The sequence below is a fragment of the Polaromonas sp. genome (assembly GCF_030680935.1).
Taxonomy (GTDB): Bacteria; Pseudomonadota; Gammaproteobacteria; order Burkholderiales; family Burkholderiaceae_C; genus Polaromonas.
Window position 1 is genome coordinate 54900 of the sequence record NZ_JAUXUP010000078.1, and the last position, 55746, is coordinate 110645.

At 62.7% G+C, this 55746-nt stretch carries 55 protein-coding genes, 1 tRNA gene and 1 pseudogene (1 of these 57 cut by a window edge); 12 read left to right on the forward strand and 45 right to left on the reverse strand.

Translation table 11 applies throughout. The features are described from left to right. The 10 genes from Q8L50_RS18320 to Q8L50_RS18365 all read right to left on the reverse strand — a co-directional run. Window positions 1-208: the 5' end (the start) of an adenylate/guanylate cyclase domain-containing protein gene (locus tag Q8L50_RS18320; RefSeq protein WP_305350062.1), read on the reverse strand. Its footprint begins 680 nt before the window's first position; the window shows 208 of its 888 coding nt (coding positions 1-208); its start codon is at window positions 206-208; the stop codon falls past the left edge of the window. A gap of 141 nt (window positions 209-349) precedes the next feature. Then, complete coding sequence (locus Q8L50_RS18325; protein ID WP_305350063.1) at window positions 350-1105, reverse strand: sulfite exporter TauE/SafE family protein; 756 nt, start codon at window positions 1103-1105, stop codon at window positions 350-352. A 183-nt stretch (window positions 1106-1288) separates the two neighbouring features. Further along, window positions 1289-2005, reverse strand: coding sequence for an ABC transporter ATP-binding protein (locus Q8L50_RS18330; RefSeq protein ID WP_305350064.1), 717 nt, complete (start codon window positions 2003-2005; stop codon window positions 1289-1291). Beyond that, window positions 1998-3722: a branched-chain amino acid ABC transporter ATP-binding protein/permease gene (locus tag Q8L50_RS18335; protein ID WP_305350065.1), complete on the reverse strand. Its 1725-nt coding sequence runs from the start codon at window positions 3720-3722 to the stop codon at window positions 1998-2000. Before Q8L50_RS18335 ends, Q8L50_RS18330 begins: the two co-directional genes overlap by 8 nt. 2 nt (window positions 3723-3724) lie before the next feature. After that, the gene (locus Q8L50_RS18340) at window positions 3725-4582 is read right to left on the reverse strand and encodes a branched-chain amino acid ABC transporter permease (RefSeq protein ID WP_305350066.1); all 858 of its coding nucleotides are present in this window, start codon (window positions 4580-4582) and stop codon (window positions 3725-3727) included. Window positions 4583-4598: 16 nt separating this feature from the next. After that, window positions 4599-5798: an amino acid ABC transporter substrate-binding protein gene (locus Q8L50_RS18345; protein ID WP_305350067.1), complete on the reverse strand. Its 1200-nt coding sequence runs from the start codon at window positions 5796-5798 to the stop codon at window positions 4599-4601. A gap of 48 nt (window positions 5799-5846) precedes the next feature. After that, a complete protein-coding gene (locus Q8L50_RS18350) occupies window positions 5847-6851 on the reverse strand; it encodes a tripartite tricarboxylate transporter substrate binding protein (protein WP_305350068.1) in 1005 nt (334 codons plus the stop codon). Next, window positions 6848-8014 (reverse strand): CaiB/BaiF CoA-transferase family protein, encoded by a 1167-nt coding sequence (locus Q8L50_RS18355; RefSeq protein ID WP_305350069.1) that lies wholly within the window; start codon window positions 8012-8014, stop codon window positions 6848-6850. The genes Q8L50_RS18350 and Q8L50_RS18355 overlap by 4 nt, the downstream gene beginning before the upstream one ends. Next, on the reverse strand, window positions 8011-8814 hold the full coding sequence (locus Q8L50_RS18360) for a citryl-CoA lyase (protein WP_305350070.1): 804 nt from the start codon (window positions 8812-8814) through the stop codon (window positions 8011-8013). Before Q8L50_RS18360 ends, Q8L50_RS18355 begins: the two co-directional genes overlap by 4 nt. A 35-nt stretch (window positions 8815-8849) precedes the next feature. After that, complete coding sequence (locus Q8L50_RS18365) at window positions 8850-9743, reverse strand: dioxygenase (protein ID WP_305350071.1); 894 nt, start codon at window positions 9741-9743, stop codon at window positions 8850-8852. Window positions 9744-9889: 146 nt separating this feature from the next. On the opposite strand from Q8L50_RS18365, the gene Q8L50_RS18370 reads away from it, so the two are divergent. Then, the gene (locus Q8L50_RS18370; protein ID WP_305350072.1) at window positions 9890-10771 is read left to right on the forward strand and encodes a LysR substrate-binding domain-containing protein; all 882 of its coding nucleotides are present in this window, start codon (window positions 9890-9892) and stop codon (window positions 10769-10771) included. Window positions 10772-10784: 13 nt separating this feature from the next. Here Q8L50_RS18370 and Q8L50_RS18375 read toward each other — a convergent pair whose 3' ends face one another. From Q8L50_RS18375 to Q8L50_RS18400, 6 genes are read right to left on the reverse strand one after another with little or no spacing between them, the layout of a single operon-like run. Beyond that, window positions 10785-11369, reverse strand: a complete 585-nt coding sequence (locus Q8L50_RS18375; RefSeq protein WP_305350073.1) for a malonic semialdehyde reductase — start codon at window positions 11367-11369, stop codon at window positions 10785-10787. A 32-nt stretch (window positions 11370-11401) separates the two neighbouring features. Then, window positions 11402-12415 (reverse strand): tripartite tricarboxylate transporter substrate binding protein, encoded by a 1014-nt coding sequence (locus Q8L50_RS18380; protein WP_305350074.1) that lies wholly within the window; start codon window positions 12413-12415, stop codon window positions 11402-11404. Between the two features lie 55 nt (window positions 12416-12470). Beyond that, a complete protein-coding gene (locus Q8L50_RS18385) occupies window positions 12471-13088 on the reverse strand; it encodes a nuclear transport factor 2 family protein (protein WP_305350075.1) in 618 nt (205 codons plus the stop codon). Next, window positions 13085-13435 (reverse strand): Dabb family protein, encoded by a 351-nt coding sequence (locus Q8L50_RS18390; protein ID WP_305350076.1) that lies wholly within the window; start codon window positions 13433-13435, stop codon window positions 13085-13087. The genes Q8L50_RS18385 and Q8L50_RS18390 overlap by 4 nt, the downstream gene beginning before the upstream one ends. Continuing rightward, window positions 13432-13731 carry a YciI family protein gene (locus tag Q8L50_RS18395; protein WP_305350077.1) on the reverse strand — a complete coding sequence of 100 codons (300 nt, stop codon included), beginning with the start codon at window positions 13729-13731 and terminating at the stop codon, window positions 13432-13434. The genes Q8L50_RS18390 and Q8L50_RS18395 overlap by 4 nt, the downstream gene beginning before the upstream one ends. Then, window positions 13728-14582 carry an intradiol ring-cleavage dioxygenase gene (locus Q8L50_RS18400; protein WP_305350078.1) on the reverse strand — a complete coding sequence of 285 codons (855 nt, stop codon included), beginning with the start codon at window positions 14580-14582 and terminating at the stop codon, window positions 13728-13730. Before Q8L50_RS18400 ends, Q8L50_RS18395 begins: the two co-directional genes overlap by 4 nt. Before the next feature lie 200 nt (window positions 14583-14782). Between Q8L50_RS18400 and Q8L50_RS18405 the strand changes: the two genes are divergently transcribed. Then, window positions 14783-15712, forward strand: coding sequence for a LysR family transcriptional regulator (locus Q8L50_RS18405; protein WP_305350079.1), 930 nt, complete (start codon window positions 14783-14785; stop codon window positions 15710-15712). A gap of 141 nt (window positions 15713-15853) precedes the next feature. On the opposite strand, the gene Q8L50_RS18410 is transcribed toward Q8L50_RS18405, so the two are convergent. The 6 genes from Q8L50_RS18410 to Q8L50_RS18435 form a co-directional block, all read right to left on the reverse strand. Further along, entirely contained in the window at window positions 15854-16462 is a 609-nt protein-coding gene (locus Q8L50_RS18410; protein WP_305350080.1) for a hypothetical protein, read from the reverse strand. A 61-nt stretch (window positions 16463-16523) separates the two neighbouring features. Beyond that, window positions 16524-17585, reverse strand: a complete 1062-nt coding sequence (locus Q8L50_RS18415) for a maleylacetate reductase (RefSeq protein ID WP_305350081.1) — start codon at window positions 17583-17585, stop codon at window positions 16524-16526. Next, window positions 17582-18472 carry an NAD(P)-dependent oxidoreductase gene (locus tag Q8L50_RS18420; RefSeq protein WP_305350082.1) on the reverse strand — a complete coding sequence of 297 codons (891 nt, stop codon included), beginning with the start codon at window positions 18470-18472 and terminating at the stop codon, window positions 17582-17584. Before Q8L50_RS18420 ends, Q8L50_RS18415 begins: the two co-directional genes overlap by 4 nt. Continuing rightward, window positions 18472-19431, reverse strand: a complete 960-nt coding sequence (locus tag Q8L50_RS18425; RefSeq protein ID WP_305350083.1) for a tripartite tricarboxylate transporter substrate binding protein — start codon at window positions 19429-19431, stop codon at window positions 18472-18474. Before Q8L50_RS18425 ends, Q8L50_RS18420 begins: the two co-directional genes overlap by 1 nt. Window positions 19432-19503: 72 nt before the next feature. After that, window positions 19504-20847 (reverse strand): amidohydrolase family protein, encoded by a 1344-nt coding sequence (locus tag Q8L50_RS18430; protein ID WP_305350084.1) that lies wholly within the window; start codon window positions 20845-20847, stop codon window positions 19504-19506. Window positions 20848-21077: 230 nt separating this feature from the next. Beyond that, the gene (locus Q8L50_RS18435; protein WP_305350085.1) at window positions 21078-22001 is read right to left on the reverse strand and encodes an NAD(P)-dependent oxidoreductase; all 924 of its coding nucleotides are present in this window, start codon (window positions 21999-22001) and stop codon (window positions 21078-21080) included. Window positions 22002-22219: 218 nt separating this feature from the next. On the opposite strand from Q8L50_RS18435, the gene yghU reads away from it, so the two are divergent. Together yghU and Q8L50_RS18445 are read left to right on the forward strand one after the other, a co-directional pair. Next, on the forward strand, window positions 22220-23095 hold the full coding sequence (gene yghU, locus Q8L50_RS18440; RefSeq protein WP_305350086.1) for a glutathione-dependent disulfide-bond oxidoreductase: 876 nt from the start codon (window positions 22220-22222) through the stop codon (window positions 23093-23095). Continuing rightward, the gene (locus tag Q8L50_RS18445) at window positions 23092-23724 is read left to right on the forward strand and encodes a glutathione S-transferase family protein (protein WP_305350087.1); all 633 of its coding nucleotides are present in this window, start codon (window positions 23092-23094) and stop codon (window positions 23722-23724) included. The genes yghU and Q8L50_RS18445 overlap by 4 nt, the downstream gene beginning before the upstream one ends. Window positions 23725-23767: 43 nt before the next feature. Here Q8L50_RS18445 and pcaF read toward each other — a convergent pair whose 3' ends face one another. From pcaF to Q8L50_RS18465, 4 genes are all read right to left on the reverse strand, one after another. Further along, entirely contained in the window at window positions 23768-24973 is a 1206-nt protein-coding gene (pcaF, locus tag Q8L50_RS18450; RefSeq protein ID WP_305350088.1) for a 3-oxoadipyl-CoA thiolase, read from the reverse strand. Window positions 24974-25091: 118 nt separating this feature from the next. After that, the gene (locus tag Q8L50_RS18455; protein WP_305350089.1) at window positions 25092-25739 is read right to left on the reverse strand and encodes a 3-oxoacid CoA-transferase subunit B; all 648 of its coding nucleotides are present in this window, start codon (window positions 25737-25739) and stop codon (window positions 25092-25094) included. Continuing rightward, window positions 25736-26452 (reverse strand): 3-oxoacid CoA-transferase subunit A, encoded by a 717-nt coding sequence (locus tag Q8L50_RS18460; RefSeq protein ID WP_305350090.1) that lies wholly within the window; start codon window positions 26450-26452, stop codon window positions 25736-25738. The genes Q8L50_RS18455 and Q8L50_RS18460 overlap by 4 nt, the downstream gene beginning before the upstream one ends. A 186-nt stretch (window positions 26453-26638) precedes the next feature. Beyond that, on the reverse strand, window positions 26639-26860 hold the full coding sequence (locus Q8L50_RS18465; protein WP_305350091.1) for a hypothetical protein: 222 nt from the start codon (window positions 26858-26860) through the stop codon (window positions 26639-26641). 176 nt (window positions 26861-27036) lie between these two features. Between Q8L50_RS18465 and Q8L50_RS18470 the strand changes: the two genes are divergently transcribed. Further along, the gene (locus Q8L50_RS18470) at window positions 27037-27471 is read left to right on the forward strand and encodes a DUF1841 family protein (protein ID WP_305350092.1); all 435 of its coding nucleotides are present in this window, start codon (window positions 27037-27039) and stop codon (window positions 27469-27471) included. Between the two features lie 209 nt (window positions 27472-27680). On the opposite strand, the gene Q8L50_RS18475 is transcribed toward Q8L50_RS18470, so the two are convergent. Then, the gene (locus Q8L50_RS18475) at window positions 27681-28346 is read right to left on the reverse strand and encodes a cytochrome c (RefSeq protein WP_305350093.1); all 666 of its coding nucleotides are present in this window, start codon (window positions 28344-28346) and stop codon (window positions 27681-27683) included. Window positions 28347-28481: 135 nt separating this feature from the next. On the opposite strand from Q8L50_RS18475, the gene Q8L50_RS18480 reads away from it, so the two are divergent. Genes Q8L50_RS18480 through Q8L50_RS18500 form a run of 5 tightly spaced genes read left to right on the forward strand, consistent with a single transcriptional unit; the run spans window position 28482 to window position 37079 of the window. After that, window positions 28482-29324: a MoxR family ATPase gene (locus tag Q8L50_RS18480; protein WP_305350094.1), complete on the forward strand. Its 843-nt coding sequence runs from the start codon at window positions 28482-28484 to the stop codon at window positions 29322-29324. Between the two features lie 33 nt (window positions 29325-29357). Next, window positions 29358-29954 (forward strand): GNAT family N-acetyltransferase, encoded by a 597-nt coding sequence (locus tag Q8L50_RS18485; RefSeq protein ID WP_305350095.1) that lies wholly within the window; start codon window positions 29358-29360, stop codon window positions 29952-29954. A gap of 10 nt (window positions 29955-29964) precedes the next feature. Continuing rightward, window positions 29965-31182, forward strand: coding sequence for a VWA domain-containing protein (locus Q8L50_RS18490; RefSeq protein ID WP_305350096.1), 1218 nt, complete (start codon window positions 29965-29967; stop codon window positions 31180-31182). Window positions 31183-31191: 9 nt separating this feature from the next. Continuing rightward, window positions 31192-33174: an autotransporter assembly complex family protein gene (locus Q8L50_RS18495; RefSeq protein ID WP_305350097.1), complete on the forward strand. Its 1983-nt coding sequence runs from the start codon at window positions 31192-31194 to the stop codon at window positions 33172-33174. Continuing rightward, complete coding sequence (locus Q8L50_RS18500) at window positions 33174-37079, forward strand: translocation/assembly module TamB domain-containing protein (protein WP_305350098.1); 3906 nt, start codon at window positions 33174-33176, stop codon at window positions 37077-37079. The genes Q8L50_RS18495 and Q8L50_RS18500 overlap by 1 nt, the downstream gene beginning before the upstream one ends. 19 nt (window positions 37080-37098) lie before the next feature. Here Q8L50_RS18500 and Q8L50_RS18505 read toward each other — a convergent pair. The 16 genes from Q8L50_RS18505 to Q8L50_RS18580 form a co-directional block, all read right to left on the reverse strand. Further along, a tRNA-Arg gene (locus Q8L50_RS18505) sits at window positions 37099-37174 on the reverse strand. A gap of 211 nt (window positions 37175-37385) precedes the next feature. Beyond that, window positions 37386-37916 carry an NUDIX hydrolase gene (locus Q8L50_RS18510; protein WP_305350099.1) on the reverse strand — a complete coding sequence of 177 codons (531 nt, stop codon included), beginning with the start codon at window positions 37914-37916 and terminating at the stop codon, window positions 37386-37388. A 145-nt stretch (window positions 37917-38061) separates the two neighbouring features. After that, the gene (gene cysM / locus Q8L50_RS18515) at window positions 38062-38964 is read right to left on the reverse strand and encodes a cysteine synthase CysM (protein ID WP_305350100.1); all 903 of its coding nucleotides are present in this window, start codon (window positions 38962-38964) and stop codon (window positions 38062-38064) included. Between the two features lie 673 nt (window positions 38965-39637). Next, on the reverse strand, window positions 39638-39952 hold the full coding sequence (locus tag Q8L50_RS18520) for a DUF2274 domain-containing protein (RefSeq protein WP_305350101.1): 315 nt from the start codon (window positions 39950-39952) through the stop codon (window positions 39638-39640). Further along, the gene (locus Q8L50_RS18525) at window positions 39949-41250 is read right to left on the reverse strand and encodes a TrbI/VirB10 family protein (protein WP_305350102.1); all 1302 of its coding nucleotides are present in this window, start codon (window positions 41248-41250) and stop codon (window positions 39949-39951) included. The genes Q8L50_RS18520 and Q8L50_RS18525 overlap by 4 nt, the downstream gene beginning before the upstream one ends. A 2-nt stretch (window positions 41251-41252) precedes the next feature. Next, window positions 41253-42266: a P-type conjugative transfer protein TrbG gene (gene trbG, locus Q8L50_RS18530; protein ID WP_305350103.1), complete on the reverse strand. Its 1014-nt coding sequence runs from the start codon at window positions 42264-42266 to the stop codon at window positions 41253-41255. Continuing rightward, window positions 42263-42967, reverse strand: coding sequence for a conjugal transfer protein TrbF (gene trbF / locus Q8L50_RS18535; protein ID WP_305350104.1), 705 nt, complete (start codon window positions 42965-42967; stop codon window positions 42263-42265). Before trbF ends, trbG begins: the two co-directional genes overlap by 4 nt. A gap of 12 nt (window positions 42968-42979) precedes the next feature. Then, a complete protein-coding gene (trbL, locus tag Q8L50_RS18540; protein WP_305350105.1) occupies window positions 42980-44329 on the reverse strand; it encodes a P-type conjugative transfer protein TrbL in 1350 nt (449 codons plus the stop codon). A gap of 5 nt (window positions 44330-44334) precedes the next feature. Further along, window positions 44335-44625, reverse strand: coding sequence for an EexN family lipoprotein (locus Q8L50_RS18545; protein WP_305350106.1), 291 nt, complete (start codon window positions 44623-44625; stop codon window positions 44335-44337). A 10-nt stretch (window positions 44626-44635) separates the two neighbouring features. Further along, the gene (trbJ, locus tag Q8L50_RS18550; protein ID WP_305350107.1) at window positions 44636-45364 is read right to left on the reverse strand and encodes a P-type conjugative transfer protein TrbJ; all 729 of its coding nucleotides are present in this window, start codon (window positions 45362-45364) and stop codon (window positions 44636-44638) included. Further along, on the reverse strand, window positions 45361-47829 hold the full coding sequence (gene trbE, locus Q8L50_RS18555; RefSeq protein ID WP_305350108.1) for a conjugal transfer protein TrbE: 2469 nt from the start codon (window positions 47827-47829) through the stop codon (window positions 45361-45363). The genes trbJ and trbE overlap by 4 nt, the downstream gene beginning before the upstream one ends. Window positions 47830-47851: 22 nt before the next feature. After that, window positions 47852-48136: a VirB3 family type IV secretion system protein gene (locus Q8L50_RS18560; RefSeq protein WP_305350109.1), complete on the reverse strand. Its 285-nt coding sequence runs from the start codon at window positions 48134-48136 to the stop codon at window positions 47852-47854. After that, window positions 48133-48465 carry a TrbC/VirB2 family protein gene (locus Q8L50_RS18565; protein ID WP_305350110.1) on the reverse strand — a complete coding sequence of 111 codons (333 nt, stop codon included), beginning with the start codon at window positions 48463-48465 and terminating at the stop codon, window positions 48133-48135. Before Q8L50_RS18565 ends, Q8L50_RS18560 begins: the two co-directional genes overlap by 4 nt. Continuing rightward, a complete protein-coding gene (trbB, locus tag Q8L50_RS18570) occupies window positions 48462-49427 on the reverse strand; it encodes a P-type conjugative transfer ATPase TrbB (RefSeq protein WP_305350123.1) in 966 nt (321 codons plus the stop codon). Before trbB ends, Q8L50_RS18565 begins: the two co-directional genes overlap by 4 nt. A 124-nt stretch (window positions 49428-49551) precedes the next feature. Further along, a complete protein-coding gene (locus tag Q8L50_RS18575; RefSeq protein ID WP_305350111.1) occupies window positions 49552-49989 on the reverse strand; it encodes a CopG family transcriptional regulator in 438 nt (145 codons plus the stop codon). Beyond that, entirely contained in the window at window positions 49986-52016 is a 2031-nt protein-coding gene (locus Q8L50_RS18580) for a conjugal transfer protein TraG (RefSeq protein WP_305350112.1), read from the reverse strand. The genes Q8L50_RS18575 and Q8L50_RS18580 overlap by 4 nt, the downstream gene beginning before the upstream one ends. Window positions 52017-52632: 616 nt before the next feature. On the opposite strand from Q8L50_RS18580, the gene Q8L50_RS18585 reads away from it, so the two are divergent. Then, complete coding sequence (locus Q8L50_RS18585; RefSeq protein WP_305350113.1) at window positions 52633-53763, forward strand: DDE-type integrase/transposase/recombinase; 1131 nt, start codon at window positions 52633-52635, stop codon at window positions 53761-53763. A gap of 146 nt (window positions 53764-53909) precedes the next feature. On the opposite strand, the pseudogene Q8L50_RS18590 reads toward Q8L50_RS18585, so the two are convergent. Together Q8L50_RS18590 and Q8L50_RS18595 are read right to left on the reverse strand one after the other, a co-directional pair. Then, a pseudogene (locus tag Q8L50_RS18590) lies at window positions 53910-54421 on the reverse strand (hypothetical protein). Window positions 54422-54489: 68 nt separating this feature from the next. Next, window positions 54490-54774 (reverse strand): hypothetical protein, encoded by a 285-nt coding sequence (locus Q8L50_RS18595; protein WP_305350114.1) that lies wholly within the window; start codon window positions 54772-54774, stop codon window positions 54490-54492. 718 nt (window positions 54775-55492) lie between these two features. Here Q8L50_RS18595 and Q8L50_RS18600 point away from each other — a divergent pair. After that, window positions 55493-55746 (forward strand): HupE/UreJ family protein (locus tag Q8L50_RS18600; protein ID WP_305350115.1); only part of this gene is annotated, 254 nt, incomplete at its 3' end.

Sequence of the window (55746 nt, forward strand, 5' to 3'; positions counted from 1 at the left end):
TGATACAGGCTGCCAGCGCGTCGCCTTCTTGCGGAAACACCACAAAAAGGCCGTCGCCCAGCAACTTGACGACACGGCCGTTGTTCTGCTCAAAAATCTGGCTCAAGGCCCCTACCAGTTGGGTGACAAAACGCGAGGCCGTCTCATCGCCCAGACGCTCGAACATGCTGGTGCTGCCGACGAGGTCTGCAAAAACAACGGTGGTCATGACGGAAAACAGTGCGCCGGGTACAACCCGTCAACTGCCACTTCGGACAGGACGGGTCGTAACGGGTGCGCATTTGCAGACATGTGGGGGATTTTCACAGATATTGGCCCTAGCCCAGCGTGAAGTTTTACCCCCCTGCTTTTACCGCAGTCCGTCCCAGAGCAGCTTGATGCCGGTGAGGAACATGCCGACATAAAGAATCCGGTAAAACAGCGCCGGATCAATCCGCCGGGCCAGGCGCACGCCGACCCACACGCCCAGCGGTGCCAGCGGCAGCAACACCAGCGAGGTCGCCATGTTGCGCAGGTCCAGAAGGCCCAGCAGGCCGTACGGAATCCACTTGGACAGGTTGATGACAAAAAAGAAAAACGCCAGGCTGGCGGTGAAAGTCAACGGCGCCAGCCGCAGCGGGATCACATAGGCGCTGATGGGCGGCCCGCCGGCATGGGAGATGAAACTGGTGAAGCCCGATGTCACCGCGAGCAGCGCTCCGAGCCAGCGCGGCGGCGGCGGGCTGTCGGGCCTGGGCGGGAACACCAGTCGCTGCGCGAGGAACAGCAGCGTGAAGGCGCCAACGAGGCCGGCCACGACGTTGGCCGGCATGATGCTGAACAGCAGCGTACCGACCAGGGTACCGAGCAGGCCGAAGGGCAGCAGGAACTTCACCAGCCGCATGTCGAAATTTTTGCGGAAGGCCGCCATGCCCAGGATGTCGATCAGCAGCAGGATGGGCATCAGAATGGCCGCTGCCTGCGGCACGGTGACCGCCAGCGCCATCAGCGGCACGGCCAGCGATCCGAAGCCGGCGCCAAAGCCGCTTTTGCTGACGCCCATCAGGATGACGGCAGGAACCGCAACGGCGTAGAAAAATGGATCGGTGATGAGAGGAAAGGTCACTGGCAGGCAGGCAAATACGAGCAGAAGGGGCGATTATCAGCCTTGCGCGGCACGCCCCGCGCGCGCTGCAACGCGCCGCCGGTTTGATGTTTATGCATCAAATCAGACTCCAGCCCCTACCGGGTGGTCGCAAACAGCTATATTTTCAGTAGCACCCCGGGCTGAGCGCACAGCAGCAGGTAGTCACTCCTGGGTTTCCAGCCCGAGGTAGGCCTTCTGGATTTCCGGTCGCGTGAGCAACTCGCTGGCCGCACCCTCCGCGACGATGCGGCCCTCCTCCATCACATAGGCGCTGCTGGCGATTTCCATGGCCATGGCCACGTTCTGCTCAACCAGCAGGACCGAGGTCCCCTGCGCATTGATCTGGCGGATGGCGCGGAACATGTCCAGCACGATGGCCGGCGCCAGCCCGAGTGAAGGTTCGTCCAGCAGCAGCAGCGTGGGCTGCGCCATCAACGCGCGGCCGATGGCCACCATCTGCTGCTGGCCGCCCGACAAGGCACCGGCCGGGCTGTCCAGCTTGACCTTGAGGGCCGGAAACAGCGACAGCACCTGCTCCAGGGAAACCCGGCGGTGCGCCTTGGCCTTGGGGATGAAACTGCCGAGTTCGAGGTTGTCCAGCACCGTCATCTGGGTGAACAGCCGCCGGCCTTCCGGCACGATGGCAATGCCCTCCGCGCAGAATCGGTGGCCTGGCAACTGGGTCACGTCCCTGCCGTTGTAGCGCAGGCTGCCTCCGCGCACGCGGTGCATGCCTGCAATCGCGTTGATCAGCGTGGTCTTGCCAGCGCCATTGGGGCCGACCACACACACCAGCTCACCGGGCTGGACGGTGAGCGTCACGCCCCACAGCGCCGGCGCTGCGCCGTAGTTGACCAGAATATTGTTGACTTCAAGCATGGGGTGTCCCCAGGTAGGCGCTGACCACGTCGGCGTTTTTCATGACTTCCTGCGCGGGACCCACGGCGATCAGCTTGCCGTGGTTGAGCACCGCCACCCGGTCGGCCAGCGCCATCACGGCGCGCATCACATGTTCGACAAACACGATGGTCGCGCCGCGGTCGCGGATCTTGCGGATCAGCGTGATCGCCTCGTTGATCTCGCCCGGCGTCAGGCCCGACAACACCTCGTCGAGCAGCACCAGACGCGGGCGCGAGGCCAGCGCGCGGGTCAGCTCAAGAAATTTGCGCTGGTGCAGGTTCAGGTCGTCCGGCAGGGCGTCGGCTTTGTCCTGCAGGCCGGTGAAGGCCAGCCACTTCCAGGCCTCGGCCGTCGCTTGCTCGTGGTTGAGCGCAGCGCCGCCGAACATCGCTACCAGCGACACGTTCTGCAGCACGCTGAGGTGCGCGAAGGGCCGCGGGATCTGGTAGGTGCGCGCAATGCCGGCCTGCGCAATGTTGTGCGCCTCCAGGCCGGCCAGCTGCCGCCCTTCAAAAAGCATCTGCCCGCCGGTGGCCGGAAAATGCCCGCTGACCACATTGATGAAGGTCGACTTGCCGGATCCGTTGGGACCCAGCAGGCCGAGGATTTCGCCTTCGTGCACCTGCAGCGTGACGCCGTCGAGGGCCTGCACGCCCTTGAAAGCCTTGGACAGCTCACGCACGTCCAGCAGCACCTTGCCGCTGGAGGCCGGTGCCGTGGCCTCCGGCCCGGCTGCCGCTGTTGCCGGTGGCACCGAGCGCTTGCCCGCCGTGCGCTTGAGGAAGTAGCCGAGGATGCCATTGGGCATGAACAGGATCACCAGCACCAGAATCACGCCCACCGCCGCCTTCCCGGCAATCGGGTTGTTGCCGGCCGTGAAGAAATACATCAGGCAAGTGATCGCCACCGCGCCCACCGCCGGGCCGGCCCAATGCCGCGTGCCGCCCAGCACACTCATGAGCACCACGGTCAGCGGTACCACGATGGTGAAGGTTTCGCCGGCTGTGACGTAGGAGACAAACAGCGCGTGAATGCCGCCGGCCAGGCCGGCCAGCGCGCAGGAAATGCCGAATGCCAGCAGCTTGTAGCGAAAGGTCGGCACACCCATGACCTCGGCCACGTCCTCGTCATCGTGGATCGCAAACAGACCCAAACCGAGCCGCGACACATGGATGCGGTAAGAAATCAGCAGGGTGGCCACCGCACCGATCAGCGCCATCAGGTAAATCGAGGAGGACGCTGTCGGACCAAGGGCCGGTATCGCCACCGCGTTGAGGTAAATGCCGGGTCCGCCGTCAATGCGTGTGTTCAGCACAATGGTGCCCACGACAAAGGTGATGGCCAGCGTCAGCAGTGCAAACAGCTCGCCGCGTACCGACTTGACGCGAAACACCACCGCGCCCAGCGCCATGCCCAGCAGCGCCGCCAGCAGCGCGGCGGCTGGCAAGGTCCAGAGAAAAGGCCAGTTCAAATTGGCCGAGAGTCCGGCCGAGGTGTACATGCCGATACCAAAAAACGCGCCGTGGCCAAAGGAAAAATAGCCCGAGTAGCCAGACAGGATGTTCCACGACAGCGCCAGGATCATCCAGTGGCAAAGCAGGTACAAAAAGGACTCGTAAAAGGACGGCAGGCCCAGCCAGGGCACGCTGGCCAGCAGCGCCCCCGCACCGAGGATGCCGATGATGGTCTTGTTCATGACTACAGCTTTCCGGGACGAAACAGCAGCATCACGATCAGCAGTGAAAAGCTCACGATGGGCGCCCATGAAGGCGCGGCCACCGCCATGGTGATGGCTTCGCTGACACCGATGATGATGCCGGCCACCAGTGGTCCGAGCGCGCTGCCGAGGCCACCGAGCATGACCGCCGCGAACACCACGCCGACCCAGGCAAAAATCTGCGACGGCGTGAGCGTGAAGGTCAGGGCCAGGCAGATCCCGGCGACGGCTGCCAGCGCCGCGCATATGCCGGCCAGCATCAGCGACATGCCTTTCTGGTTGATGCCAAAAGCCGAGGCAATCGGCCCGTCCTCGGCCATGGCGCGCAAGGCCTTGCCGAGGTCGGTGTAACGCATGGCCGCCCAGATCAGCAGCGACAGGCTCACCGCAATCACCAGGGTCACCAGTTCCGGCACAGGAATGTAGAGCGATCCCAAGATGAACTTCTGGTCGTTGTAATGCGTCTCGAGCCGGCGGAAGTCGGCCGTCCAGATCGCCTGGATGATGCTTTCCATGACCACCGTGATGCCGAAGGTGACCAGCAGCGAGTTGAAAGGCGAGATCGCAAAACGCGACAACACCCACTGCATGCCGACACCGAATGCAAAAAACAGCGGCGGCAGGATCAGCAATGTGAGCAAGGGGTCCACATGCCACACCGTGGCCATGTGGTAGCTCATATAGGCGGCCAGAAACACCAGGCCGAAGTGGGCCAGGTTGATCTGGCGCAGCATGCCCCAGGTCAGACCCAGGCCGAGACCGATCAGGCCATAGAGGCCGCCGATGAAGATCCCCGAGAGGATGGACTGGGCGAGCAGGTTGAAACTCGGGAAACTCATGGACGGCTCGCGGAGATCAGTTGACTTGCAGCTTGGCGCCGGCAGGGGCGAACTGTGCAGGATGGATCACGACCCATTTTCCGTTTTGCACCTGCTTGATCTTCATCAGGTCGTCCCCGTAATTGCCGGGGCCGTCGAAACGCAGGCGGCCGTGGATGGTGTCCACGCGGTTCTTGCGCAACCAGGCACCAATCGCCTTGTCGTCAAAGCTGTTGGCACCGCGCACGCCGGCTTCCAGGATTTGCCAGGCGGAGTAGGAGGCAGCGGCCTGCACTTCCACCGAGGTATCAGGCAGGTTGGCCTTGGTGGCGCGTTCATTGAACAGCTTGACAAATTCGGCCGCCACCGGATTGGTGGTGAAGGGCGCATGCTCCTCGAAGATGGTCAGCGACAGCGCGTTCTTGCCGTCCGGCGACTTGGTCATGGGGCCGGGCGCAGGATAGGTATGAAAGTGGAGCGGCGGCACATAGTCAATTTTTTTCATCGCGTCGAGCAGCATGTTGCCTTCCAGCCCGATGTCACCAATCCAGACCAGATCCGGCTTGGCGTCCTTGACACGCGCGGCAATCGGTCCGAAATCGCGATTGCCGAAATCCCATTCAAGGAACAGCACTTCCTGCAAGCCGCGTTTTTTGGCGATTTCCCGCGCCCCCAGAGACATGAAGTGAATCGACGGAAACTTGCTCGTCACAAAGGCCACCGTTTTCGGTGGCTTGGGCGCGGCAGCCAGCGCATCGAACACCGAGTTCGGTACCGTGGTGCCGGGGTCAGAGCCCAGCGACCAGGCCGGGAACGCCATGTCGTACTTGGCCAACGCCGGAATGCCAAAAGTGTGGTGCACCAGGACCTTGTTGTAACGCTGGGCAACACCCATGGCTGAAAGAATCGCGCCGGTCGCGTAAGGGCCCATCAACAGGTCCACCTTGTCCGAAGTGACCAGCTGCTCGTACAGCGTGCGGGCCAGTTCCGGTTTGGACTGGTCGTCCTTGACAATCCACTCGACCTTGCGGCCCAGCAGACCACCCTTGGCATTGAGCTGCTCCACATAAATCTCGCCGACCAGCTTGTGCGTCAACGCCGTGGTGGCCAGCGGTCCGGTCAGCGCCAGCGTGCTGCCGATGCGCAGGGGTCCGGGCGCCTGCGCGGAGGCCGGCAAACCGGCCAGCAGTGCTGCGCTTGCGGCAGCTGAGGTCAAAAGTGCTTTCAGGAATTTCATGGTTTGTCTCCAGTTGATTTGTGGTTAGGGTCGCGGAAAACCTGTGTCTCAGTCGATCTGCGCGCCCGAGCGCTTGACCAGCTCGGACCATTTCGAAATTTCGGTACGGCCGAATGCGGCCAGCTCATCCGGCTTCATGCTGCGCAGCTCCAGGCCTTGCGCACCGAGCTTCGCTGCGACCTCGCCATTGGCCAATACCTGGCTGGCCGCATCGCGCAGCCGCGCCAGCACCGGCGCAGGCGTGGCGGCGGGCGCATAAAGCATGAACCACGCGACCAGGTCAAACTCGCCCGCGCCCTGCTCGCTGATCGAAGGCACATCCGGTACGGCCGCGCTGCGTTTGCTGCTCGATGCGCCCAGCGCACGCAGCTTGCCGGACTTGATGTGCGGCATCACAGCGGCCGGGTGGTAGAACATGAACTGCACCTGCCCGCCCATCACGTCAGACATGGCGAGGCCGCCCTCCTTGTAGGGCACATGCACCATCTCGCCACCCAGCCTGGCCTTGAGCAGCTCACCGGCCAGGTGGCCCGAGGTGCCGTTGCCGGCCGAAGCAAAGCTCACCCCGCCCGCCTTGCCCGCCTGTGCGCCGATGTCTTTCACCGATTTCAGTGGCGAGTTCGCCGCCACCACCAGCAGGGTCGGCGTATAGCCGGCAAAAGCCACCGGGGCAAAATCTCTCAAAGGGTCGTAGGGCAGCTTTTTGTACAGTGAAGCATTGATGGCGTGGGTACCCACCGTGCCCATGACGATGGTGTAGCCGTCAGCCGCTGACTTGGCCACCAGGTCGGAGCCAATGACGCCGCCAGCGCCGGCACGGTTTTCCACCACCACCATCTGGCCCAGCGGTTTGGCCAGGGCCTCCGCGAAAACGCGCGAAACGATGTCCGTGGTGGTGCCGGGGCCAAAAGGCACGATGAGCTTGACGGGCCGCGATGGATAGTCCTGGGCCAGCGCAAATGCCGGCGCCAGGCCAAGGCCAGCGGTCGCTACGGCAGCCAGCAAGCTAAGGCGCGCCAGTGCCCGTCGCGAATCAAAGGAACAGAGGGTCATGATGTGGTTTCCTGGTGCGGTGTGGCGGCGCGGGCTGTCCAGCCGCCGCGGAGTTCTGCGTTGTGCGCGCCCAGCAGGGGCGGCGCGGTGATGGCCAGCGCACGCTGGCCATCGAAGGAGACCGGCGAACGCACGCTGCGGTAGGTGCCGGCCACCGGATGCGGCGCCTCCACGAAGAGCTGCAGGTGCCGGGCCTGCGGGTCGTCGGGCACCTCGGCCGTGGTGTACATGGGCGCGTACGGCACGTCCTGCGCTTCCAGGCGGCGGCACCACTCGGCACGGTCGCGCTGCGCAAAAATAGGCCCCAGCACGGCAATCATGTCCTCCTGGTGTTTGATGCGCGCCTCGCGCGTGGCGAAGCGCTCATCCTCGAAGATGTCCGGCTTTTCCATCGCCGCAGCCAGGCCCTGCCAGAACTTGGGCGGCGAGGACATGTGCAGGGCGATCCATTTGCCGTCGGAACACTTCATCACATAGGACTGCGACACGCTGGGCCGGCTGAACGGGCCCATGACCTCGTTCTCGGAAAACAGGTGCTGGAAGGCGTCAATGTTGAAGTGCGTCATGGCTTCGAACATCGAAACCTCCACCTTGCGGCCCACGCCCGTGGCATGGCGTTCATGCAAGGCCCCGAGAATGCCGTAGGCCGCGTAAAGGCCGGTCAGCGAATCGGCCATGGCCGGTCCCAGCACACGCGGGTCCTTGGGGTTGATCAGCAAGCCGAGGAAGCCGCTGACTGCCTGGGCGACGGTGTCGTAAGTCGGCCGCTGCGCCGACGGGCCGGTGGCACCGAAACCGCTGATGGCGCAATAAATCAGCCGCGGGTTGAGCTTGCGCAGGCGCTCTTCGCCGGCGCCTATCTGTTCGGCCACACCGGGCCGGAAGTTCTGGATGTAAACATCCGCCTCCTTGACCAGTCCATCGAACTGCGCCAGGTCGTCGGCCTGTTTGGTGTTCAGCGTGATGCTGCGCTTGTTCCGGTTGTAGGTCTGGAAGTGGGGGCTGTAAAGGCCGCCCTTGAAGGCGCGGAACGGGTCGCCCGTGCCCGGCAACTCGACCTTGACCACATCGGCGCCGAGGTCGGCCAGCAGCATGGACGCGGCCGGCCCGGTGATGAAGGTGCCGTGTTCGAGCACCCGCACACCCGCGAGAACCTTGCTCATGTCTGGCGCTCCGCCGGCATCTCGCCGGTGTATTCCAGCTCGCGCGTGGCCTGGTAGGACAGCGCGAAGCCGATGGGGTCGGTCAGCTCCTCGTTGAGGTGGGCAATCAGGCTGGCGGTGCGCGCCAGCATGGGCACACCCTTGAGCGCATTCACCGGAAAGTCCACGCCTAGCAGCACGGCGGGAATGGCACCCGACACATTGAGCCGCAGTTCCTTGCCGACCACTTCCGGAATGATGGCCTCGATGGCGCGTGCAATCTCCACATAACGCTGTCCGCCACCGGCTTGGGCCGAGACCTCAAACAACTTGCCGACACGCGGGTCCAGCGTTTTGTGTTCGGGGTGGCCGTAACCGGCAATCGGCTGCTTGCGGGCACGCAGGTCGGCCACGACCACGCGGGCGGCTGCGGTGATGTCGCCCTGGTGCCTGGCGGCTTCCTTCTCGACCGCGAGGAACAGGCGCCCTGCGGTTTCAGACGCACCGAGGATCACCGAGCCGGAGCCCAGGATGCCGGCAGCCACCGCGCCCTGCATCGCGTCGGGGGCGGCAGCCAGCGTCATGCGCGCGGCCTGCACACTGGGCACCAGGCCGTGTTCGGCGATGGCCACCAGCGTGGCATTGAGCACCGCGCTGGTCGCGGCATCGGCGCGGCGGCCGGTGACCAGCAGGAAGAAATAGTCGCCGAAGTTGATCTGTCCTATCAGTTCGTGGGCGAGGTCCGCGCCGCGAACAACAATGGTGTTTTCGTTCGAGGTGCAGATGGCGGAGCGGGGCACGGTGGCCTTGCCGATTTTCAAGAAAGTTCTCCAGTCAAAAAAAGGGGCGCCGTGGCTCAGGCGCTGGTCACCAGCCGGAAGTCGTACTTCGCGCTGTGGAAAGGTGTGTCCAGGGTGCGGCCGTCGGGGGCCAGGCCGGCCGGGTGTGTATCGAAGTCCACGATCAGGCTGTTGCGCACGCCAAACACGGCGTCCGAATCGATGTAAGGGCTGTCGGAGACAAAGATGTGGGTTGTCAACCGTTCGTGGCCAGGCGCACTCAGCATCATGTGCATGTGGCCGGGCCGGTTCGGATGCCGGCCCATGCGGTGCAACATGCCGCCCACCGGGCCGTCGTCGGGCACCGGGTAAAAGGTTGGCTTGATGGACCAGAAGCGGTAGTTGCCGTCTGCGTCGGTGTGGAACCGCGCGCGCAGCGCCATGCCGGCATCCTCGCCTTTCTGCATGTCGTAAAAACCTTCGCCGTCGCCCGACCACACATCCACCGCGCAGCGGGCGACCGGCTTGCCAGCCAGGTCGGTCACGCGGCCGTGGTAATAACAGGGCTCGCCCGGGTTGCCTGCGCCTATGTCGGCACCGAGCGGCAGCTCGGGTGCACCCTCCCAGTAAAACGGGCCCTGCACCGTGGCTTCGGTCGGCGCATCGACGCCGCTGCGCGCCTTGTGCGCGGCTGCGCCTCTAGCCTGTTCGACGGCAACCACCAGCATCGAAATGCCCAGGGTGTCCGACAGCAGGATGAACTCCTGACGCTTCTCGTCGCACATCTTGCCGGTGGCGGTGAGGAACTGGATGGCCGTCATCCATTCCCCGGGCGTGAGCTGCACATCCTGCACAAAGGCATGGGCATGTTTCACCAGGGAAGTCATCACCTGCTTGAAGCGCGGGTCGGGGCAGTCTGCCATGCGGTCCACCACGGCTTGCGCCAGGTCTTGTGCTTCTAGTTGCGCCATCTGTTGTCTCCTTTTATTCATCGTTGGTCCCGGGGGGCCTGGCATGGGAAAGCCCTGCGAGTCTAGGATGTCATCCCGTGTCCCGGAAGTGATTAATTTGCACCGTTATGATCGATGTCATCAATGATTAAAAACCGGGGATTTTCATGGAACTCCGCCACGTTCGTTACTTCGACGCCATCGCTGAAACCCTGAACTTCACACGCGCAGCCGAGCGCCTGCACGTTACGCAGTCCACGCTTTCGCACCAGATCAGGCAAATGGAAGACGAGCTCGGCGTCGAATTGTTCGACCGCAGCACCCGGAAGATCCGCATGACCGAGTCGGGTGAAATCCTGCGCACTTACCTGACGCCCGCGCTCGAACAGATCGACCGGGGCATCCAGGCGCTGCGTGGTGAGGTGGAGTTTCTGACCGGCACGATCCGCCTGGGGACCACGCCGAGCTTCAACACCCGCATGGTGCCGCACTGCGTCTCGTCTTTTCTGAACCATTACCCGGGTGTCCAGGTGACTGTGGAAGAACTGTCTGCCGCTGCCATCGTCAGTCGGCTGAAGTCCGGTGACCTCGACCTCGCCGTGTCCTACCGTCCGGAAGGAGGCAGCCTGTGGTTCGAGCCGCTTTACAACGAGGAGTTGCGCCTGGTGGTGGCGACTTCGCACCCGCTGGCGAAGCGGCGACGCGTACGGATGGTGGAACTGCATCATGTGCGCATGGTGCTGCTGGACCCGCAGTTCCAGACCCGCAAACTGCTGGACGATTGCTTTGAGGCCGCCGGCGCAGAGCCGCTGGTGGTCGCGCAGCTCAACTCCGTTGCACCCATGATCGAACTGATCCGGCAGACGGGGCTGGCCGGCATCATTGGCGAGACCGCCGTGACACCTTCCGCTGACCTGCGGGTGGTGCCGCTGGAAGATCCGACCCCCATACGCACACCCGGCATGCTGTGGCAAAAAGGTGCAACTCGCTCGCCGATGATCAAGCACTTTGCAGACATCATCCGCCGGGCCGCAGCCCAGTGCGACTGAGCGCCGCAGTGGGTCAAAGCAGCGTACATGCCTGCTCGAACGACAGCCGCGGGTTGCGGTCGAACAGCTTGCTGTCGTCGCCGTAACCAAGGTTGATCAGGAAGTTGGCCTGCAGCCGGCCGTCTGCGAAGAACTCGGCATTGACCTTGGCCAGATCCACACCACTCATCGGTCCGCAGTCCAGCCCCAGCGCGCGCGCGGCCATGATGAACCAGGCGCCGCCCAACGTACCGTTGCGCGTCGCCGTGCCTTGCGCGAGTGCCGGATTGCCCTCGAAGTTTTCCTTCGCGCCCGGTTTGTGCCAGACCTGCGGCATGTGTTCGTAGAACCTGGTGTCATTGGCAACAATCACCGTGACCGGCGCTTCACGCGTCTTGTCGAGGTTGCCGGGAGTCAGGGCGGGCAGCAGGCGCGCCCGCGATTCGGGCGTGACCAGAAACACAAAACGTGCGGGTTGGGTGTTCATCGAGGTGGGGCCCATGCTGCCCAGCTCGTACACCTGTTGCAGCAGGGCGGCAGGAACCGGCTTGTCGGTGAATCCGTTGGCGGTACGCGCTTTCAGGAACAACTGGTTCAGGCATTCGGGTGCGATGGTCATGGCTTGTTTTCTATTGGAAAGGTTGAAGAAATTCATTCGACTTTGATGTCGGCATCACGAATCAGCTTTGTCCAGCGCTCGACATCGCGCTGCACCAGCGCGCGGGTCTCGGCGGCGTTCAGGCTCATGGGCTTGCCGCCGGCCTTGCGAAAGGCTTCCATCACGTCCGGCGCGGCAATCACCTTTGAGAGATCCGTGCGCAAGCGGGCCAGCACGTCCGGCGGTGTTCTGGCGGGAACGAAGAAGCCGAACCAGGACTCCAGTTCAAGGGTTGCGACGCCGGTTTCCTGCACCGTCGGCACGTCGGGGTGCATGGGATTGCGCTGGCCGCCGGAGACAGCGAGCGCCTTGACGTTGCCGGCATCGACCTGCACGCGCGCTGTCGGCGACAGATCGAAGAACAGGTCCACCCGGCCACCCAGCAGATCCTGGTAGGCCGCCTGCGCGCCGCGGTAAGGCACATGCGTGATCTGCACACCTGCCAGGTGCCACAGCGCGGCTGGCAGTACATGCTGACCGGAACCGTTGCCGGCCGATGCGTAGGTCAGCTTGCCCGGATTGGCTTTGGCGTAGGCCACCACCTCCTTCAGCGACGCCAGCGGCAGATCCTTGCGCGCCATCAGCGTGTAGCTGTAACCGACAGCCAGGCCGACAGGTTCGAAGTCCTTCAGGCTGTCATAGGGCAGGCTGCGGTACAGGCCGGGGTTGAGCGCGATGTTGGACACCGAGCCGACCAGCAGCGTGTAGCCATCGGGCGCAGCTTTGGCCACGAAATCAGTACCCACCAGGGTGCCGGAGCCAGGCTTGTTTTCCACGATGAAGCCCTGCCCTGTCTGTTTGCCCATGCGGTCGGCCAGCAAGCGGCCCACAAAGTCGAAGCCCCCACCGGGCGGCTGCGGAACAATCACCTTGACCACGCGGTTCGGATAAGCGCCGCTTTGGGCATGGGATGGCAACAGCGCAGCAACGTTGGCAAGAGCCGCCATAGCCGCAACCAGCGCCAGCCGGCGCGGCAATCCCGTCAGGCGGGTCGGCAATGAAATCATGAGTGTCTCCTTCTTGTTTGAATCAGCAACTGCGGCGCTTCGCCGGCCGGGCACCTCAGCGCTCCAGCGTCCCGCCAGCCAGCCAGCGTGCGCCGCGCTTGTACAGCTCATCAACCACCGGCCCCTTGAGCATGGGCATGTCGAGCTTGACGGTGTAGCCAATACGCGTCTGGATGTAGGCCAGGTGCCGGTAGCCTTCAGGAAATGCCTGTAGCGCCTGCGCGTCGAGCGCAACGCTGGCGGTCGAATCCACCGGGTCGATCCGGTCCTTTTCATAGATCGGCTGGCGGTGCAGCAGCTTCCACTGGCCTTCGTGCTTCTGCACAAAGTCATAGAAGCGCCCGGTGCAGACCACGTCGCACAGCACCGGGCCATGGACGCCTTCAACCATGCCGCGCTGTGAAATCGTCATCTTGGTTTGCGCGATGGCGCGGTCGCCCGCCACCTCGACCGCCGAACCGCCCAGAAAATGCAGGATGCTCACGCCCTTGGTCCAGCCTTCCTTCGTCACGCGGATAAAGTCGGCAAACGGGCCCTGAAACCAGGTCGCCATCATCACGCCCTCAGGGTGCCAGACGGTCGCAAAACGCTCCCAGTCGCCAGCGTCGCGCCAGACTGCCCAGCGTTCGACCATCTGGCGGATATGCAGTTCGTTGTTCATGTCGTCGTTCATTCGCTGGTTTCCTTGTGTTGATGGACAGCGGGCGCGAGTGGCTCCTGCAGGTCTTCGTAATCCACCTGGTAACGTGCAACGCGCAGATCGGCCAGTTCATGCTTGACGCGCAAATGCTCGGGGTGGCTGCCGTAGGCATCGAGCGCGGCCTGGGTATCAAACTCGGTGTAGAGCACCACATCGCAGGCGTAGTCGACGCCGCTGGAGTCCACGCCGATCTCCAGGTGCAGCAAGCCCGGGATGCGCCCGCGAAGTGATTCGAAACTGTGCTTGAGCAATTGGATGCCACTGGCTTTCTCCACAGCGGTATCGCCGCGCAGGTTCCACATGACAATGTGTTTGATCATGCGGGGAACCCGGCTTTTTGAGGCCACAGGTTCACGAAGGCATGAACGCTGCTGATCGCGTAAACACCGGCGCGCGTGAAGGGCTCATCGGCCAGCCAGGCCTGCGCGGCCGCACGCGAATCGAAGTTGATGGCCAGCAGGCTGCCGATCATCGCCTGTCCGTCCTCGGCCATCAGCGGGCCGGCAAAGGCGATGTGATCGGACATCTCTGCCAGATAGGCCTTGTGCTCGGGACGGATGCGCAGACGCAGCTCGCCACTGTCCGGCTTGTCGATCAAGTGGAAGATATAAATCATTTGGGAAGCGCCACCGGGGTGGAAAGAAGGGGGTTGAGCACAAAATCGAAGTCAAGGCTGTAGACACCGTCCGGCTGCCTGATCCAGTCAGCCACCAGCGACTGGCGCACGCCAAACACCGCATCGGAGTCGAGGTAACGGTCACCGCTGCGGAACACATGCGTGACCAGTTTTTCATAGCCCGGCGCGTGAATCATGAAATGCAGATGCGCCGGCCGCCACGGATGGCGCCTGGTGGCGCGCAGCATATCGCCCACCGGCCCATCGGCCGGAATCGGGTAGGCCTCAGCCACGATGGTCCTGAAATTGAAACGCCCATCCGGGCCCGAACTGAGCACGCCGCGTGCCCGGTGCTGCTCCAGCTCCGGGTACTGCACGTCGTAATTGCCCTCGGCATCGGCCTGCCAGACCTCGACCACCGCACCGGCGACCGGCTCGCCCTTCAACCCCAGCACGCGGCCGCGCACGATGCAGGGCTCGCCCGCCGCGCCGTTGGCGACATCGGCGCCATGTTCGAAGTGCGGCGCACCTTCCACATGAAAGGGGCCGAACACCGTGGCCTCGGTGCAGCCCGACGGCTTGTCGTTGTTCATCGCCACCGTCAGCATGGACAGGCCCAGCGTGTCACTGAGCAAAATGAATTCCTGGCGCCTGTCATCGCACGTCTGCCCGGTCGCGGTCAGGAAATTGATGCCGGCAAGCCATTCAGCCTCGGTCAGTTTCACCTCGCGTGCAAAGGCATGCAAATGCTGGACCAGGCTGGTCATCAACTCCTTGAGCCGCGCATCAGGCGTGCCCGCAAACCGCGCAATCACGGCCTGGGTGATGGTGTCCTGGTTCAGGTTGCGCATGGCCGGACTTGCAAAGAGGCGGGAGCGTGGACGTACATACTTTCCTTCGTGGACTCTCTGGCGCTAAATGTAGGCCGCGATGACGACAAAAAAAAGCGGGCTGGCGCAAATGACTTTTCCGCACGGCGGAAAAACAGTCGCTGCGCCTGAGCCACAATGCAGGCGGCCCTGAAAAAAACGGCAATTGCAGGAGGCATGGCTTGGATCGCTGGACGGAGATTGAACTGTTTGTGCAGGTGGCCGAAACCGGCAGCCTGAGCCGCGCTGCGGAAGCACTGGATCTGTCCAACGCAGCGGCCAGCCGCCACCTGTCGGCGCTCGAGGAGCGACTGGGCGCCCGCCTGGTTGAGCGCAACACGCGCCGGCTTTACCTGACCGACACCGGTCAGGAGTTTTTCAGCCGGGCCAAGGGCATCCTGGCCGAGCTGAAGGATGCCGAGTCTGCCGTCAATGCGACAGCGCTGAACCCCACGGGTACGCTGCGCATCACCGCCTCGCTGTCGTTTTCGCTGCATCACGTGGCACCACTTCTGCGCGAGTACACCCAGCGCTACCCAAATGTCACGGTGCATGTGGAGGCGGCCAATCGCTACCTCGACATCATCGACAACAACATCGACGTGGCCATCCGCACGCGCGAGATCGAACCCGACTCCAACATCACGATTCGCCGGTTGGGTGAGACACGCCGCATCCTGGCTGCCTCGCCGCGCTACTTCGCGCAGCACGGTTTCCCGAAAACGCTGGAAGACCTGCAGCGCCACAAGCTGTTGATCTACACCTACGCCAACAACCCCAACGAACTGCGTTTCACGCGTGATGGCGAAACCGCCACCATCACGGTCAAGGGCCTGCTGGAGTCCAACGACGGGCAGATCCTGCGCGCTGCCGCGCTGGACGGCATGGGCATCCTGGTGCAGCCCAGCTACATCGTCTACAACGACATCGTGGCCGGCCGCCTGGTGCCGGTGCTCGATGACTGGGACCTGCCGCGCCTGACCATCAACCTGGCTTACCCCAGCCGCAAACACCTCTCGGCCAAGGTGCGCACCTTCATCGATTTTGTCGCCGATCATTTCGAGAAGCAGGACTACGAACGCAAGTGGACCGGGCGCTTCGGCGTGTATTGAAACGGCGGAGATTCTGGACACCGGCGTGCTGATCGCCGGCAGCTTCTGACAGCGCCATTTACTCCTGATTTGATAGCTGCTTGCGCGCGTCGGACATGGGCTTGAGCCCGATTTTATTGAGATGCTGACAGCGTCGCCGGTTCACCGGCCTATCACCGCGAGGTAGGCCTGGCGTGTCTCCGGATCCACGGACGCGAGCAGTTGCGTGTAGGTCGTCTGGTGCCGGGCCATCATGCGGGCCGACGCGACGGCTCGGGAGCGGCAGTACCAGTGGCAGCTGTGCTGCATCAACAACAGTTCGGCCGACAGGGTGTAAGCCTTGTCACGCGGCGAGCGACCCTGCGCATTTTTTGCCGCACGCTCCATGCCCTCTGCATGAACCACCAGGGCGCGCCGCATGTCGAAGGTGTTGTCGGGGAAAAACCGGTCGGCCTCGGGTAAAAACCCCGGCAGTTTGCTGACGCGCGCCTCGGCTTCGTCCACCGCCGAAAAATCCGCCGCAAAACGCCCCAACTGCTCGCACAGCTGTTCCTCAGACAAGGCCAGCATGTGCCAGAGCCGGGTCTGGCGCTCCGGGTCTCGCTCCTCCAGCGCCCCGAGATAAGCTTCGATCAGGTTGTCCATCCGCTTTTCCAGCTGGTAGCGGCCAAGAAAGCTGCCGAGCAGAGCCATGCGCCTGGTCTGGTTTTCCGATTTGAGCTGCCAGGCGCCGAAAGCGGCGGCCATCAGCAGCAGAACAAAAATTTCCATGACAACACCGGTCTGTCCATACAGGCCGCCAGTCTAGTACCAGCGGCTGGCCGCCGGTATTTCAGGCTTCGGGACGTTGCCCGTCGAAAGCCTGCTGCAGCAAGCGGCGGATCGCGAGGCGCTCCAGCGGCCGCGGATTCGCGTACTGATTTTGCAGCGCGATGTCGCAGGCTTTGTCGAGGTCGGCCGCTTGCATGCCGATATCCTTCAGCGCCACCGGCGCGCCATTGTCCTTCGCGAGGTCAAACACACCCTGCGCCGCCTGGTCCGCACCGAGTGCTGCCGCGATATCCCGCATGGCCTGCGGCGCAGCCGCTGCGTTGTAAGCCAGTGCATGTGGCAGCACGATGGTATGGGTCTCGGCATGTGGCAGATTGAAGGTGCCGCCCAGCGTGTGGCAGAGCTTGTGGTGCAGGGCCATGCCGACGTTGCTCATGACCGTGCCACACAGCCAGGCGCCGTAGAGCGCGGCGCTGCGGGCGGCGATATCTGATGGGTCGTTCCTGATCGCTGGCAAAGCGCGTGCGATGGCGGCTATGCCCTCCTTCGCCATCAAATTCATGATGGGATTGGTATCCACGCCGTACAGGCCTTCGGCCGAATGGGCAATCGCGTTAATTCCGCTGGTGACACTCATGCCGACCGGCAGGCTCAGCGTCAGTTCGGGGTCGTAAATCACGGTGCGCGGCAACACACGCTGGTCTTTGCCGGTTTTTTTCACGCCGGCTTCGGTGATGCCGTACACCGTGGTCATTTCCGAGCCGGCATAGGTGGTGGGGATCGCCAGGATGGGCAGGCCCGAGTCCAGCGCAATCGCCTTGCCCAGGCCGGTGGTCGAACCGCCGCCAATCGCCACCGCGCAGTCGGCGCCCAGCTGGCGCGCCAGCTCGCGTGCCTCGCGCGCGGTCTCTATCGGCACATGCATGACCGCACGGTCAAACAAACCGGCGGCACGCGGCCCCAGCAAATCGGCCACCATCTGCGCCGAGGCGCGCTGCTCGGGGGTGGACAGCACCAGCGCCTTGCGCGCGCCCAGCGCATCGATTTCGCGGACCAGGTGTTGCAGGCTGCCGGCACCAAAAATGACACGTCCGGCCTGACCGTTGTAGATGAAACTTTTCATGGTGTCTTGCCAGGTGCAGTGTCCAGACCGGCACTGCGCTCGACGGTCTTGATGATGGCTGCGTAGTCGTCCTGCCCATCGCCCTGGGCCATGGCCGCATGCATCAGCTGGTGGGTGAGCGCGGTCTGTGCCAGCGGTGCGTGGACGGCACGGCCGGCGTCGAGGATCAGGTCCAGGTCCTTGATCATCTGCTCGACCGTGAAGGTCGGGGTGAAGTCGCGCGCGCCCAGTTGCACCGACTTGGCCTTGACGATGGGCGAGGCCACTGCGCTGGCGCCCAGCACCCGCCACATGTCACCCCAGTCCAGCCCACCCTTGCGCCCCAGCGTCAGCGCTTCGGACAGCATCGCGCTGGTCTGCGCAATCATCAGGTTGACCACCAGCTTCATCAGCCGAGCCTGCTCGGCCTCGCCGAGATAGAACTGGTGCGGGCCCAGCAGCTTCAGCAGCGGCAGCGCCGTGTCATAAGACGCGCGCGGCCCCGAGGCCATCACCGTGAGTTGCGCCGCCTCTGCCATCCTGTTGTTGCCTGAGACCGTGGTTCGCAGGTAAGCCACACCCGCCACCGCCAGCTGTTGCGCCACCTCGGCCGAAACCTGCTGCGACACCGTGCTGGTGTCGACGTAAATCGCGCCGCGCCGCGCAGATTGCACCACCTGCGCCGCCACCTGACGCAGGGCCGCGTCGTTGGGCAGTGACGAAAAAATCATGTCGGCCCGCGCCATGGCAGCGCCCGCATCGTCAGCCACCTGCAGCCCCTGGCTGCGCGCCAGATGCAGGCGCGATTCCCCCGGGTCGCTGACCGTCACCGCATGGCCACCCGCGTGAAAATGCCCGGCCATCGGCAGGCCCATCTTCCCCACGCCAACAACATGCAGCACTGCCATCACTGGCCCTTGAGGTTCGCGGCTTTGGCGATCAGGGCGGCGGCGTCCACCTCGGTTCGAATGAAGGCATTGAAAGCCTCGACCGACATCGGGAAAGGATCGGCACCCAGCTTGCTCATGCGTTCCTTGACATCGGGATTGGCCAGGGCCTTGAGCGCTTCCTCGTGCAGGCGTTTGACCACCGGCGCGGGGGTGTTGCTGGCCACAATCATGCCCACCCAGAAGGTGTATTCGGAGCCGGCCACTCCGGCCTCCGCCGTGGTCGGCACCTGCGGCAGCGCAGGCGAACGCGCGGGGGTGCTGACCGCCAGCGCCTGCAGCTTGCCATCCTTCACCAGCGGCAGGGCCGAAGCCAGCGGTGCAAAAAACCAGTCGTTGCTGCCGCCTATGACGTTGGTCATGGCTTCAGGCGTGCCCTTGTAGGGCACATGCAGGGCCTCGATGCCAGCCTGAAGCCGGAATTTTTCGGCATTGAGGTGGGTGGCGCTACCGACACCCGCCGATGCGTAGTTGAGCTGGCCGGGTTTGCCCCTGGCGGCGGCAACCAGGTCGGCGACCGACTTCCAGCCCCTGGCTGGATTGACCACCAGCACATTGGGCAGGGCCGCCAGCGGCGTGATGCCGGTCAGGTCTTTGAGGGTGTCGTACCCGATGGTGCTGTAGATCGCGGGATTCAGCGCGTGGCCCGAGGAATGCACCAGCACGGTGTAACCATCTGCCTCACCCTTGGCCACCTGGCCCGCAGCAATGGTGCCGCCGGCGCCAGGCTTGTTCTCGATCACAATGGGCTGTCCCATGCTTTTGCTCATGGTGTCGGCCACCGTGCGGGCAATCAGGTCCGTGCCACTGCCGGCGGTGAAAGGCACAAGGAATTTGATGGGTTTGGCAGGATAGGCCGTCTGGGCCAGCACGCCACCTGCGGCCAGCAAGCTTGCTGCGAGAAGAAGAAATCGTTTCATGGTTTGTCTCCTGGGTTTATGAATCAAATCGGGTCTCCGCCCTTTATCCATCTGAGAATGCAGCTATTATTTTTATAGCGCGAGTGCTTTCGCAATCTTCTGTCCCGATGCCTGTAGCGCCGCCAGATGCGGCGCCAACGCCACGCCAAGCAGCTGACCCTGGCGTTTTTTCCACTGCCCGGCCACCATCACGCTGTCGATGTTGGCCAGCGAGGCCTGCATCACCACCGCGCTGACCGGATCGTGCACCGGCTGCATGTTGAGGTCGCTGGCGCGGATCATCACCAGGTCGGCCTGTTTGCCGGCGGCCAGCGAGCCGATGCGGTGCGATTGCTTGAGCATGCGCGCACCTTCGACGGTGACCCAGGACAGCGCTTCTCGGGTCGTGATGGTCGAGGTCGGCGGGATGCTGCCGTGGATCTCACGGTAGGCGACATTGTCCAGCGAGCGCTGGATGCCCAGCGCAATACGGGCCTGCGAGAGCATGTCGCCGCTCATCACGCTTTCAAGGTCCACGCCCAGCGAAGGCGCACGGCCAAAGGCGCGCAGGCGCCCGGTCAGCGGGTGACCGTGGCCCTGGCTCATTTCGCTTTCGGCGGCGGCTGAAAAACTCATGCCGAGTTCGCAGAAGCGCTTGAGCTGCACATCGTCGAGCGCATGGCCGTGCACGATGTTGATGTGCTCGCCAAGCAGGCCGGCCGCTTCGAGTTTTTCCCAACCGTCCGGCGTGCGTGCCGGGCCGCCGCCCTGGTGCAGCGAGGCGATCAGGCCCAGGTCTTTGGCCATCGCGAAGTCATGCATCGCCACGTCCAGCGTCGAATAATGCGGGCCCAGCACCGCCGCCTGGATGCTCAGCAGCGGCTGCCCCTGGTGCGCCTTGAGCAGGCGTTCGATCTCGGTGCGCGGGTGCGGCACCTCCCAAAAAGGCTTCTGGCCCGGTTGCGGATCGGGCTTGGGGGTGCCATGAAAAAACGCGGCGCGTATGCCTGACGCCAGCAGCCCGGCAATGGCTGCGTCGTTGTGCGGCGGCGTCGGGTTGTTGTGGCACCAGTCGGCCAGCGTGGTGGTGCCGCAATTGAGCTGGTTCAGCGAGCCAACAAGCGTGGCGATGTAGAGGTCGTCCGGTGTGAATACCGTCGCCAGCCCGGCGTGCATTTTCTTGAAGTATTCCAGCAGCGTCCAGTTGGCGGCCAGCCCGCGCAGGGCGGTCTGCCAGGTGTGCATGTGGGCATTGATGAGCCCTGGGATGATGATGTGGCCGGTGGCATCCACCACCTGCGCATCATCGGCATGAATCGCCTGCGCTATTTCGGTCAGGGTGTCGCCGGTCACCAGGATGTCGCCTACGGGCAGGTCGCCCTGCGCATCCATCGTGACGATGGTCGCGCCTTTGATCAGCGTCTGGTTCGTGCTCATGGCAAGCGCAGGCCGGCAAAAAACGGTCGCCGCGCGGTACACCCTTTCAAGCCGCGGCCGCGGAACTGGCTTTGCCAGGCCGCAGGCGCAGCGGCCCCCTCGGGGCTGGAGCCTGCAGCTCCAAAGCTGCCTGCGCAGCTTTGGACAGGCGACAAAAGCGAAGCCTCCGGCGAGCGGCGGCCTGCAAGGTGCAGCGCATGACACGCAGTGAAAAGCGTGGGGGCCATATCCTAGCTTTCCAGTCCGTCGCTCATCTTCATGTTTTCGGACTTCAGCTCCAGGCCGGCGTCCTTCGCGGTTTCCACCAGCAGCACGGCAAAGTCGATGTCCTCGTGGCCACGCCCCACCATGCGCGCCACCGACTCGCGCGTGGCTGCGGCCGCTGGCATGGCCACGCCATGCGCACGCGCGGCGCCCAGGCCCAGGTCCATGTCCTTGAGCAGCAGTTTGGGCGTGAAGGTAACCTGGTCAAAGCTCAGGTTGGTCAGCATCGGCGTTTTGTACTTGGTGTACATGGAGCCGAGCACCGAGTCGTTGATGCTTTCTAGAAAAATGTGGCGCGGTATACCGGCCTTTTCGGCCAGCACCGTGATCTCGCAAAGGTTCTGGATGATCACGCCGAACATGGTGTTGTGGGCAATCTTCCAGATCCGGGCCAACTCGCCCTCGCCGACCCACATCACCTTGCGCGCCATCGCCTGCAGGTAGGGCTCGACCTCGGTGTACAGCGTCCTAGGGCCGGAAGCCACCTGCAGCAGCTTGCCGGCCTTGGCCACCTTGGCGTTGCCCGACACCGGAGAACACAGGTAACCGACGCCCATGCCCTCCAGCCGCGTGCGGATTTCGGCCGAACCTTCTTGCGAGATCGAGGAACTGTCGACCACGATTCTCGGTTTGGCCGAACCCGCCACCAGACCGCCCTCGTCGAACAGCACCTGCTTGAGGTCGTCCGTTGTCGACACCATCGTGAACACGATGTCGCAGAAGGCCAGGTCCTGCTTGCTGCCGACGATGGTAGCGCCGGCCTCGGCCAGCGGCGCGGCCTTGGACGCCGTGCGGTTCCAGACACTGACCTCGTTGCCGGCCTTGACCAGGCGTTTGGCCATCGCTTCTCCCATGCGTCCCAACCCTATCCATCCAATACGCGCTGCCATGCTGTCTCCTTGTTCATAACATCTGGCGCTAATGTGCCGCAGCCGCCCGGATGGTTCAAGAAATACAGAGGAAATCAGTTTTCCCGTTGGCGGAAAAAGGCACGCGCCGCACAACGGATTGCCGCATGACTGCACCGCGAAATGATGGCTGGCAAGGCGCTTCCTTCAAAATGGCGCGCGTTGTGCAGACAAATTCAAACTCAGGCAATATGGTCCGCATGAACGATTCCACCGCCTACACCCCGCCAAAAATCTGGTCGCCACCGCCATCGAGCGGCGGCCGGTTCGCCAACATCAACCGGCCCGTCTCCGGCCCCACCCACGACAAGGAGTTGCCGGCAGGCCGTCACCCGCTGCAGTTGTATTCGCTGGGCACGCCCAATGGTGTCAAGGTCACGGTGATGCTGGAGGAGTTGCTGGCGCTGGGCCACAGCGGCGCGGAGTACGACGCCTGGCTGATCCGCATTCATGAAGGCGAGCAGTTCGGCAGCGGCTTTGTCGCGGCCAACCCCAACTCGAAGATCCCGGTACTGGTGGACCACAGCGGGCCGACGCCGCAGCGTGTGTTCGAGTCGGGCGCGATTTTGCAGTACCTGGCCGAGAAGTTCGGCGCGTTTTTGCCCTTAGGCGGCGCACCCCGCGCCGAATGCCTGTCGTGGCTCAACTGGTTGATGGGCAGTGCGCCTTTTCTGGGTGGCGGCTTCGGTCATTTCTACGCCTACGCCCCGAGCAAGATGGAATACCCCATTGATCGGTATGCGATGGAGGTCAAGCGCCAGCTCGATGTGCTGGACCGCCGCCTGGCCGAGGTGCCCTATCTGGCCGGTGACGACTACACCATTGCCGACATCGCCGTCTGGCCCTGGTACGGCACCCTGGTCAAAGGCCAGCTGTATGAAGCCGGCGAGTTTCTGCAAGTGCAGACCTACAAGAATGTGCTGCGCTGGACGGACGAAATTGCAAAGCGTCCAGCTGCCAGGCGCGGGCGCATGGTCAACCGCACCTGGGGGGAGCCTTCCAGCCAGTTGCATGAGCGCCATGACGCCGGCGACTTCGACACCCGCACCCAGGACAAGCTGGCGCCCCCACCATGATCACACTGTACGACTGCGCCACCGCACCCAGTCCGCGCCGTGCCCGCATTCTGCTGGCTGAAAAAGGTGTGGCCCATGACACCGTGCAAATCGACCTGCGCACCCGTGAGCAGATGGGAGAAGCCTATCGCCGCATCAACCCGCAGTGCACCGTGCCTGCGTTGCGAACAGACGAAGGCGTGATGCTGACCGACAACGCCGCGATTGCTGCGTGGCTGGAGGCGCACTGTCCGCAACCGCCGCTGATGGGCAGCACCGCTCTGGAAAAAGCGGAGATCGCCAGCTGGCAATGGCGCATCGAGTTTGAAGGCCTGACGGCCATTGCCGAATGCCTGCGCAACAGCTCGCCCGCGATGGCGAACCGCGCCCTGCCCGGCCCTGTGGACTATCCGCAGATTCCCGAATTGGCCCAGCGCGGACTGGTGCGCGTGCAGCAGTTTTTTGCCACGCTCAATCAGCGTCTGGAGGGACGTGATTTCATTGCGGCAGACCAGTTCAGCGTGGCCGACATCACCGCCGTGGTGGCGGTGGATTTTGCCCGCATCGTCAAGGTCAAACCCGGCGAACAGCACCCGGAGCTGGTGCGTTGGCGTGCGGCCATGGCGCTGCGGCCGTCCATGGCGCTTTAGGCGCGGCTACCCGCCGGGCCACGCCCAAAGCACCGGGGTCCGCTCAGACCCGTTCCAGAACCAGGGCAATGCCCTGCCCGACACCGATACACATGGTGCACAGCGCGTAGCGGCCACCGGTGCGGTGCAACTGGTTCACCGCCGTGGTGACCAGGCGCGCTCCGGAGGCGCCCAGCGGATGGCCCAGCGCAATCGCGCCGCCGTTCGGGTTGACGCGGGCATCGTCGTCCTGCAAACCGAGCAGGCGCAACACGGCCAGGCCCTGGGCGGCAAACGCCTCGTTGAGTTCGATCACGTCCATCTGCGCCAGGCGCAGGCCGGTCAGCGCCAGCACTTTTTCGGTGGCCGGCGCCGGGCCTATGCCCATGATGCGCGGCGGCACGCCGGCCGTGGCCATGCCGACGATGCGCGCGCGGGGCGTGAGGCCGTTCTGTTTGGCGGCCTCCTCGTTGGCGATCAGCAGCGCGCAGGCGCCATCGTTCACGCCGGAGGCATTGCCGGCCGTGACACTGCCGTCAGGCCGTACCGCACCCTTGAGTTTGGCCAGGGCCTCCATGGAGGTTTCGCGCGGATGTTCGTCCTTGCTGACCACCACCGGATCGCCTTTTTTCTGGGGGATGGTGACAGGCGTGATTTCGGCATCAAAGAAACCCGCCTTCTGCGCAGCCACCGCCTTGAGCTGCGATGCCAGCGCCATCTTGTCCTGGTCTTCGCGGCTGATCTTGTACTCGGCGGCGACGTTTTCTGCCGTTTCCGGCATGGCATCGGTGCCGTATTTTTCCTTCATCAGCTTGTTGACAAAGCGCCAGCCAATGGTGGTGTCGTACATCTGCGCGGCCCGGCTGAAAGCACTTTCGGCCTTGCCCATCACAAACGGAGCGCGGCTCATGCTTTCCACGCCGCCGGCAATCATCATGTGGGCCTCACCCGCCTTGATCGCCCGCGCCGCCGTGCCGACTGCGTCCATGCCCGAGCCGCACAGGCGGTTGATGGTCGCCCCCGGCAGTTCCAGCGGCAGGCCGGCCAGCAGGGTGGCCATGTGCGCCACGTTGCGGTTGTCCTCGCCGGCCTGGTTGACGCAGCCGTAGATCACGTCGGTGACGGCCAGCCAGTCCACATTCGGATTGCGCGCCATCAGGGCCTTGAGCGGCACGGCGGCCAGGTCGTCGGTGCGCACGCTGCTGAGCGCGCCGCCATAACGGCCGAAGGGGGTACGGATCGCGTCGCAGATAAAAGCTTGTGGGGTCATGGTGGTTCTCTGGTCCGTTCGCACTGAGCCTGTCGAAGTGCTGGCGCGTAGGTTCTGTGAAAGGCTTTGACAGGCTCAGCCCGAGCAGGAAAAGGTGAATGGAAAAAGCAGACAAATATCAGTTGTTCAGAGCTACCGGCAGGCCGAGAAGTTTTTCCAGTTCGGCGTGTTCCAGGCCATCTACTTTATCAATCAGCCGCAGGCCTTGTGGCGTGCACGCCAGCGTGGCCAGTTCAGAGTAGATGCGTTTGACACAGCCAATACCGGTCAGGGGGTAGGTGCACGACCTGACCACCTTGCTCTCGCCTTTTTTGGTCAGCAGGTCCATCATCACCCAGGTTTGTTTGGCGCCAATGGCCAGGTCCATGGCGCCCCCTACTGCAGGTATCGCACCTGCCTCGCCGGTGCTCCAGTTGGCCAGGTCACCCGTGGCAGAGACCTGAAACGCACCGAGCACGCAAATGTCCAGGTGCCCGCCGCGCATCATGGCAAAGCTGTCGGCGTGGTGAAAATATGAGCCGCCCTTGAGCAGGGTCACGGGTTGCTTGCCCGCATTGATCAGGTCGAAGTCCTCGTCCCCGTGGGCCGGAGCCGGGCCCATACCCAATATGCCGTTTTCGCTTTGCAGCAGCACTTCGCGGTCTGCGGGAATGTGGTTGGCCACCGAGGTCGGCATGCCAATGCCGAGGTTGACCGTGGCCCCCTCAGGGATGTCCTGCGCCACACGCGCGGCGAGCTGGTCCCTGCTTCTTTTCTGGTAGGTCATGCTGCCACCTTGAGACCACCACCCTGGGTGGCGACACGGTCAACTTTCACAATCTGGTGCACAAAAATTCCTGGTGTCACGATGTGCTCCGGGTCCATCTCGCCCAGCTCTGCAATCTCATGCACGGTCGCCACGGTGTATCTGGCGGCAGAGGCCATCACCGGGCCAAAATTGCGCGCCGCCTTGCGGTAGCTCAGATTGCCCCAGCGGTCTCCGCGCTCGGCCTTGATCAGCGCCACATCGCCATGGATAGGCATCTCCAGCACGTAATCGCGGCCATGGATGTGCCGGGTTTCCCTGGGCGAGCCATCGGGGTTCAGGGCCAGCTCGGTGCCAAAACCGGTAGGTGAAAAAAATGCACCTATGCCTGCACCGGCCGCACGAATGCGCTCTGCCAGATTGCCTTGGGGCACCAGTTCCAGTTCGAGCTTGCCGGAGCGGTAAAGCTCGTCAAACACGTAGCTGTCGGTCTGGCGCGGAAAACTGCAGATGATCTTGCGCACGCGCCCGGCTTTGAGCAGCGCCGCCAACCCGGTATCGCCATTGCCGGCGTTGTTGTTGACCACCGTGAGGTCCTTGGCCCCTTGGGCTATCAGCCCATCGACCAGCTCGTTCGGGATGCCGGCCGTGCCAAAGCCGCCAATCAGCACGGTCGCACCGTCTTTGACCCCAGCCAACGCGTCCGCGACTGACCGGGCTATCTTGTTGATCATGAAACTGTCTCCGCCACCAAAAAGCGGGGCGGTCACCATCTTAGCTTTGTCCTTGTTCCTGTGCAGAACACGGCACATATCTCACGCAGGCGTTCGTCGCGCGGCTTCAGCGCTCAAACAAGTGCAGGAGCAGCCTGATGAATCAGACGCCGGGAAGACGCCCCGGTGTCGATTGCTGCCGCTGTCTCAGGACTTGCGTGCGCCCATCACCAGTACCACCGCACCCAGCACGATGGCGCCAATGCTGAGCCACTGCGGCACATTGATAGACTCTTTTTCCTTGACGACCAGCTCAATCGGGCCAATGTTGGCCTTGGTGGTGTCCTTGGTGAAGCTGAAGCCACCGGTGAAAAAGCCGGCCAGACCGAGCACGATCAAAACGATGCCGGTAATTCTCATTGCATTCATGGGGTTCTCCTCGCCGGATGGTGGTTAAGCCGGAGCGCGCTTGCCGGTATCAGGCTCCGTGGGGGTAATTTAAGCCAGGGGCGCAAAAAACCGCGTAGGACAGAGTCGCCATCGCTGCCCGTGCAGCGGAAACACTGCGCTGCCACAAGGCATCAGGCACATGCTAACCTTGCCGGATGTTCACCCCCTCACAGGCCGATGTTCGCCGGTTTTTCTGCTCCGTTTATGCCAAAACCCTTTCGGGACAGGCGCTGACAGCTATCGAAATAATAGCAAGTCAATGGCTGGCAGAACACCCCGAATACCACGCCGACTTCGCAGATGCAGACGCAGCGCTGGAAAAGATGTACGACGTGGAAGCTGGCGCCACCAACCCGTTTTTACACCTGTCCATGCACCTGTCCATCAGCGAGCAGTGCTCCATCGACCAGCCGCGCGGCATCCGGCAGGCGGTAGAGCTGCTGACAGCGCGACGCGACTCCCTGCACCAAGCCCACCACGAAGCCATGGAATGCCTGGGCCAGATGGTCTGGGAAAGCCAACGCGCCGGCCGGCCGCCCGACGGCGATACCTACATCGCCTGCGTGCAGCGGCACGCGACGAGAGATTAGCCCCCACGGTTGCTCACTGCATGTAGCGCCCTGCCCCCCGAGGGGGCCGCTGCGCCTGCGGGCCGGCAAAGCCGGACCCGCGGCGCCTGCTTGAAAAGAGAAACAGCCACGCCGCTCTACCAGCGTGCAGCGACAAGTGACAAAAGATTGGCCCACAAGGACAAAGCCCCGCGATGCGGGGCTTTGTCTAGTTTCTGGAGCGAAGCGGTTTAGCGGAACTTGCTTTGCGGAACGACTTTCAAGTCTCCCTCGACCGATGCCATGTAGTTGGCCAACTGCTTGAGTTCTGCGTTGGTGTACTGCTTGGCCATGCCGGCCATGATCGCGTTGCCGCGTCCGACTTTGGGATTATTCTCCACCTTGTAAGCCTTCAGTGCCACAAACAGGTAGTCGGCGTGCTGGCCGCCCAGCTTGGGGTAGCTCGGGTCAATCGGTTTGCTGAAATCAGCGCCGTGGCAAGACGCGCAATTGGCCTTGGCCAACAGGGCGGCCACGGCCGGGCTGGGGGTTTTCACGGTACGTTCTGCCGGAGCGGCCGCCTGGGCCACGCCATGCACACTGTAATAGGCCGACAGGTCGGCAATGTCCTGGTCGCTCAGGGTCTCGGAAACACCGCGCATGGTGGGGTGTTTGCGCTCGCCCTTTTTGTAGGCGTTTAATGCCGACGCAATGTACTTGGCGCTCTGACCCGAGATCATTGGCACCTTGTACACCTCGGGGAAGCTGGCCTGGTAGCCCTTGATGCCGTGGCAGCCGATACACATGGCGTTTTTGGCTTCTCCGGCTTTGGCGTCGCCCTGGATGCCCTGGGAATGGGCCGCCACCGTCACAAATGAGACAGCAATGGCAAATAACGTGTTGATCAGCTTGGTCATTTTGCGCGCACAATCAGGTGAAAATTGGGTAGGTCAAACAGCCACTGATTATATCTGGGCCTGCCGGGGTCACCGCGTGCAGCGTCACACACACCCCTGATTCACCCTTCTTACAGTTCACACTTCGCGCCCACCATGAAATTCCAAGGCTCCAAAAACTACGTCGCCACCCAGGACCTGATGCTGGCGGTCAACGCTTCTGCCACCCTCAAAAAGCCGCTGCTGGTCAAGGGCGAACCCGGCACCGGCAAGACCATGCTGGCCGAGGAAGTGGCCCAGGCCCTGAACCTGCCGCTGCTGCAGTGGCACATCAAGTCCACCACCAAGGCGCAGCAGGGCCTGTATGAATACGATGCGGTATCGCGCCTGCGCGACTCGCAGCTCGGCGACGAAAAAGTCAAGGACATCCACAACTACATCATCAAGGGCGTGCTTTGGGAGGCGTTCACAGCCGATGAGCCGGTGGCCCTGCTGATTGATGAAATCGACAAGGCCGACATCGAGTTCCCGAACGACTTGCTGCGCGAAATCGACCGCATGGAGTTCTACTGCTACGAGACGCGCGAACTGATCAAGGCCAAACACCGGCCGCTGGTTTTCATCACCTCGAACAACGAAAAAGAACTGCCCGACGCCTTTTTGCGCCGCTGCTTTTTCCACTACATCAAATTCCCCGATGCCGACACGATGAAACAGATCGTCGATGTGCACTTCCCCGGCCTCAAGAAAGAGCTGCTGGCCGCGGCCATGAAAACCTTTTACGACGTACGCAACCTGCCCGGCCTGAAGAAGAAACCATCCACCAGCGAGCTGCTGGACTGGCTCAAGCTGCTGGTGGCCGAGGACATTCCGCTCGAGGCCTTGCAAAGCAAGGAAGACAAAGTGGCCGTACCGCCGCTGGTGGGCGCGCTGCTGAAAAACGAACAGGACGTCACTCTGTTTGAAAAGCTGGTGTTCATGCAACGCCACAATCGCTGACCCCGCGAGCATGCCTGAAGGGAATTGCGAGCCATGAGTTTTGTACAGCCCGTCACACTTTCAACCCGTGGCGTCGAGCTGGTGCCGCTGGCGCCGGAACACGAAGCCGGCCTGCGCGCCGCTGCGGCCGATGGTGAGCTCTGGAAGATACGTGTCACCTCGGTCCCCGAGCCGGACCAGACCCGTGCCTACATCGAAGACGCGCTGAAGGCCCGCGAAACCGGTCAGCGTTTTGCCTTTGCGGTGCGCGACGCCGCCACCGGCACGGTGCTGGGCAGCAGCAGTTATCACGACATCCTGCCCGCCGTGAAACGTGTCGAGATTGGCTACACCTGGTACGCCGCACGCTGCCAGCGCACCCACATCAACACCACCTGCAAGTTGCTGCTGCTGACGCATGCCTTCGACACCCTGGGCTGCCATGTGGTCGGCTGGCGCACCGACAATTTCAACCATGCCTCGCAGCGCGCCATCGAGCGCCTGGGCGCGCGCAAGGATGGTGTGATTCGCGGCCACGCACTTCGCCGTGACGGCACCATTCGCGATACAGTGATGTACAGCCTTCGTTCGGGTGAATGGCCCGAAGTAAAGGCACAACTTTTGTACATGCTCGACAAACCCCGAACATGATCTCCATGCCATGCTGATCGACTTCTTCTACACCCTGCGTTCGGCCAAGCTGCCGGTCTCGGTCAAGGAATACCTGATGCTGCTGGAGGCGCTGCAGGCCGGTGTGGTCGGCCCCAACAGCGGCAAGCTCGAAGATGGCGAGATCGGCGAAGGCGCGTACAAAATCGACGACTTCTATTACCTGAGCCGTACCGTGCTGGTGAAGGACGAAAAACACTACGACAAGTTTGACCGCGCGTTTGCGGCCTACTTCAAGGGTGTGGAGATGATTGCCGACTTCACCAAAGACATCCCGCTGGAGTGGCTGCGTAAAAATCTGGAGCTCGAGCTCAGCCCCGAAGAAAAAGCCAAGATCGAGAAGATGGGCTGGGACGAACTCATGGAAACGCTGAAAAAGCGTTTTGAAGAGCAGAAAGAGCGCCACGAAGGCGGCAGCAAGTGGATAGGCACCGGCGGCACCTCGCCCTTCGGCGCCAACGGCTTCAACCCGCAGGGCATACGCATTGGGCAGGAAAAAAGCCGCAACAAAAGCGCGGTGAAAGTCTGGGACCAGCGCGCCTACAAGGATTACGACGACACGCAGGAGTTGGGCACACGCAACATCAAGGTGGCGCTGCGCCGCCTGCGCAAGTTTGCGCGCGAGGGCCATGTGGAAGAGCTGGACCTCGACGACACCATCCGCTCCACCGCCGCCAATGCCGGCTGGCTGGACATCAAGATGGTGCCGGAGCGCCACAACAATGTGAAGGTGCTGCTGCTGATGGACGTGGGCGGCACCATGGACGAACACATCGCGCGCGTGGAAGAGCTGTTCTCGGCCACCAAGACTGAGTTCAAACACATCGAGTTTTATTACTTCCACAACTGTGTCTATGACTTCATGTGGAAGAACAACCGGCGCCGCTTCAGCGAGAAGTTTGCGACCTGGGACATCATCCGCAAGTACAACAAGGACTACAAACTGATCTTTGTCGGTGACGCAACCATGAGCCCTTACGAGATTTTGCAGCCGGGCGGCAGCGTCGAATACAACAACGAGGAAGCCGGCGCCGAGTGGATGCAGCGCCTGACCAACGCTTTCCCGAAATTTGTCTGGATCAACCCCGAACCACAAGGCGTCTGGCAATACCGCCAGAGCATCAGTGTGATCCAGCAGCTGGTGAACCAGCGCATGTACCCCCTGACCATCAAAGGCCTTGAAGAGGCCATGCGTTTGCTATCCAAGTAAACTGGAAATGTGACCCATTTCCGTTCCTGCCTCGCCTGGAGGGTGGCCAGGAATTTACCGGCCGCCGCCCTCGCCCTTCTGCTGGCCTGCGCCGCTGTAGCCCAGCCTGTCGCGCCCGCCGCACCTTCCGCACCATCGGACAGCAGCCCGCCCCCTCCCTCGGCCACCAATCCCGCCCCCATCACGCAGACCAACGTGCCGGCCCCGCCGATGGCCAGCGTGGCACCGCCCGCCACACCGGCGGGCGCTGTCGGCCCCACCCAGGCAGAGCCGGAAGTCACGGCTTTCGACATCGAAGTCAAGGCCCCGCCTGAAGTCCGCAGTCTGCTGGAGCGCCACCTTGAGTTGCGGCGTTACCGCGCCGTCACCGACCTCGACGACGCCGAACTCGCGCGCCTGGTGGTACTGGCCGAACGCAATGTGCGCAACCTGGTTGGCACCCTGGGCTATTTCAGCCCCACCATCAGCATCGTCCGAGAGGGCGCAACGTCCCAGCGCCCCACTATCGTGGTGGCGGTGGACCCGGGCGAATTGACACGCATCCGCACGGTCGCGATTGGTTTTTCAGGCGATATTGCGCAGTCTCCTGATGCCGATGCCGCGGGCCAGCGCGAAGGTATACGGCGCAACTGGCGCCTGCCGCCCGGTCAGCGTTTCACACAGGACAACTGGGACGGCGCCAAGACGCAGGCGCTGCGTGATCTGGTGGCGCGCCGCTACCCGGCAGGCCGGCTGGAGACCAGCCTGGCCGACATCGACGCACCCGCCGCCAGTGCCGACCTGTCCCTGACGCTGGACTCGGGCCCGCTGTACCGGCTGGGGCCCATGCAGGTCACCGGCATCCAGCGCTACGACCCGGAACTGGTGCCGCGTTTGGCCCGGCTGGCACCCGGCTCGGTCTACGACCAGAACAGCCTGCTCGAAGCGCAGCAGCGCCTGGCATCCAGCGGCTACTTCGACTCGGCGACGATTCTGGTGGACCCTGACAGCGACCCGCAGGCCGCGCCGGTGCAGGTCACGGTGCGCGAGGCCCTGCTGCAAAAAGTCGTTCTCGGCGTTGGCATCACCACCGACAGCGGCCCGCGCGCCTCGGTCGAACACACGCACCACCGCGTGCCTGGCATCGGCTGGCGCGCCGTGACCAAGCTGCAGATTGAGCGCAAGTCGCCCTTTGCGCAAACCGAATGGACGGACATCCCCGATGACGACGGCTGGCGCTGGGGCTTCCTCGGTCGCGCCGAGCGGCTGGACGACGACGAGCTGATCACCCGCGCGCAACGGCTGCGTTTCGGCAAATCGCAGGCCGGTGACCGCATCGACCGCAACGTCTACCTGCAGTACGACCGGGCCAGCGTGCAGGCCCTGCCTGGCAGCACGATCTCGGCCAGCGACAGCGGCGACGGTTCGGCCATCAGCGGCAACTACGTCTGGACCGGCCGTTATTTCGACAGCACGCCCTTCCCAAGCAAGGGTTATGGCCTGGGTGCTGAGTTGGGCGGCGGTGTCACGCTGGGCACGGACCGCAAGCCTTTTGTGCGCACCGCCGTCCGCTGGTTGGGCATCCAGTCCCTCACGCGCGGTCGCATCGCCTTGCGCGCCGAAGCCGCTGCTGTCGTCGCTGCCGACTCGGCGCGCATCCCCGGCACACTGCTTTTTCGCACCGGCGGCGACAGCACGGTGCGCGGTTATGGCTACCGCGACATCGGCATCCAGCGCGCCAACGGCGTCACCGGGCCAGGCCGCTACATGGCGGTCGGCAGTGTGGAATGGCAGCGCCCCATGCTCAAAAACGGCTTGCCCACCGAATGGGAAAACACTTTTTTCATTGACGCCGGTTCAGTGGCCGAGCGCCCCAAAGACCTCAAACCCCAGGTCGGCATTGGCACGGGCGTGCGTTGGCGCAGCCCCATCGGCCCGCTGCAAATTGACCTGGCTTACGGCGTGCAGCCGAAAAAATTCCGGTTGCACATGAGTGTGGGATTTGTTTTCTGATGGCTGCACCACCGCCTTCACCAGAAATACCTGCCACCGCCAAGCCGCGCCGCCGCTGGCCCAAAGCAGTCGCCATCTCCGGCATGGCCATGCTGCTCATGCTGATGCTGGCCGTGGGCAGCTTGTGGTGGTGGTCGGGCACAGAAGGTTCGCTGGCCACCGCGCTGCGCTGGGCCACCCGCACCCAGCCGGTCACGGCAGAAGGTGTCTCGGGCTCATTGCGCGCAGGCGGCCAGGTGCAGACACTCACGCTGCAGCAGGACGGCCTGCAGGTGCTCGCCACCGACGTCGTGCTGGCGTGGGACCCGCTCTCGCTGCTCAAGGGCAGCCTGAAGCTGGACCGCCTGGCCGCAGACACTGTCCGCATCGACGATCAGCGCGCGCCTTCTGCACCTGCCTCCGGCCCACCACCTTCGCTGGCCCTGCCGTTTCGCATCACGCTCGATGAGTTTTCGGTGAGCCAGTTGTCGTGGGCCGGACCACCTGCGTTTGAAGCCAGCGCGGTCGCCGGGCGCTATGATTTTGACGGCACGCATCACCGCCTGGCGCTGACCAGCGCACAGGTCGCTTCGGGCCGCTACACCGGCCAGTTCAAGCTGCTGGCGACTGGCGCCTTGACACTGGACGCGGCCCTCAAGGGCGTGCTGGAAACCGCCGTGCCCGGCAGCAGCACCCGCCTGCCGCTGTCCTTCAGCGCAAGCGCAGAGGGACCCTTGACGGAACTCCATGCAAAAGCTGAACTGAAGCTCGGGTCCGCGCCAGCGCAGACCGGCCCGACGCCGCAGGCCAGCGCCACTGCCCGTATCACGCCCTGGGCCGCGCAGCCGCTGCCGCAAGCCGACGCCACCTTTCGCGCACTCGATCTGGCCAGCCTCTGGCCGACGGCACCGCAGACAGGGTTGAGCGGCAGTCTGAGCGTCAGGCCAGCGGGCGCGACCGATGCCTGGCAATTGGAAACGTCCATCAACAACAGCCTGCCCGGCTCATGGGACCAGCAGCGCTTGCCGCTGGACAGCCTGCAGGCCCAGGGCGAATGGCGCGGTGGCGTGGCCATGGTGCGCAGCCTGCAGGCCAAACTCGGCGGTGGTGACATCACCGCCAGCGGCAAGTGGTCGGAGGCGGCGACCAGCGCGCAGGACTGGCAGGCAACGGCCACACTCAAAAACATCAACCCCGCTGCGTTGCACACGCAGTTGGCTGCTCTGCCCGTCGATGGCAAAGCAGAACTTTCCGGCCTGGCCGGCGCCATCAACTTCGACGCCAGCCTCCAAACCAGCGGGCGCGAAGTTGCCGCGACCCTTACCAAGTCCAACAAGTCCAGCACAAGCAGCCCCATCGGCAGCCTGCGCCTGCGCGACGCCAGCGCCAAAGGCCGTTGGTCCGGCGATACGCTGCACCTCTCGCAGTTGCAGGTGCGCACAGACGACGCCACGCTGGCGGGCGCCATCGAGCTTCAGCCCGCGGCACCCACTGGCAAGGGCCGCCTCAGCCTGACAGCACCCGGGCTGGATGCGCAGGTCAGCGGCGAACTGCACGAAGCGCGCGGCGGTGGTGAGCTGAGCCTGCGCGGCCGCGACGCGGCCCAGGCCCTGCGCTGGTTGCAGCGCTTGCCCGGCATGCCGGCATTCGTACGCACAGCGTCGGCCAGCGGGCGTGCCGACCTGCAGTTCAAGTGGCAAGGCGGCTGGCGTGACCCGGCGGTGCAGGCGCAACTCGACATCCCGTCGCTGGACTGGGCAGCCGCGCCACCCGCGCGCACCGGCACCACCCCGGCAGCCGATCAGGCCCTCAAATTGCGAGCATTTCAGGCCAGCCTGACCGGACGCCTCAGCCAGGCCGAGCTCAGGGCGCAGGGCCGCATCGAACAGGGCCAGCGCCGCTACACGCTGCAAACCACCGCCAGCGGCGGGCGCACCGGCCCGGCCCGGGCCAGCCTGGCAGCGTCGGGCTGGCAGACAATGGTGCAGCAACTGAACCTGTCGCTCGAAGACCCGGCACTGGGACCCGGCGCCTGGCGTCTCGCCAGCCGCGGCAACGTGCCGCTGAAGTGGACGCCAACATCCAGGGGGGGCAAGCTGGAAGCGGGTGCCGGCGAGGCCGCGCTTACGGCGCCCGCGCGTGGCGCCTCAGCAACTGCCGGCAGCTCGCCACCTCAAGCCGTGCTGGCCTGGCAACCGGTGACCTACGGGGGTGGCCAGTTGCTCACGACGGGCACCCTGACCGGCCTGCCGCTGGCCTGGATAGAGCTTGTCGCCGGGCCGCAACTGGCCGGCGCCGGGCTGGCGGGCAACATGATGTTCGACGGCCGTTGGGACGCCGCGCTGGGCGACACCTTGCGCCTCAAAGCCAGCCTGGCGCGTAGCAGCGGCGACATATCGGTGCAGGCCGACACCGCCCAGGGGCCGGCCGCGCGGGTGGCAGCTGGTGTCAAGGAAGCGCGGCTCACGGTTGACAGCAATAGCGACGCGCTGACGCTTGCCTTGCGCTGGGACAGCGAACGCGCCGGCTCGGCCGAAGGCCAACTCACGACACGGCTGGCGCGCAGCGTCGCTACCGGCTGGACCTGGCCCCAGGACGCACCGCTCAACGGCCAGCTGCGCGCGCAATTGCCACGCATCGGCGTCTGGTCGGTGCTGGCGCCGCCGGGCTGGCGGCTGCGCGGCTCGCTGGGCGCCAATGTCACGATCAGCGGCAAGCGCACCGCGCCGCAACTGGCGGGCACCTTGCAGGCCGACGACCTCGCGCTGCGTTCGGTGGTCGATGGCATCGAGTTCGGCAATGGCCGCTTGCGCGCCACGCTGGACGGTACCCGCATGCGCATCACCGAGTTCACCTTGCAGGGCGCCGGCGACAAGGGCGCAGGCGGCGTCTTGCGCGCGCAGGGCGAGGCCGGCTGGGTGGACGGCAAGCCGCTGGTGCTGCTAGCCGCCAAACTCGAACGTCTGCGCGCCAGCCTGCGCACCGACAGGCAGATCACGCTCTCCGGCGACATCCAGGCCAGGCTCGAAGGCAAGGCCGCCAGTTTCACCGGCGCGCTGCGCGTGGACCAGGCCAGCATCCTGCTGCCCGACGAAAGCACGCCACAACTCGGCGACGACGTGATTGTGCGCAGCAGCGGTGGCGCGGCCTCTGGCAAAAAAGCGCCCGCAGAAAGCAGCGCCACCGTCAACACCGACGACAAAAACGGCCGCTCGCTCAAGCTTGCCGTGCAACTGGACCTGGGCGACGACTTCCGCATCCGGGGCAAGGGCCTGGACACCCGCGTGCGCGGCAAGCTGGCGCTGAACGCCGATTCGATAGACGCAGTGCGCCTGACGGGCACCGTGAACACCCTGGGCGGCGAGTACCGCGCCTACGGCCAGCGCCTGGACGTCGAGCAAGGTGTGCTGCGTTTTACCGGCGCGGTGGACAACCCGACGCTGGACATTCTGGCGATACGGCCCAACCTCACGCAGCGCGTCGGCGTGCAGATCACCGGCACCGCCCTGCTGCCCCGCGTGCGCCTGTATGCGCAGCCCGAATTGCCCGATGCTGAAAAACTCTCCTGGCTGGTGGTGGGCCGTGGATCCGCCAACGGCGGCGCCGAAGCCGCGCTGCTGCAACAGGCCGCCATTGCGCTGCTGGGCAGCAAGGCCGGGCAGTCGCGCGGGCTGGCCGCATCACTGGGCCTGGACGAGTTGTCCTTCCGGGGTTCAGAGACAACCGCCAGCGGCAGCACCAACGAAGGCGCGGTAACACTGGGCAAACGCTTTTCGCGCAACTTCTATGCGGCCTATGAACGCAGCCTCTCGGGCGCGCTCGGCACGCTGTTTGTGTTTTACGACCTGTCGCAGCGCTTCACCATCCGCGCCCAGGCGGGCGAGCAAAGTGCAGTGGACCTGATTTACACCCTGCCCTTCGATTAGGGCGGTGCTTTGAAGAAGATGGTGCCCTTGGCAGGAATCGGACCTGCGACCTATCCCTTAGGAGGGGATCGCTCTATCCACTGAGCTACAAAGGCAGTAAGGTAGTTTACCAAGGCGGCTCCGACGGCCTCCAGCAGGCAGTTGACGGTCCAAGGCGCTACTGTTTTTATAGCTGTTTGCGCACGCTGGATATGGGCTGGAGGCCTGAAATCCTTGGAACTTGGGCATCTATCATCAGCCCTGAGTTCAGACTGCCCACTCGCGCAACGGCTTGAAAAGTCCTCCCCTCACGGTGCCGCCAAGGCCTCAATCCCGCTTCGCCCACTCCACAAACGCCGGCTGGTAACCTTTTGACTTCAGAAAGTCTGCCATCGCGTAACCGGTGCCGGCCGGCCAGCACTTCACGTCTTCGTGCGCATACAGCTTGTAGTCCACGAGCTCGGGCGAGAGTTTGACTTCGCCATGGCCGACGGCGCTGTAGGCAATGATGATCTGGTTCATGCGCTGGAAGTCGTACACGCCGATCAGCTTGAGGTCGGTCACGTCGAGATTGGTTTCTTCCTTCACTTCACGCGTGATGCCGCCTTCGGGCGTTTCGCCGGCCTCCATGAAACCGGTGATCAGTGCGTACATCTTGGCCGTCCACGCCGCGTTGCGCGCCAGCAGGATTTTTCCCTGGTGTTCAATCACCGCCGCCAGCACGGGCACCGGGTTGTTCCAGTGGGTGTAGTTGCAGGCCGGGCAACGCAGGCGCACGGTATCGCCACTGTCTTCCAGTTGCGAAATCATGGCGAGCGGGGTGGCGCAGCTGGGGCAAAACTTGAATTCTTGGCTCATGGTTTCAGACTTGGTTGCTTCACTTTTTATAGCTGCTCGCGCCCGTCAATCAGGGGCTGGAGCCACTTTTCACATATAGAACTGTTGCCATTCACCCTGAGCCTGTCGAAGGGCCTCGACAGGCTCAGCCCGAACGGGGACGGAATCAGGCCGGAAAAACGCCAGTCGACAGATAACGGTCGCCGCGGTCGCAGACGATAAAAACAATGACTGCGTCTTTCGCGGTTTTTGCAATATCCTGCGCCACCCAGCAGGCCCCAGCCGCCGAGATGCCGGCAAAAATGCCTTCTTCGCGGGCCATGCGGCGGCACATGTCTTCGGCATCAAGCTGGCTCACCAGCACGGTCTCGTCGATATGGCGGGGGTCGTAAATTTTTGGCATGTAGGCCTCGGGCCATTTGCGAATGCCGGGGATGCGCGAGCCTTCGCTGGGCTGGGCACCGATGATTTTGATCGCCGGGTTTTTCTCTTTGAGAAAGCGCGAGACACCGGTGATGGTACCGGTGGTGCCCATGGCGCTGACAAAGTGTGTGACCTTGCCGCCGGTGTCGGCCCAGATCTCGGGCCCGGTGGTCTCGTAATGGATGCGCGGATTGTCCTGGTTGGCAAACTGGTCCAGCACACGGCCCTTGCCATCCTTGGCCATCTGGTCTGCCAGGTCACGCGCGTGCTCCATGCCGCCGCTTTTAGGCGTAAGGATCAACTCTGCGCCAAAGGCCTTCATGGTCTGCGCGCGTTCAATGGAAAGGTCCTCCGGCATGATCAGCACCATGCGGTACCCCTTGATGGCCGCGGCCATGGCCAGCGCAATGCCGGTGTTGCCAGAGGTGGCCTCAACCAGCGTGTCGCCCGGCTTGATCTCGCCACGCTCTTCCGCGCGTTTGATCATGGCCAGCGCCGGACGGTCTTTCACCGAACCGGCCGGGTTGTTGCCTTCGAGTTTGCCAAGGACCACATTGCCCCGTTGGGTGTTCTCGGCGGCCTGGATGCGTTGCAGTGCCACCAGAGGCGTTTTGCCAATGGCGTCTTCGATAGTGGGGTAGGTCATACCCTGCACTGTGCCATAATTTGCCTCTTCGCTTCTTGCAGCCCGGGTGGTGAAATTGGTAGACGCAGGGGACTCAAAAAGAGGTTTGTGTACCTTTTTTTGAAATCCGTGAACACCACGCAACACTAGGCGGAATAACGGTTTATGGCGACTGGTCGAATAGAGCCCAAAAAGGCTTGTTGAGACCTAGGAGCCAAATAGGAGCCATGGCGAAAAGCCAGGAGGCAGCAAGTAGAATTGAGACGTTGACCTGACATATTGAGCCTGCGGCGAGATGGAAGGTCAACCACGGTTAAAAAGAAAATTCTGGATCAGCCCAGAGAATTCAAAAAGCCCGGGTGGTGAAATTGGTAGACGCAGGGGACTCAGACCAAATTTGAGCCCTCTTGAAGAAATTCTTGAGGTGAAGCCCGTCAAACTCGGCGAAGGCCCTGGACGCAAGTCCGAGCTAATACCGAGCCAAGCCCTCGTACCGAAAGGTTGAGGGAAGGTGTAGAGAGCAGACGGCGGGCACCTAAAGTCGAAAGACTATGGTGAAGGCGTGCTCCAGACCACGAACTCTCATATGAGGGGCGGCGAAAGCCGAAGTGGTAAGAAAATCCCCCGCCGCAAGGCGTGCCGGTTCGATTCCGGCCCCGGGCACCACCACAGGCCCTTCCAGCGATGGAAGGGCCTATTTTTTTGTCCCTCCTTCAGGCAGCACGTCAACTCCGATTGCGCCAGTTGAGCCTTTGGTAGCTAGTCTTCGAGTCGAGGCATCTGGCCCGGCGGCATGCTGCTTCTTGAATGCTCGGTCTCGTGCGATGAACGATTCCAGCATATGCGGGATCAACGTGACGGCATCGACCGGCTCGCCGTAGGCCTGCGCGTGCAGAGTGGCATAGCGCTCCAAATCAGCCTTCAATGCCGTCGTCAGCACAATGGTCAACTTCACCGTTTCGTGCCTGGGTAGCGGCCCCAACCGAAGCTTGCCGGCAGACGTACTCATTGCGAAGACCCACGCACAAAGAACAAAGGCTGATACGGCCGCAAAACCAAATCCTTGCTAACCATCACCCGCATCGGAAATCCAGGCCGAATCGTCAGCGTCGGCTGAATACTCATGTTGCGCTTGGTCATCTCCTGCCCAACCTGGTTCACCGTGTCCTGCGCACCCTGGCGCACAGCGACAATCACCTTGCCATCACTCCCGCCGCGATTCGGTGCCGCCAGCTCAGCGCCCACGCCCAGCAGCGTAGACAGCGCCGCACCCGCAAGAATCCGATCCCAGTGCCAATCAACACCATCCTCCAGTCCGGCATAACCCGCCGGGTCAATGCCTGGCAGCCGATCCAGCGCAATCGAAGACGTGTCCGGCAGGATCAACCGCGTCCACACCAGCAGCACCCGTCTCTGCCCAAATGACACCTGACTGTCATAGCGACCAATCAATCTTGACCCTTGCGGAATCAGCAAGTAGCGCCCCGTGGCCGTGTCATAAACCGCCTCAGTGACATTGGCGATCACCTGCCCCGGCAAGTCAGAGTTGATACCCGTCACCAGCGCGGCCGGAATGACAGTCCCCGCCATCACCTGGTAAGGCGAGACAGGCATCTGCAGGCCGGCCAGATTGCGCGTAGCCGTGTCACCCGCATTCGCAACAAAGGCTGCCTTTTGTTCCTGCCGGTTCTGCGCAGCGGTCGGGTCGATTGGCTGCGCGGTGGCGGTCGTCGCTCCCATCGGATTGAATGGCTGGTTGCCCGACACTGGTGCCGATGGACTACCTGCTAAAGCCGTGCTCACAGCGGCCGCCGACTTGGTGCCATTGCCACTGCCCCTAAAAAACACCGTAGAGCGCGCCGCTTCCTCCGCGTCACGAAGTCGCGTCAAACGATCAGCATGCGCTGGATCGTTGTACGCAGCCGATACATTCGCCTGGCGCTGGCGCTCGGCACTGACGATGGCAGGCCCCAAATCACCCGGCAGTGGTTCGCCCAAAACAGGTATGGCGGGTTTAGCCGGCACCGGTATCTTCGAATAGTCCTTGGGCAACTGCTCAAGACTCTCGGCGCGGGAGACGCGATCCACGTTGTACAACTCGGTCGCCGGGTTGCGCTCTCGCTTGTGCGATTGCAGCGACCACAAGGTACCTCCGAGCACGGCAGCGGCCAGCGTGCCCGCACCGAACGCCAGCATGCGCCGGTTCAGCCGCACCACTGGACGCGGTGGGGCACGCAGGGTCATGGTGTCCGGATCAACCTTTGGGGGCAACGGCGTGTCAGCCTGCGGTGTGGCGGGCGTACTCATGCTCAGTTCCTCCGCGCCGTGTTGCCAATCCCATCGGTGCGCTCGATACGCACCACTTGGGCCTTATCTGCCCCTAATCGCAGTTCAGCAGCACCAAACAGGCGGTCCACCACGTAGTAGGGTGAGCGGAAGCGATAGTTGACGAGCTGGCCATCGCCCTGGGGCCCAATCACGAACAGAGGCGGCAGCTCGCCCTGCGCAATACCGCCAGGAAACTGGATGTACACCCGCTGCCCATCATCGAAGGCGCGCAGCGGTTTCCACGGCGGGCTGTCGCCGGTGATTGCATAGCGGAACTTGATCTGCTCCAGCGACAAGCCAGAATCGACCGGCGCCACGGCTTGAGCCATCTGCGCCTGCTTCTGCAAGGCCAGCATCCGGTCCTTCGGGTAATCCCAGGACACCGAAGCCATCCACGCCTGCGGCGTTGAAGACAGCTCCAGCAGGTACATGCGCCGGTTCGTGGTGATGACCAGATTGGTCTTCAACCCGGTGCGGGTGGGTTTGACGAGAACGGTCACGCGCAAACTGGCACCTGCACCACTAGCCGTATCGCCAACCACCCAGCGCACCGTGTCCCCTGCCGAAACGGTCACCAGTTCCTCGCCCTCTTGCAGCGCGACGACGGTAACCCGGCCCGGGCTCGTATAGACCTGGTACAGCGCGCCATCGGCATAGGGCCAGACCTGGATGGCATTGACGTAACCCTCACGGCTCGGTGCCACACGTGCTTCCAGATTGGCTCGCGAGACACGAACCTTCTCGTCAACAGCTTCCGGTGGGATTTTCGCGTCCGCTTCCACCGGCAGCGGTTTCAACTGTGCCGGCAATGGCAGCGGTTCAGGCAGCGTCACCACCTCGATAGGTTTCGGCACCTCCGGCAGCAGGTGCGCAGCAACGGGTTCATCCAGTGAGATCACTGGCGGCGGCTTGCCTTGTGTGGCGCAGCCGGTGATGGTCGCCAGGGTAGCGATCATGATCACCGATAAAGCGTAACTACGGATCAGTGATTTCATGGTTTTACTCCTTGTGTCGCTTCGAGTTCACGGCTCCAGGACAGGCCGTTGACATAAATACCCAGTGGATTGCGTCGCAAGCGCTCTTCGGTGCGCGGTGGTTGTAGCACCACCGACACCACTGCCGTCCAGCGTTCGGTGCCCGTAGGCGCACCATTCGCATAGCTGCGCTCGATCCAGCGCATCTGGAACGAGGATTCACTGGCCCGAACCACGCTAGTCACTTCCACCGAAACAGAGTTCTGCCCGATGCGGGCAAACGGGTCGTTGGAACGCGCGTAATCGTTCAGCGTGGCCGCGCCCTTGTCCGTGGTGTACTCATAGGCTTCGAGCCAGTTCTGCCGCACCACGATGGGATCAATCGACAGCGAACGAACGTCGGTGAGAAAGCGCGCCAGGTGATAGGCAATCTGCGCATCATTCGGTTTGTACGGCGTGGCCGCTTCACCGACTGCCCTCACCTGCCCTGCGCTGTCCACCTCGACGACGTAGGGGGTCACGATTGACTGTGCCGAACGCCAGACCAATCCACCTGCCATCAGCAAAGCGAGAGACAAGCACCCAAAGGCCATCAGCCGCCAGTTCTTGGCCTGCACGCGCGCGCTGCCGATGCGGTTATCCCAGACTTGCGCTGCAGCCTGGTACGGGGTGACGGGCTCGGGCGTGTCCGAGTAACGCACCTGGGGTCGTTTGAATAACATGAAGTGATCTCCTTAATGGTTCGAGGCGTCGCGCAAGCTCGGACTGGCTCCGCCCCCGCCGTGGTCACCTGAGCGCAGGGTGTGTGCGGCAGTAGAAACACCATGCGAAAGACGTTGGTTGCGTTGCAGACGTTTCGTCCAAGCGGGTGCAAGGGGTGGGGTGTCGGCGCTCATTGCGCCTGTGCCAGTGCCAGTTGCGGCACCTGCGGTTGAACCCGGTGCAGCCGCCCCGGCAAACTCCGATGCGACACGGTCCTTGACAGCCTTGGCACCACTCTTCGCCACATTGGCCAGGCCCGCCCCCGCAGCACGAACACCGCCACCGCCTGATGCGGCAGAACCCGCCTGGTAGGCGGACTTCGCACCAGCAGCCATCGCGCTCGCCGAGCGGGCGGCACTGGCACCACCCCCAACGGTCGCACGTGCCGCCCCCGGCGCCATGCGCGCACCAGCGGCTACGGCGGCACCGCCCGTAGCAATCGCTGCACCACCCGCCACAGCCAGGCCCGCAGCACCCAGCACCGTTCCGACCGCAGCACCCGCCCCCAACTGCGGCGCGCCCGATACCAGTCCGGTCGCAATACCGGGACCGAAAATCCCCAAACCCAGCAGCGTGAGCGAAGCCAACATGATGACCAGTGCATGGTCAATGGAGGGCTCCGTCCCCGGTGGCGTCTGGAACTCCGCAAACAAGCCAGAGCCAATACCGACAATCACGGCCAGCACCAGCACCTTGATCCCGGAAGACACCACGTTACCCAGCACCCGCTCGGCCAGAAACGCCGTCTTGTTCCACAGAGCAAAGGGCACCAGCACAAAGCCCGCCAGCGTCGTCAGCTTGAACTCGATCAACGTCACAAACAGCTGAACCGCCAGCACGAAGAAGCTCACGATCACCACCAACCAGGCCAGAAACAGCACGCTGATGACATCAAGATTGGCGAACACCTCAGGAAATCCGGTCAGGTCGCTGATCTGCGCCATGATGGGCCGCCCCGCATCCACACCGGCTTGCGCGAGCCGTCCTGGCTGCAGCAACTGCGCCTGGGTCATAGAAGAACCAGATGCCACCAGTCCGAGTCCAGCAAAGGAGCGGAACACGATCCCTGCCAGGTTGTTGAAGTTGCCGATGATGAAAGCAAAGGCCCCGACATACAGCACCTTCTTGACCAGCTTGGCGATCACGTCATCACCGCCCCCACTGGCATGGCTCATGGCCCAGAACAGGCCCGCCAGCGTCATGTCGATCCCGACCAGCGTGGCGGTCAGGAACGCCACCTCGCCATGCAACAAGCCAAAGCCCGAATCGATGTAGCGCGAGAAGACATCCAGGAAGCGGTCGATGACCGACAGGTCGTTCATGACAGTCAGTCCTTCGGTGAGGAAACGGCGGGCGTAGCAGGTTGCGGCGCTGCTGGGGACACGTAGGGCGTATAGGGCGTCCCCGTGCCCATGAAGCGGCGACGCGTGGCCTCGGACACCGCCCCACAGACGGCATCCCCCACCTTGGCGTGGTCAGCCTTGCACTGGGCGCGAAGTTCCTTCAGGCGTTCAGGATTCGCGACCAGTGATTCGACCGTATCGGTCGGTGCCGATTTGCCGCAGCCCGCTATGAGCGATATCGAAACCGCAAAGGCAATGATCAAAAGCTGTTTCATGGTGATCCCCTCAATTGCTGTAAAAGTTGACCGTGTACGGTGTGTAAGGCGTGCCCTCCCCCTGAAACCGCCGACGCACCTCGCGCGCCCGTTCCTGCACCGCCACCTGCCGCGCCTGCTCCAAGGCAGTCGCACGGTCCTGCGTGATCTGAAGCTGTTGCGCCTGAATCGCCTGGCGGGCCTGCAAGGCCAGCAATTGATTGGTCGCCTGTGTGGCCTGCAGCGCACCGACGGCTGACTGACTGCGATTCACCAGATCCGTCAGCGTTTGCTCGTCGGACCTGAAGTTCTGCACCGCCTGCGACTGCACCTGGGTTGCGGTGCGCAACGCCTCCAACGAGTTACGCCATCGCTGGCGTGCATCCAGCGCCATCTGACCACCCGAGGAAGATGCGGAATACGCATTCGGGTACAGCCGTGAAAACTCCCCTTCCATCTGCGACACGTTGAACGCCATACCCTGCGCCTGATGAATCAGCTGGTTCGTTGCGGACAACGCGGACCGCAATTCGGCCAATGCGCTGAAATCCAGACCCGTCAGGTTGCGCGCCTGGTTCATCAACATCTGCGCTTCGTTCTGCAACTGCCGGATCTGGTTGTTGATCTGCTCCAGCGTGCGCGCGGCGGTCAGGATGTTCTGGGAATAGTTGGAAGGATCGAACACAACCCACTGAGCCTGTGCAGTTGGCACTATGGTCACAAGCAAAGCCGTGGCAACGACCAGCAAAGTCTTCTTCATGGCAATTTCTCCTGATGAGTTGACGGTGAGGACGGGAACGGTGAAAAGGAAGGAATCAGGTCCGCAGCCCAGTCGAGGCCGCGATGGCGCAGCCAGGCAGCTGCGAAGTCCGCAGGCGGGACGGATGCCGACACCGCGCCCATGGCACGCTGGTCTTCCGGCTTGGCCGCACCAGCAAACGCCAGTGCCACCGGCCCAAGTCCCAAGTCAAAGACCCGGTTGCCCAGCCGCGACTGGTAGTAGTAGTCCCGTTTGGGCTGCGCCTGCGCGACGATGTCGATCTGCCGGCTGTTGAGCCCGAAGCCTTCATAGATGACGCGAATCTGCGGCTCGGTCGCCTGCGGGTTGGGCAGGAAGATGCGACTGGCACAGCTTTCAATGATGGCCGGGGCGATGGCCGAATCCTTGATGTCCGCCAGCGACTGCGTGGCGAAGATCACCGACACATTCTTCTTGCGCAAGGTCTTTAACCACTGGCGGATGCGGGACGCAAACACCGGGTCATCCAGGAAAAGCCAGGCTTCGTCCAGAATCAAGAGCGTCGGCGCCCCATCGAAGCGTTCCTCAAAACGCGCGAACAGGTAACCCAGTACGGCCAGCATCGCGGCCTTGCTGTGCATCAACTCTTCCATCTCGAAGCCCTGCACGTCGGCAGAACCAAGACGGTCCGAGTCCGCATCCAGCAGCTTGCCATGCGCGCCGCCCAGCACATAGGGCTGCAGGGCCTGGCGCAAGGCGTTGGACTGCAACAGCACCGACAAACCCGTCATGGTGCGCTGATTGACCGGCGCACTGGCTAGGCTGTTCAAAGCCGACCACACCGCATCCTTCTCAGCCGGTCCGACGGTAACGCCTTCATGCATCAAACGCCCTGCGATCCATTCCGCTGCCCAGGCTCGATAACCGTCCTGGTCAATACGCGCCAGCGGTTGGAAGGAAATGGCGCCCTCCGCCCCTCCGTCGTTGCCGAGGTCGTAATGCTCCCCACCCAGCCCCAGGATGGTGGCGCGGATGGAGCGACCCATATCGAAAGCCAGGATGCGCGAACCGGCATAACGACGGAACTGCATGGCTAACGTGGCTAACAGCACGGACTTGCCCATGCCGATGGGGCCGACCACCAGCGTATTGCCCACGTCGCCAATGTGCGTGACCAACCGGAACGGTGTCGCACCATCGGTGCGCGTCACGATCAGCGGTGGCCCGTCCAGGTGCGCGTTGCGCTCCTGCCCGGCCCAGACAGCGGACACCGGCATCATGTGGGCCAGGTTCAAGGTCGAAACAACGGGCTGGCGCACGTTGGCGTAGGCATGTCCCGGAATCGACGATAGCCAGGCATCCACCGCATTCAGGGTTTCCGGGATCGTCACAAACCCCCGGCCCTGTATCGTCCGCTCCACCGCGCGCAACTTCTCGTCTGCCACCGTGGCATCAGCATCCAACACCGTCACTGTGGCCGTCACATACCCAAACGACACCTGATCGCTACCCAGCTCCTGCAAGGCTGCATCAGCGTCCGTCGCTTTGTTGGAAGCATCGGAATCGACCAATGGACTTTCCCGCTGGAAGATGGTCTCACGCAAGAGCGCCACGATGTTCTTGCGCTTGGCGAACCACTGCCGGCGCAAACGCGTCAGTTCTTTCTCGGCCTCGGCCTTGTCCAGGCACAGGAAGCGCGTGCTCCAGCGGTAAGCAAAGCCCAAACGGTTCAAGTCATCCAGCAGGCCGGGCCAGGTCGAAGTCGGAAAGCCACGCACCGAGAGCACACGCAGGTGCTGCGCTCCCAGCATCGGCGCCAGCCCGCCCGTCAGCGGTTCATCAGCCAACCACGCATCAAGATGCATGGGTACCTCGGGCACAGCCACCGGATGTCGGCGCGTGGATACACAGCCATGCAAGTAGGTCAGCGTCTGGCCATCGTCCAGCCAGGTGATCTCCGGCATCACCCCTTCGAGTAGGCCGAAGAAACGTTCGGTCTCGGATACGAATCTTTCCAGCCGTCCGTTCCAGTTGGGCCAGTCCACGCCCTCGGCTCTGGTGTTCTCGTACAGCAGCTTGGCGGCACGGGCCTCAGACTCCTCCCGCGACAGGTACAGCAGCGTCAGATAGTAGGCACTCTCGAAGTGACTGTCAGCTTCCTCAAAGGCCGCCCGGCGTTCTTCATCGACCAGCCAGGACAGCGGCTCCGGAAAAGAAGACTCGGGGTAATCAGCTGCTTCGCGCCGTTCAGCCTCGACAAACAGTGCCCAACCCGACCCCAATCGCCGCAACGCATTGTTAAGCCGCGCGGAGGTTGCGACCAGCTCACCCGGCGTCGCGCTGTCCAGGTCCGGTCCCCGAAACCGTGCCGTGCGCTGGAACGAACCATCCTTGTTCAGCACGACACCCGGTGCGACCAGCCCGGCCCAGGGAAGCCAGTCGGCCAGCAAGGCCGGACGCTTGCGGTATTCAGCGAGGTGCATCATGGTGTTTTGTCCATGGCTTGCCTCACACGTCCAGCAGCACGCGGTGCTTGATGTGCCGCGCGAAGACCTGCATGAACTGCGGGTCTAGGTGTGCGCCCCAGACCGCCAGCGAATGGCCGATGACCCACAACGCGATACCTGGCAACCAGAGCTGCAAGCCCAGTCCAACCGCAGCGGCCAGCGTGCCGTTGGCAATCGCCACGGTACGCGGCGCACCACCCAGCAGAATGGGCTCGGTCAGTGACCGGTGCAGCGGAATCTCAAAACCACTGGCGAAGCTCGGTGCGTTAGTCGTGGTAGCGTTCATGCCAGCACCGCCCCACCCGAGAAGCTGAAGAAGGTCAAGAAGAACGAAGACGCCGCAAAGGCAATCGACAGCCCGAACACAATCTGCACCAGCTTCCGAAAACCCCCGCTGCTGTCGCCAAACGCCAGCGTCAGGCCCGTGGCGATGATGATGATCACCGCCACGATTCGGGCCACCGGTCCTTGCACCGATTCGAGGATGGACTGCAGCGGTGCTTCCCACGGCATGTTTGAACCTGCGGCATGGGCAGGAATGGCGATAGCCAGCAGCAGCGCCGTGATGGCGGCGGCCTGAAGGACCGGTTTTACGTAAATGCGTGAAGTCGTCATAGCGGTTCTCCGGTGGTGGGTGGATTGGGTGATGGGATGGAAGGGAACGCAGGCATCAGATCGGTGCTGAGCTGGTAGCCATGACTGTCGAAGCTGACGACACGGGCAATTTCCTGAACACGCCGATGCTGGCCTCGCCCGGCGATGAAGACAATGACGTTGACCGCCTCGGCAATCAGCGCGCGGGGAACCGTGACGGAGACTTCCTGAATCAGTTGCTCCAGCCGGACCAGGGCGCCATGGGCGGAACCGGCGTGCACGGTGGCAATGCCGCCAGGGTGTCCAGTGCCCCATATCTTGATCAGGTCCAGCGCCTCTCCGCCCCGGACTTCACCGACCACCACACGGTCAGGTCGCAGCCGCAGGGTGGCCCGTACCAGGTCAGCCATGGTGCTGACACCCGGCTCGGTGCGCATGCAGACATGGTCATCGGATCGGCATTGCAACTCCACCGTGTCTTCGAGGATCATGACCCGGTCGCCGGTATCGGCGATCTCATCCAGCAGCGCATTGGCCAGCGTGGTCTTGCCGGTGCTGGTGCCGCCACATACGACGATGTTGAGCCGCTCGCGCACGGCAGCACGAAGAAACCCGGCCTGCGCCTCGGTCAGGATGCCGTCGGCCACATAGTGGTTCAACGTCATGATGCGCAGCGCCCGCTTTCGGATTGCAAACGAGGGTGCGCGCACCACAGGGGGCAATACCCCCAGGAAACGCTCCCCGGTCTCGGGCAATTCGGCCGACAGGATGGGTGCCCCGGCATTCACCTCGGCCCGCACGTGCGCTGCCACCAGGCGGATGATCCGCTCGGCCACGGCTGGTGGCAGGGTCGTGCCGGTCGGGGCGCGGCCTGAACCCAGCCGGTCCAGCCACAGGGTACCGTCCGGGTTCAGCAGCACTTCCACAACTTCCGGGTCTTCCAGTGCGGCCGCAATCTCCGGCCCCATGGCCGTGCGCAGCATGCGGATACGACGCTCCAGGGAGATGGCAGCACTGCCACCGCTGCCGTCACCTTCACTGCGGTTCTCACTGCCCACAGTGTCTTTGTCAGGCTTGCGAATCATTGGAGTCCTCCCCTTCCTTGTGTTATGGTGTGGTGGCCTGTGGAGTCAGGTCATCTGGCGCGACCTCTTCATGGACTTCGCGGACCAAGCTGCGCCCGCGCTGGATGTGGCGGGCGAGTTGTTCGATGAACTGGGCGTAACGGGCACGGCCCTGCGCACGGGCAGCATCCTGCTGGCCTTCGGGTACGGGCAGCGAGACCGTCAGGAAGTAGCGGATGTAAAGCGCCACCGTTTCGATCAAGATGCCTTGGTCCCGCTCCAGCCGGTCGAACTGGCGCGAGAGGCGATCCAGCCGTTTGCCCATGGCCGCCTCGCGCTGGTCGGCTGCATCGGGCGAAAGGAACGATGCCAGTGCCGCCGCAATCACTGCCGACTTCGACACACCCTTGTGCGCGGCGAGCTGGTCCAGCCGCTTCGCGTGATCCGGCTCGATGAAAATATTGAGACGGGTCCGGCTCATAGAGCAATCCCGTCATCCGGGTCCAATGCTGCGAACCGCGCGGTGCGCTGCATTCTTTGGTCTGGATCCCCTATCTCTCGTCCATCCCGCCTATCCCGTATCAGGCTCTGCGGTTGCAGTGACATGTCATCCTCGTCGTCCAGCACCAGCAGGTCATCAATGTCCATAGTGGTGGGCGCATCAAACGCAACGTTCAATTCAGACTTGAGCTGATGGCCGCCTTCATCTGCAAAGCCACCTGACGGGTTTGCAGTCAAGGCCTCGGACATTGCAGGTAACGCCATTCCACTCCAGTCGTCTGGTCGCGCCATGGGTTTGTCTGCATAGCCGTCCAGCGCCAACACCGGCGGTGCCAGCATCCGAACCATAAAATTCCGGTCCTGGTAGTAGCGCAGCTTTGCGGCCTTGATCGGCGCGTGCCCCGACACCATCACCACCTCTTCATCGGGCGGCAATTGCATCACCTCGCCCGGTGTCAGCAAGGGGCGTGCAGTTTCCTGCCGCGACACCATCAGGTGCCCGAGCCATGGGGCCAGCCGATGCCCGGCGTAGTTGCGTTGCGCTCGCAGTTCAGTGGCGGTGCCCAGGGCTTCGGAGATCCGCTTGGCGGTGCGTTCATCATTGGTTGCGAACGCAATGCGAACGTGACAGTTGTCCAGAATCGAATGGTTCTGGCCGTAAGCCTTGTCGATCTGGTTCAGGGACTGCGCAATCAGAAAGGCGCGCAAGCCGTAGCCGGCCATGAAGGCCAAGGCTGACTCGAAGAAGTCCAGGCGACCCAGCGCCGGGAACTCGTCGAGCATTAGCAGCAGTTTGTGTTTGCGTGCAATGCCGTCAGAGCCATCAAGTGATTCAGTGAGCCGCCGGCCAATCTGGTTGAGGATCAACCGGATCAATGGCTTGGTGCGACTGATGTCGGAGGGCGGCACCACGAGGTACAGAGATACCGGGTGCTCCGCTGAAATGAGATCGGCAATGCGCCAGTCGCAGCGCGACGTGACTTCGGCCACAGTGGGGTCACGATACAGGCCCAGGAAGCTCATGGCCGTCGAGAGAACGCCCGAACGCTCGTTGTCGCTTTTGTTAAGCACTTCGCGTGCCGCTGAAGCAACCACCGGATGTGTGACATCGCCCAGGTGCCGCGTCGTCATCATCCGGTGCAGCGTGATCTCGAATGGGTTGGCTGGGTCAGACAGGAAGTTGGCGACGCCGCGCAACGTCTTGTCGTCACCGGCGTAGAGCACGTGCAGGATCGCACCGACCAGCAGGGCATGCGAAGTCTTCTCCCAATGGTTGCGCCGCTCCAGCGCGCCTTCAGGGTCCACCAGAATGTCAGCGATGTTTTGCACGTCACGCACTTCATGCATGCCGCGCCGCACTTCGAGCAACGGGTTATAAGCAGCAGAGCGTGCATCGGTGGGATTGAACAGCAGGCAGTGCGAAAAACGTGAGCGCCATCCGGCAGTGAGTGTCCAGTTCTCGCCTTTGATGTCGTGAATGACGGCGGAACCGGGCCAAGAGAGAAGTGTCGGCACCACCAGACCAACACCCTTGCCCGAGCGCGTGGGAGCGAAGGCCATGACATGCTCGGGGCCGTCGTGGCGAAGATAGTCACTTTCCTTGGTTCGTAACCTCCCAAGAAACACGCCGGCAGGTTGGGTCAGGCCCGCCGCTCGAATCTCTTCAGCATCTGCCCAGCGGGCTGAACCGTAAGTCGTAACCCGCTTCATAATACGTGAGCGCCAGACCGCCATCGTGATGGCAGCACCGGTTGCGAGTAGTCCGCTGGAAGCTGCGATGATGCCACCGCGCAGGAACACGCCAGGTGCATAGGCGTCGAAGAAGTACCACCACTCGAACAGGCGCCATGGGTGATAGATCGGGATGCCGAACAGGTCGAACCAGGGCAGACCGAGTCGGCTCTGGTAGCCAAGTGCTGCCGCTGCCCATTGTGTGGCGCCCCATATGCCACCAAGCGTGACGCCGAGCACCACCGCAACCTGTCCGAACATGACTCCTGTCGACATGCTTCCCTTCCAAGTGTTGATTACGAGTCCACGCGTGCCCCACGAGCAGCGCTTAGGCGAGTCTGGCCTGAGCGTGCCACTCCGCACACCCACGCGGGCGCAGCGCAGCGCAGTTCATCGAAGGGAACCAAAGCGGTCATTGACGTTGATCGTAAACACCCACCAATACCGACTGATTCTGACCGGGGCCGCGCGAGCACTGAGCGCTTGTTCGCACTTCGAAGCCCCGCTTCACTCCTGAAATGACACGAGGAAGCTAAGCAGCATAGCCCTGCCATGAGTTTGCACTTGAAACACAGTATCTTGGTAGAGTCGGTTGAGCAAGTCTCAGCCTTGTCCAATGAGGTGTGAGCCTGAAGGGGACGCGTATTTCCACCCGGAAATGAGCCTGAGCGGGGATCTTGGGGTGGAACTGGAGGCTTGATCATCCAAGGATGGTGATCAACATGGATGAGGCAAAGCTGCGCACCGTTACGCAATTGCAGGAGTTTTTGGACGCAACCCAGGAGATCAAATTCACAGGCGCGCCGGGCGAAGGCGACCAGCAGCGCTACGAGCACATCAGCCGCGTGCTTAAACGTTTGGCGTACCCAAATCTGGGCAAGGCGACCGCGGCGTGGTGCTGGCCTATCTTCGGTGCACCAGCGGCTACAGCCGCTCCCAGGTCACCCGCTTGGTCGGGCGATGGGAGTCCAACCGGCTGGCCACGGTGCCGCTGGCCAAGCGCTACGGCAGGCCTACAGTGCCCTTTGCACGCAAGTACACCGGCGCCGACATTGAGCTGCTGGTGGAGATGGACCGGGCCAACGAAGATGTGTGCGGTCCGGCCATCGTGCACCTGTTGCAGCGTGCCTTCTGCGTCTATGGCGACCAGCGCTACGAGCGCCTGTCCGGGCTGTCGGTATCGCACCTGTACAACCTGCGCAAAAGCGGGGGCTACCGGGCCCTGCGAATCCACTTCACCAAGACGCGCACTGCGTGCAATCCCATCGGCGTACGCAAGGCACCCAGGCCCCATGGGCGTGCGGGCTGGGTGCGAATTGATAGCGTGCACCAAGGAGACCTGGACGGAGTCAAAGGGGTCTACCACATCACCTGTGTCGATGCGGTCAGCCAGTGGCAGGTGCAGGCTTGCGTGCAGGGCATCAGCGAGGCCTTTTTGCTGCCGGTACTGGCGATGGTGATCGACCAGTTCCCCTTCCAGATCGAGGGCTTCCACTCGGACAACGGCAGCGAGTACGTCAACCACAAAGTGGCCAAGATGCTGGAAAAACTGCGTATCGAGCAGACCAAGTCACGCTCACGTAACAGCAACGACAACGCCTTGGCGGAGAGCAAGAATACCAGTGTCGTCAGGAAGCACATGGGCTTCCGCCACACCCCACAAAAGTACGCCAAGCCCATCAATACGTTCTATCAGGAGGTGTTCAACGAGTGGCTCAATTTGCATCGTCCGTGCCTGTTTGCCACGGAGGTGGTGAGCGATAAAGGCAAGATCAAAAAGGTCTACAAACACCGTGACGCCAAGACCCCGCTGGAGTGCTTGGTGTTGCTCAACGAGGCGGGGTTGGTGACCTTTAAAAGCGACACCACGCTCGACAGTTTGCCGTCCAAAGCCAACGAGAAGACCGACTTGCAGGCCGCACAGGAGATGCAAAAGCCAAGACCGATTTGTTTGCGATGTTCAACAAACCGCAGCAAAAGAGACAGAGCTGACTTGGCAAAGCAGAGTGCTCAATTGCCTTGAAAAATCCGAGCGCCAGGGGTGCCTCCGGCGGCCTGGCAGGGGCCGATAGAGAATAAAACCAAGCCCAAATCCGGACACCTTAAACTTCCAGTTTTAACCGGGTCAAGCCACTAAGAAGAAGTTACCCGCTGCACAGTCCTTCAGGCTCATACCTGGATTGGAAAATAGTTGGGGTATTGATGCATGCCATGCTTGGTCCACCAGTGCGCGATGCTGTCGCAGCAAAACTCGCTGGTGTTCACGCTGGTGTTGAGGTGCATGTACCCCTCGTTGCGTGCCACGTCATACAGACCATGCGGAATCAGTTTGCCAACTCCCGCACTGGGGAAGTCGTGATCCAGCGTGTGTACCTGAACCAGCGTGAAGGTTTTGCCTTCCGGTGAGAAATTGCCGATCAGCTCCTTCTTTTTGGTGTCGATGCTGATCACTGGAGCGCCCTGCTGCAGGTACAGCGCTTTGAGGCTGGCGATGTTTTCAAACTGCGCATTGCGGTCCGGGTGCGTACCCATGGACTTTTCTTGCAGGCTTTGCGCTGGCCCAGATGGCTCTTCTTGAGCAGTTTGCGCACAACGTGCCGACTCGCTGGTGTGCCCATCTGCGCTAATCGCCTGCTGATCTCACGCCTGGATAATTTGGTCCACAAGACGCCTTCACGCATCGGATCGCCCGCTGAGAATTCCGCCAAAATTTTGTGGAAGTTCTCCTCCAGCGTCGCACTGCGCTCAATCAGACTTTTGCGTCCACCCCCTTTTTTCGAACCCGGCTGGCTGCGGGGTCTTCTTCCAAGTCCAACTCAGTGAGTCCTTGGCGCACGGTCTTGGCATCTATTTTGAACAGCACACAGATGTATTCGAGTCCGCCGTGCTCCAGCTTCAAAACCTCAATCGCCGCATAGCGACGATGGTCTTTCCTCGACAGCGTTGCAAACAACCGTCTCATCTTCAACTCTATGTCTTTTCTATAGCCCGTCACTCTGCAAATCCCCGCCTTTTTCTCAACAGTCTTGATCATCCCACGCGCCGAGGAACATTCCTATTCCGGGAAGTTGTTTTTTGCCAGTTCCTTACCAGGCCACCCCTACGCCAGTGCTCGTTCTCCTACCGTCACTTTTGACAACGAAAACAAATCGACCCCTATATCGGCGGTTGAAAATTTCATGCGCACCAAATTTGAATTTTGTGAATGAAGGATAGCAATGAGTGAATGGATCCAACAACCCTGCACAGTAAATTTATGACGCCAGGTGTTGCAAGTCATTAGCCCGCTCCATGGACGAACATCTTCCGAAAGTCACTCTCAACCGCAAACTGACCTTCCATGAATATGTCTATGGCCCAGTAGCCCGGTTTTCGACGGTCAAATTTAACCAACAAAAACAAACTCTTAAAACGGCTAACAAGGGTCTTCCCGCAGTCAGGTACATGTTGGTGCGTTAAATGCATTACCTGCTAGCCCTGTGCATGGAAGCAGGACCTAGACCCCGAATGCTTTGGGCAGCAAAGTAGTCGGAATGGATCAAGAAAACAACTGGAGACATTTCACGATGGAAACTTTTTACGAGGGGATGCGCCGCCATGGCATTTCACAAGTACTGCTAACTGACAGCCACGTCGTTGGGACTGGAACTGGCTTTTATGCCGCAGATTGCGCACCCATGAAAACCAAACCGCATAACTCATGCGCTGACTGCCCGGGCTGGAAAGCCCCGCTTTTTAAGGAGACATTTAAGATGAAAAAAAGTAACTTTCTGCAGTCACTGGGCGCTGCGGCCCTGCTGCTCACCACAGCCTCTGCACAGGCGCACACGGGGCACGGCACGGAAGGTTTTGCCGCCGGGCTGGCCCATCCCTTCATGGGATTGGACCACCTGCTCGCCATGGTAGCCGTGGGTATCTGGTCTGTGGCCGTGTTGCCCAAGGCCTTTCGCCTCGCAGGACCGATGGTGTTCCTCGCCATGCTGCTCGTGGGGGCTCTCAGCGCCAT

Bases quoted from the DNA above. Each gene is read 5' to 3' on its own strand.
- Q8L50_RS18330 (WP_305350064.1), bottom strand. From the start codon at position 2,005: ATGCTTGAAGTCAACAATATTCTGGTCAACTACGGCGCAGCGCCGGCG.
- Q8L50_RS18335 (WP_305350065.1), bottom strand. From the start codon at position 3,722: ATGAACAAGACCATCATCGGCATCCTCGGTGCGGGGGCGCTGCTGGCC.
- Q8L50_RS18340 (WP_305350066.1), bottom strand. From the start codon at position 4,582: ATGAGTTTCCCGAGTTTCAACCTGCTCGCCCAGTCCATCCTCTCGGGG.
- Q8L50_RS18345 (WP_305350067.1), bottom strand. From the start codon at position 5,798: ATGAAATTCCTGAAAGCACTTTTGACCTCAGCTGCCGCAAGCGCAGCA.
- Q8L50_RS18350 (WP_305350068.1), bottom strand. From the start codon at position 6,851: ATGACCCTCTGTTCCTTTGATTCGCGACGGGCACTGGCGCGCCTTAGC.
- Q8L50_RS18355 (WP_305350069.1), bottom strand. From the start codon at position 8,014: ATGAGCAAGGTTCTCGCGGGTGTGCGGGTGCTCGAACACGGCACCTTC.
- Q8L50_RS18365 (WP_305350071.1), bottom strand. From the start codon at position 9,743: ATGGCGCAACTAGAAGCACAAGACCTGGCGCAAGCCGTGGTGGACCGC.
- Q8L50_RS18370 (WP_305350072.1), top strand. From the start codon at position 9,890: ATGGAACTCCGCCACGTTCGTTACTTCGACGCCATCGCTGAAACCCTG.
- Q8L50_RS18375 (WP_305350073.1), bottom strand. From the start codon at position 11,369: ATGACCATCGCACCCGAATGCCTGAACCAGTTGTTCCTGAAAGCGCGT.
- Q8L50_RS18380 (WP_305350074.1), bottom strand. From the start codon at position 12,415: ATGATTTCATTGCCGACCCGCCTGACGGGATTGCCGCGCCGGCTGGCG.
- Q8L50_RS18385 (WP_305350075.1), bottom strand. From the start codon at position 13,088: ATGAACGACGACATGAACAACGAACTGCATATCCGCCAGATGGTCGAA.
- Q8L50_RS18390 (WP_305350076.1), bottom strand. From the start codon at position 13,435: ATGATCAAACACATTGTCATGTGGAACCTGCGCGGCGATACCGCTGTG.
- Q8L50_RS18395 (WP_305350077.1), bottom strand. From the start codon at position 13,731: ATGATTTATATCTTCCACTTGATCGACAAGCCGGACAGTGGCGAGCTG.
- Q8L50_RS18400 (WP_305350078.1), bottom strand. From the start codon at position 14,582: ATGCGCAACCTGAACCAGGACACCATCACCCAGGCCGTGATTGCGCGG.
- Q8L50_RS18410 (WP_305350080.1), bottom strand. From the start codon at position 16,462: ATGGAAATTTTTGTTCTGCTGCTGATGGCCGCCGCTTTCGGCGCCTGG.
- Q8L50_RS18415 (WP_305350081.1), bottom strand. From the start codon at position 17,585: ATGAAAAGTTTCATCTACAACGGTCAGGCCGGACGTGTCATTTTTGGT.
- Q8L50_RS18420 (WP_305350082.1), bottom strand. From the start codon at position 18,472: ATGGCAGTGCTGCATGTTGTTGGCGTGGGGAAGATGGGCCTGCCGATG.
- Q8L50_RS18425 (WP_305350083.1), bottom strand. From the start codon at position 19,431: ATGAAACGATTTCTTCTTCTCGCAGCAAGCTTGCTGGCCGCAGGTGGC.
- Q8L50_RS18430 (WP_305350084.1), bottom strand. From the start codon at position 20,847: ATGAGCACGAACCAGACGCTGATCAAAGGCGCGACCATCGTCACGATG.
- Q8L50_RS18435 (WP_305350085.1), bottom strand. From the start codon at position 22,001: ATGGCAGCGCGTATTGGATGGATAGGGTTGGGACGCATGGGAGAAGCG.
- yghU (WP_305350086.1), top strand. From the start codon at position 22,220: ATGAACGATTCCACCGCCTACACCCCGCCAAAAATCTGGTCGCCACCG.
- Q8L50_RS18445 (WP_305350087.1), top strand. From the start codon at position 23,092: ATGATCACACTGTACGACTGCGCCACCGCACCCAGTCCGCGCCGTGCC.
- pcaF (WP_305350088.1), bottom strand. From the start codon at position 24,973: ATGACCCCACAAGCTTTTATCTGCGACGCGATCCGTACCCCCTTCGGC.
- Q8L50_RS18455 (WP_305350089.1), bottom strand. From the start codon at position 25,739: ATGACCTACCAGAAAAGAAGCAGGGACCAGCTCGCCGCGCGTGTGGCG.
- Q8L50_RS18460 (WP_305350090.1), bottom strand. From the start codon at position 26,452: ATGATCAACAAGATAGCCCGGTCAGTCGCGGACGCGTTGGCTGGGGTC.
- Q8L50_RS18465 (WP_305350091.1), bottom strand. From the start codon at position 26,860: ATGAATGCAATGAGAATTACCGGCATCGTTTTGATCGTGCTCGGTCTG.
- Q8L50_RS18470 (WP_305350092.1), top strand. From the start codon at position 27,037: ATGTTCACCCCCTCACAGGCCGATGTTCGCCGGTTTTTCTGCTCCGTT.
- Q8L50_RS18475 (WP_305350093.1), bottom strand. From the start codon at position 28,346: ATGACCAAGCTGATCAACACGTTATTTGCCATTGCTGTCTCATTTGTG.
- Q8L50_RS18480 (WP_305350094.1), top strand. From the start codon at position 28,482: ATGAAATTCCAAGGCTCCAAAAACTACGTCGCCACCCAGGACCTGATG.
- Q8L50_RS18485 (WP_305350095.1), top strand. From the start codon at position 29,358: ATGAGTTTTGTACAGCCCGTCACACTTTCAACCCGTGGCGTCGAGCTG.
- Q8L50_RS18490 (WP_305350096.1), top strand. From the start codon at position 29,965: ATGCTGATCGACTTCTTCTACACCCTGCGTTCGGCCAAGCTGCCGGTC.
- Q8L50_RS18500 (WP_305350098.1), top strand. From the start codon at position 33,174: ATGGCTGCACCACCGCCTTCACCAGAAATACCTGCCACCGCCAAGCCG.
- Q8L50_RS18510 (WP_305350099.1), bottom strand. From the start codon at position 37,916: ATGAGCCAAGAATTCAAGTTTTGCCCCAGCTGCGCCACCCCGCTCGCC.
- cysM (WP_305350100.1), bottom strand. From the start codon at position 38,964: ATGACCTACCCCACTATCGAAGACGCCATTGGCAAAACGCCTCTGGTG.
- Q8L50_RS18520 (WP_305350101.1), bottom strand. From the start codon at position 39,952: ATGAGTACGTCTGCCGGCAAGCTTCGGTTGGGGCCGCTACCCAGGCAC.
- Q8L50_RS18525 (WP_305350102.1), bottom strand. From the start codon at position 41,250: ATGAGTACGCCCGCCACACCGCAGGCTGACACGCCGTTGCCCCCAAAG.
- trbG (WP_305350103.1), bottom strand. From the start codon at position 42,266: ATGAAATCACTGATCCGTAGTTACGCTTTATCGGTGATCATGATCGCT.
- trbF (WP_305350104.1), bottom strand. From the start codon at position 42,967: ATGTTATTCAAACGACCCCAGGTGCGTTACTCGGACACGCCCGAGCCC.
- trbL (WP_305350105.1), bottom strand. From the start codon at position 44,329: ATGAACGACCTGTCGGTCATCGACCGCTTCCTGGATGTCTTCTCGCGC.
- Q8L50_RS18545 (WP_305350106.1), bottom strand. From the start codon at position 44,625: ATGAAACAGCTTTTGATCATTGCCTTTGCGGTTTCGATATCGCTCATA.
- trbJ (WP_305350107.1), bottom strand. From the start codon at position 45,364: ATGAAGAAGACTTTGCTGGTCGTTGCCACGGCTTTGCTTGTGACCATA.
- trbE (WP_305350108.1), bottom strand. From the start codon at position 47,829: ATGATGCACCTCGCTGAATACCGCAAGCGTCCGGCCTTGCTGGCCGAC.
- Q8L50_RS18560 (WP_305350109.1), bottom strand. From the start codon at position 48,136: ATGAACGCTACCACGACTAACGCACCGAGCTTCGCCAGTGGTTTTGAG.
- Q8L50_RS18565 (WP_305350110.1), bottom strand. From the start codon at position 48,465: ATGACGACTTCACGCATTTACGTAAAACCGGTCCTTCAGGCCGCCGCC.
- trbB (WP_305350123.1), bottom strand. From the start codon at position 49,427: ATGCTGCGCACGGCCATGGGGCCGGAGATTGCGGCCGCACTGGAAGAC.
- Q8L50_RS18575 (WP_305350111.1), bottom strand. From the start codon at position 49,989: ATGAGCCGGACCCGTCTCAATATTTTCATCGAGCCGGATCACGCGAAG.
- Q8L50_RS18580 (WP_305350112.1), bottom strand. From the start codon at position 52,016: ATGTCGACAGGAGTCATGTTCGGACAGGTTGCGGTGGTGCTCGGCGTC.
- Q8L50_RS18595 (WP_305350114.1), bottom strand. From the start codon at position 54,774: ATGATCAAGACTGTTGAGAAAAAGGCGGGGATTTGCAGAGTGACGGGC.